Source organism: Amycolatopsis tolypomycina (assembly GCF_900105945.1).
In the GTDB taxonomy this organism is placed as follows: Bacteria; Actinomycetota; Actinomycetes; order Mycobacteriales; family Pseudonocardiaceae; genus Amycolatopsis; species Amycolatopsis tolypomycina.
Genome location: NZ_FNSO01000004.1, coordinates 1190128 through 1246296 on the forward strand (window position 1 = coordinate 1190128; position 56169 = coordinate 1246296).

53 protein-coding genes (2 of these 53 cut by a window edge) are annotated in these 56169 nt (G+C 71.1%); 28 read left to right on the forward strand and 25 right to left on the reverse strand.

The annotated features are described in order from the left end of the window. The 5 genes in view from BLW76_RS16210 to BLW76_RS16230 are tightly spaced (at most 1 nt apart) and all read right to left on the reverse strand, a layout consistent with a single transcriptional unit that may run on beyond the window. Positions 1-788 carry the 5' portion of an NAD(P)/FAD-dependent oxidoreductase gene (locus BLW76_RS16210; RefSeq protein ID WP_091307969.1) on the reverse strand. 655 nt of this gene lie to the left of the window's left edge, so 788 of the gene's 1443 nt are visible here — the first part of the coding sequence; it begins with the start codon at positions 786-788; its stop codon lies off the left edge, out of view. Then, entirely contained in the window at positions 781-1011 is a 231-nt protein-coding gene (locus BLW76_RS16215; protein ID WP_091307971.1) for a ferredoxin, read from the reverse strand. The genes BLW76_RS16210 and BLW76_RS16215 overlap by 8 nt, the downstream gene beginning before the upstream one ends. A gap of 1 nt (position 1012) precedes the next feature. Continuing rightward, complete coding sequence (locus tag BLW76_RS16220; RefSeq protein ID WP_091307973.1) at positions 1013-1630, reverse strand: ferric reductase-like transmembrane domain-containing protein; 618 nt, start codon at positions 1628-1630, stop codon at positions 1013-1015. Next, positions 1623-2420, reverse strand: a complete 798-nt coding sequence (locus BLW76_RS16225) for a DUF4142 domain-containing protein (RefSeq protein WP_091307974.1) — start codon at positions 2418-2420, stop codon at positions 1623-1625. The genes BLW76_RS16220 and BLW76_RS16225 overlap by 8 nt, the downstream gene beginning before the upstream one ends. Then, positions 2404-3006: a hypothetical protein gene (locus BLW76_RS16230; protein ID WP_091307977.1), complete on the reverse strand. Its 603-nt coding sequence runs from the start codon at positions 3004-3006 to the stop codon at positions 2404-2406. Before BLW76_RS16230 ends, BLW76_RS16225 begins: the two co-directional genes overlap by 17 nt. A gap of 240 nt (positions 3007-3246) precedes the next feature. On the opposite strand from BLW76_RS16230, the gene BLW76_RS16235 reads away from it, so the two are divergent. The 4 genes from BLW76_RS16235 to BLW76_RS16250 all read left to right on the forward strand — a co-directional run bounded on the left by BLW76_RS16235 (position 3247) and on the right by BLW76_RS16250 (position 7246). Continuing rightward, positions 3247-3801, forward strand: a complete 555-nt coding sequence (locus BLW76_RS16235) for a sigma-70 family RNA polymerase sigma factor (protein ID WP_091307979.1) — start codon at positions 3247-3249, stop codon at positions 3799-3801. A 7-nt stretch (positions 3802-3808) separates the two neighbouring features. After that, positions 3809-4591, forward strand: coding sequence for a zf-HC2 domain-containing protein (locus tag BLW76_RS16240; protein WP_091307981.1), 783 nt, complete (start codon positions 3809-3811; stop codon positions 4589-4591). A 275-nt stretch (positions 4592-4866) separates the two neighbouring features. Continuing rightward, positions 4867-6288: a DUF1996 domain-containing protein gene (locus BLW76_RS16245; protein WP_091307983.1), complete on the forward strand. Its 1422-nt coding sequence runs from the start codon at positions 4867-4869 to the stop codon at positions 6286-6288. Positions 6289-6331: 43 nt separating this feature from the next. Next, positions 6332-7246, forward strand: coding sequence for a hypothetical protein (locus BLW76_RS16250; RefSeq protein WP_091307986.1), 915 nt, complete (start codon positions 6332-6334; stop codon positions 7244-7246). Positions 7247-7944: 698 nt separating this feature from the next. Here the strand turns inward: BLW76_RS16250 and BLW76_RS16255 are convergent. After that, positions 7945-9009: an Lrp/AsnC family transcriptional regulator gene (locus BLW76_RS16255; RefSeq protein ID WP_244170181.1), complete on the reverse strand. Its 1065-nt coding sequence runs from the start codon at positions 9007-9009 to the stop codon at positions 7945-7947. Between the two features lie 68 nt (positions 9010-9077). Between BLW76_RS16255 and BLW76_RS16260 the strand changes: the two genes are divergently transcribed. Together BLW76_RS16260 and BLW76_RS16265 are read left to right on the forward strand one after the other, a co-directional pair. Next, positions 9078-10271: a M20 metallopeptidase family protein gene (locus tag BLW76_RS16260; protein ID WP_091307987.1), complete on the forward strand. Its 1194-nt coding sequence runs from the start codon at positions 9078-9080 to the stop codon at positions 10269-10271. Positions 10272-10383: 112 nt separating this feature from the next. Next, positions 10384-11586 carry a metal-dependent hydrolase family protein gene (locus BLW76_RS16265; protein ID WP_091307988.1) on the forward strand — a complete coding sequence of 401 codons (1203 nt, stop codon included), beginning with the start codon at positions 10384-10386 and terminating at the stop codon, positions 11584-11586. A 35-nt stretch (positions 11587-11621) separates the two neighbouring features. Here the strand turns inward: BLW76_RS16265 and BLW76_RS16270 are convergent, their stop codons facing one another. Further along, positions 11622-12419 (reverse strand): alpha/beta fold hydrolase, encoded by a 798-nt coding sequence (locus BLW76_RS16270; protein ID WP_167384624.1) that lies wholly within the window; start codon positions 12417-12419, stop codon positions 11622-11624. A gap of 52 nt (positions 12420-12471) precedes the next feature. After that, positions 12472-13629, reverse strand: coding sequence for a steroid 3-ketoacyl-CoA thiolase (locus BLW76_RS16275; RefSeq protein WP_091307991.1), 1158 nt, complete (start codon positions 13627-13629; stop codon positions 12472-12474). A 231-nt stretch (positions 13630-13860) separates the two neighbouring features. Between BLW76_RS16275 and BLW76_RS16280 the strand changes: the two genes are divergently transcribed. The 3 genes from BLW76_RS16280 (at position 13861) to BLW76_RS16290 (ending at position 17035) form a co-directional block, all read left to right on the forward strand. After that, the gene (locus BLW76_RS16280; RefSeq protein WP_167384625.1) at positions 13861-15087 is read left to right on the forward strand and encodes a cytochrome P450; all 1227 of its coding nucleotides are present in this window, start codon (positions 13861-13863) and stop codon (positions 15085-15087) included. 83 nt (positions 15088-15170) lie between these two features. After that, positions 15171-15962, forward strand: coding sequence for a transglutaminase-like domain-containing protein (locus BLW76_RS16285; protein ID WP_091307996.1), 792 nt, complete (start codon positions 15171-15173; stop codon positions 15960-15962). Positions 15963-16012: 50 nt separating this feature from the next. After that, the gene (locus BLW76_RS16290; protein ID WP_091307999.1) at positions 16013-17035 is read left to right on the forward strand and encodes a YhjD/YihY/BrkB family envelope integrity protein; all 1023 of its coding nucleotides are present in this window, start codon (positions 16013-16015) and stop codon (positions 17033-17035) included. A 60-nt stretch (positions 17036-17095) separates the two neighbouring features. On the opposite strand, the gene BLW76_RS16295 is transcribed toward BLW76_RS16290, so the two are convergent. From BLW76_RS16295 to BLW76_RS16310, 4 genes are all read right to left on the reverse strand, one after another. Continuing rightward, a complete protein-coding gene (locus BLW76_RS16295) occupies positions 17096-18262 on the reverse strand; it encodes a thiolase domain-containing protein (protein ID WP_091308002.1) in 1167 nt (388 codons plus the stop codon). Beyond that, the gene (locus tag BLW76_RS16300) at positions 18259-19272 is read right to left on the reverse strand and encodes a thiolase domain-containing protein (protein ID WP_091308004.1); all 1014 of its coding nucleotides are present in this window, start codon (positions 19270-19272) and stop codon (positions 18259-18261) included. The genes BLW76_RS16295 and BLW76_RS16300 overlap by 4 nt, the downstream gene beginning before the upstream one ends. Before the next feature lie 7 nt (positions 19273-19279). After that, a complete protein-coding gene (locus BLW76_RS16305) occupies positions 19280-20257 on the reverse strand; it encodes a Zn-ribbon domain-containing OB-fold protein (protein WP_091308007.1) in 978 nt (325 codons plus the stop codon). A gap of 81 nt (positions 20258-20338) precedes the next feature. Next, a complete protein-coding gene (locus tag BLW76_RS16310) occupies positions 20339-21127 on the reverse strand; it encodes a crotonase/enoyl-CoA hydratase family protein (protein ID WP_091308009.1) in 789 nt (262 codons plus the stop codon). A gap of 62 nt (positions 21128-21189) precedes the next feature. Between BLW76_RS16310 and BLW76_RS16315 the strand changes: the two genes are divergently transcribed. Beyond that, positions 21190-22809 carry an acyl-CoA synthetase gene (locus tag BLW76_RS16315; protein WP_208613306.1) on the forward strand — a complete coding sequence of 540 codons (1620 nt, stop codon included), beginning with the start codon at positions 21190-21192 and terminating at the stop codon, positions 22807-22809. 65 nt (positions 22810-22874) lie between these two features. Beyond that, a complete protein-coding gene (locus BLW76_RS16320; RefSeq protein ID WP_091308016.1) occupies positions 22875-23975 on the forward strand; it encodes an NAD(P)H-dependent flavin oxidoreductase in 1101 nt (366 codons plus the stop codon). A 54-nt stretch (positions 23976-24029) separates the two neighbouring features. Here the strand turns inward: BLW76_RS16320 and BLW76_RS16325 are convergent, their stop codons facing one another. Beyond that, positions 24030-24836, reverse strand: coding sequence for a S1 family peptidase (locus BLW76_RS16325; RefSeq protein WP_091308019.1), 807 nt, complete (start codon positions 24834-24836; stop codon positions 24030-24032). Positions 24837-25141: 305 nt separating this feature from the next. Here BLW76_RS16325 and BLW76_RS16330 point away from each other — a divergent pair, with 305 nt between their 5' ends. From BLW76_RS16330 to BLW76_RS16350, 5 genes are all read left to right on the forward strand, one after another. After that, on the forward strand, positions 25142-25900 hold the full coding sequence (locus BLW76_RS16330; RefSeq protein ID WP_091308023.1) for a GntR family transcriptional regulator: 759 nt from the start codon (positions 25142-25144) through the stop codon (positions 25898-25900). Between the two features lie 65 nt (positions 25901-25965). Further along, positions 25966-26346 (forward strand): DoxX family protein, encoded by a 381-nt coding sequence (locus BLW76_RS16335; protein ID WP_091308027.1) that lies wholly within the window; start codon positions 25966-25968, stop codon positions 26344-26346. Positions 26347-26388: 42 nt separating this feature from the next. Next, a complete protein-coding gene (locus BLW76_RS16340; protein ID WP_244170182.1) occupies positions 26389-26895 on the forward strand; it encodes a DcrB/PsbP domain-containing protein in 507 nt (168 codons plus the stop codon). 102 nt (positions 26896-26997) lie between these two features. Next, the gene (locus tag BLW76_RS16345; protein WP_244170183.1) at positions 26998-27519 is read left to right on the forward strand and encodes a hypothetical protein; all 522 of its coding nucleotides are present in this window, start codon (positions 26998-27000) and stop codon (positions 27517-27519) included. A 215-nt stretch (positions 27520-27734) separates the two neighbouring features. After that, positions 27735-28400 (forward strand): RlpA-like double-psi beta-barrel domain-containing protein, encoded by a 666-nt coding sequence (locus BLW76_RS16350; protein WP_091308033.1) that lies wholly within the window; start codon positions 27735-27737, stop codon positions 28398-28400. A 56-nt stretch (positions 28401-28456) separates the two neighbouring features. Here BLW76_RS16350 and BLW76_RS16355 read toward each other — a convergent pair whose 3' ends face one another. The 4 genes from BLW76_RS16355 to BLW76_RS16370 form a co-directional block, all read right to left on the reverse strand. After that, complete coding sequence (locus BLW76_RS16355) at positions 28457-30109, reverse strand: fumarate hydratase (protein WP_091308036.1); 1653 nt, start codon at positions 30107-30109, stop codon at positions 28457-28459. A gap of 446 nt (positions 30110-30555) precedes the next feature. Continuing rightward, positions 30556-31590 (reverse strand): sigma-70 family RNA polymerase sigma factor, encoded by a 1035-nt coding sequence (locus BLW76_RS16360; RefSeq protein WP_091308038.1) that lies wholly within the window; start codon positions 31588-31590, stop codon positions 30556-30558. Positions 31591-31878: 288 nt separating this feature from the next. Next, positions 31879-32304, reverse strand: coding sequence for a D-aminoacyl-tRNA deacylase (dtd, locus tag BLW76_RS16365; RefSeq protein ID WP_091308041.1), 426 nt, complete (start codon positions 32302-32304; stop codon positions 31879-31881). After that, entirely contained in the window at positions 32301-33803 is a 1503-nt protein-coding gene (locus tag BLW76_RS16370; protein ID WP_208613307.1) for a DUF7782 domain-containing protein, read from the reverse strand. Before BLW76_RS16370 ends, dtd begins: the two co-directional genes overlap by 4 nt. Before the next feature lie 28 nt (positions 33804-33831). Between BLW76_RS16370 and BLW76_RS16375 the strand changes: the two genes are divergently transcribed. Further along, entirely contained in the window at positions 33832-35097 is a 1266-nt protein-coding gene (locus tag BLW76_RS16375) for an amidohydrolase (RefSeq protein ID WP_091308045.1), read from the forward strand. A 17-nt stretch (positions 35098-35114) separates the two neighbouring features. Then, positions 35115-35450: a DUF3099 domain-containing protein gene (locus BLW76_RS16380; protein ID WP_167384626.1), complete on the forward strand. Its 336-nt coding sequence runs from the start codon at positions 35115-35117 to the stop codon at positions 35448-35450. A 62-nt stretch (positions 35451-35512) separates the two neighbouring features. Here the strand turns inward: BLW76_RS16380 and BLW76_RS16385 are convergent, their stop codons facing one another. The 4 genes from BLW76_RS16385 to BLW76_RS16400 are packed head-to-tail and all read right to left on the reverse strand — an operon-like array spanning position 35513 to position 38699. Beyond that, entirely contained in the window at positions 35513-36385 is an 873-nt protein-coding gene (locus BLW76_RS16385; RefSeq protein ID WP_167384627.1) for a carbohydrate kinase family protein, read from the reverse strand. Further along, entirely contained in the window at positions 36382-37287 is a 906-nt protein-coding gene (locus BLW76_RS16390) for a pseudouridine-5'-phosphate glycosidase (RefSeq protein WP_091308049.1), read from the reverse strand. Before BLW76_RS16390 ends, BLW76_RS16385 begins: the two co-directional genes overlap by 4 nt. A gap of 9 nt (positions 37288-37296) precedes the next feature. Beyond that, positions 37297-37914 (reverse strand): HD domain-containing protein, encoded by a 618-nt coding sequence (locus BLW76_RS16395; RefSeq protein WP_091308050.1) that lies wholly within the window; start codon positions 37912-37914, stop codon positions 37297-37299. After that, the gene (locus tag BLW76_RS16400) at positions 37914-38699 is read right to left on the reverse strand and encodes a sporulation protein (protein ID WP_091308052.1); all 786 of its coding nucleotides are present in this window, start codon (positions 38697-38699) and stop codon (positions 37914-37916) included. The genes BLW76_RS16395 and BLW76_RS16400 overlap by 1 nt, the downstream gene beginning before the upstream one ends. Before the next feature lie 58 nt (positions 38700-38757). Here BLW76_RS16400 and BLW76_RS16405 point away from each other — a divergent pair, with 58 nt between their 5' ends. Then, positions 38758-39000 carry a DUF3039 domain-containing protein gene (locus BLW76_RS16405; RefSeq protein ID WP_167384628.1) on the forward strand — a complete coding sequence of 81 codons (243 nt, stop codon included), beginning with the start codon at positions 38758-38760 and terminating at the stop codon, positions 38998-39000. A gap of 166 nt (positions 39001-39166) precedes the next feature. Next, positions 39167-40006 (forward strand): hypothetical protein, encoded by an 840-nt coding sequence (locus BLW76_RS16410; RefSeq protein ID WP_167384629.1) that lies wholly within the window; start codon positions 39167-39169, stop codon positions 40004-40006. 86 nt (positions 40007-40092) lie between these two features. Here BLW76_RS16410 and BLW76_RS16415 read toward each other — a convergent pair whose 3' ends face one another. Next, positions 40093-43221: an efflux RND transporter permease subunit gene (locus BLW76_RS16415; protein ID WP_091308056.1), complete on the reverse strand. Its 3129-nt coding sequence runs from the start codon at positions 43219-43221 to the stop codon at positions 40093-40095. A gap of 65 nt (positions 43222-43286) precedes the next feature. Beyond that, positions 43287-44462: a YihY/virulence factor BrkB family protein gene (locus BLW76_RS16420; protein WP_091308058.1), complete on the reverse strand. Its 1176-nt coding sequence runs from the start codon at positions 44460-44462 to the stop codon at positions 43287-43289. 212 nt (positions 44463-44674) lie between these two features. Here BLW76_RS16420 and BLW76_RS16425 point away from each other — a divergent pair, with 212 nt between their 5' ends. The 5 genes from BLW76_RS16425 to BLW76_RS16445 all read left to right on the forward strand — a co-directional run bounded on the left by BLW76_RS16425 (position 44675) and on the right by BLW76_RS16445 (position 51709). Continuing rightward, positions 44675-46411: a DEAD/DEAH box helicase gene (locus BLW76_RS16425; RefSeq protein WP_091308060.1), complete on the forward strand. Its 1737-nt coding sequence runs from the start codon at positions 44675-44677 to the stop codon at positions 46409-46411. A gap of 519 nt (positions 46412-46930) precedes the next feature. Continuing rightward, positions 46931-48067: a sugar ABC transporter substrate-binding protein gene (locus tag BLW76_RS16430; protein WP_091308063.1), complete on the forward strand. Its 1137-nt coding sequence runs from the start codon at positions 46931-46933 to the stop codon at positions 48065-48067. Positions 48068-48258: 191 nt separating this feature from the next. After that, complete coding sequence (locus BLW76_RS16435) at positions 48259-49032, forward strand: ATP-binding cassette domain-containing protein (protein ID WP_091308066.1); 774 nt, start codon at positions 48259-48261, stop codon at positions 49030-49032. Between the two features lie 20 nt (positions 49033-49052). Next, entirely contained in the window at positions 49053-50516 is a 1464-nt protein-coding gene (locus tag BLW76_RS16440; protein WP_091308067.1) for a sugar ABC transporter permease, read from the forward strand. Between the two features lie 11 nt (positions 50517-50527). Beyond that, positions 50528-51709: an ROK family transcriptional regulator gene (locus BLW76_RS16445; protein ID WP_091308070.1), complete on the forward strand. Its 1182-nt coding sequence runs from the start codon at positions 50528-50530 to the stop codon at positions 51707-51709. A gap of 225 nt (positions 51710-51934) precedes the next feature. On the opposite strand, the gene BLW76_RS16450 is transcribed toward BLW76_RS16445, so the two are convergent. Next, positions 51935-52114: a DUF7455 domain-containing protein gene (locus tag BLW76_RS16450; protein ID WP_004561029.1), complete on the reverse strand. Its 180-nt coding sequence runs from the start codon at positions 52112-52114 to the stop codon at positions 51935-51937. 317 nt (positions 52115-52431) lie between these two features. Here BLW76_RS16450 and BLW76_RS16455 point away from each other — a divergent pair, with 317 nt between their 5' ends. The 3 genes from BLW76_RS16455 (at position 52432) to BLW76_RS16465 (ending at position 55677) form a co-directional block, all read left to right on the forward strand. After that, positions 52432-53295, forward strand: coding sequence for an EamA family transporter (locus BLW76_RS16455; protein ID WP_482746698.1), 864 nt, complete (start codon positions 52432-52434; stop codon positions 53293-53295). 186 nt (positions 53296-53481) lie between these two features. Next, positions 53482-54834 (forward strand): type I glutamate--ammonia ligase, encoded by a 1353-nt coding sequence (locus BLW76_RS16460; RefSeq protein ID WP_167384630.1) that lies wholly within the window; start codon positions 53482-53484, stop codon positions 54832-54834. Between the two features lie 60 nt (positions 54835-54894). Further along, entirely contained in the window at positions 54895-55677 is a 783-nt protein-coding gene (locus BLW76_RS16465; protein WP_091308074.1) for a DUF6885 family protein, read from the forward strand. Here the strand turns inward: BLW76_RS16465 and BLW76_RS16470 are convergent. Beyond that, positions 55655-56169, reverse strand: the end of a protein-coding gene (locus BLW76_RS16470) for an amino acid permease (protein ID WP_091319469.1). The gene runs 919 nt beyond the window's last position; the window shows 515 of its 1434 coding nt (coding positions 920-1434); its start codon lies beyond the right edge, outside the window — the gene reads right to left on this strand; its stop codon occupies positions 55655-55657. The genes BLW76_RS16465 and BLW76_RS16470 overlap by 23 nt on opposite strands.

Sequence of the window (56169 nt, forward strand, 5' to 3'; positions counted from 1 at the left end):
TTCGAGTCGCAGAGGACGCCGTCGCTGATGTCGAGGCCGGAGCCGCGCATCCAGTCGACCGACGGGACGCTGCCGATGGCGAGCACGACGACGCTGGCGACCAGCAGCTGGTTGTTCGTCAGGTGCAGCCCGACGGTGTCCTTCGTGCTGATCCAGTGCCGGACTTCGCTGCGCATCGCCAGGTTCGCGCGGTGCTCGTGGTGCTCCTCGACGATGCCGCTGGAGACGGCCTCGCCGAAGCGGTGCAGCGGCGCCTTCGCGTGCCCGATCAGGGTGACGTCCCGGCCGATGTGCCGCATGCTCGCGGCGAACTCGTTGCCGATCAGGCCGGCGCCGATCACGACGGCCGGTTTCTTGCTCGCGTTGAGGCAGCGCCGCACGGCCATCGAGTCCTCGACCGTGCGCAGGATCCGCACCCGCGGGTCGTGCCGCGGCGCCCCGGGCAGGTGCCGCGGGTAGACGCCGGTCGCGGCGATCAGGCCGTCGTACCAGAGGGATTCGCCGCCGGGCAGGTGCACGACCCGCTCGGTGGTGTCGAGGTGCGTGACCCGTGCCCCGAGCCGCCAGTGCACGTCGAGGTCCGGCAGGTAGTGCGAAAGGCCCACGTCGCTGGGCCGTTCGGTCCCCATCACCAGCGCCTTGGAGACCATCGGCCGGTGGTAGGGCCGCCGGGCCTCGTCACCGATCAGCACGATCTCGCCGTCGAACTTCTGTTCCCGGAGGCGTTCCGCGGCACGCAGCCCGGCGACGCCCGCACCGACGATGACGATCCGGTCGCCGTCAGCCATCGAGGTCCCCTCTCATCACGACCGCCTGCATCGGGCAGCAGCGGGCGGCCATCTTCGCCTGTTCGATGGTGGTTTCGTCCAGCAGCCGCGTGTGGAAGCGCAGGCGGCCGTCCTGGCCGAGGTCGAACACGTCCGGTGCCTCCATGGCGCAGATGCCGTAGAGCTCGCACCGGTCGTTGTCGACGCTGATCCGGGGGCCGGCCCCGGGCAAGCGGAAAGGCATGTCAGGCCACCTGTTCTTCCACGAGGCCGATGCGCTCGAGCGTGCGGGCCGGCATGAACCGCAGCATCGACACCGTCACGGCCGGCACGAGCAGCGTGATGCCGCCCAGCCAGGTCACCGAGAGGTGACCGTTCGCGATGGCGCCGAACCAGGAGTGGATCGCGATCAGGCCGACGGCCGGGTACGCGCAGCGGTGCAGCCACAGCCAGCGCCGGTAGGACGTGAAGCGCTGCAGGCCGGCGGTGAGGAAGATGGCGAACATGACCTCGAAGCCGACCATGCCGGCGATGTGGCGCGCCTCCTGCCCGGAACCGAACGGGATGAACATGTAGGCGAAGCTGTACGGCTGGACCGTCAGGTAGGTGAAGCCCAGCGCGTGGACGAGACCGAAGATGATCGTCGCGGTGGCCAGCACCATGTGCGTGCTGCGCAGGCCCTTCCGGCCGGTGACCGAGCGGATCCAGCCGGTCGCGGTGAGCACGCCCCAGGTGAGCGTCAGCATCGCGGCCCCGTAGGACGTCCGGGCGGCGAAGGCCGCGAGGCCGCGGGCCGCCGGGTCGGTCTTCGGCTGGAACTGCTGGGTGAGGAAGATCGTTGCGTCGTGCCAGGTCTCAACCATGGCTACCCCCGGTTCTCGCAGCGGCCGGCCGGGACGTCCTGGCGCGGCCACGGTTGCTCTTGATCTGGCGCAGCCCGTAGAACAGCCCGCCGCCGAGCAGCAGGAACAGTGCCCCCACCACGGCGATCTGCGACGTGTCGAGGCCGAGCTGGATCCCCGTCGGCGCCGCGGTGGTCGAGACGACCGGGGCGGGCAGCGCGGTGTAGTCGACCATGCCGGTGCTCTCGAGCATCGTCATGTGCCGCATGACGGCCTGGTTGCCGACGGTCGCGAAGGCCCGCACGTCGTCGTTGCGGGTGCCGGCGCGCAGCTGCGCGAGGACGGCGAACACCGCGCCGTGCGCGGCACGCAGCCGGTTGGCGAAGACGCGGTCGAACTCCGGGCCGGGGGCGGCGGCCATCTGCTCGGCGAGCCAGCCGCGCTGTTCCTCGGAGGGCTGGTCGGGGACCGGCGAGTTCAGCTTCTGCGAGAGGGCGCGGGTCGCCACGTCGAGGCGGCCGTGGTCCATCATGATCGCGAAGCCGACCTTCTGGACGATCGGGCTGCCCTTCTCCATCGCCATCATGCCCGACGGCATCTCCCACAGGCCGGCCTGGCGGACCTTGGTCAGCAGCACCGCGTCGGTGTCGGAGATCGCGGTCGAGCCCGTCTGGGCGAGCGAGGCCGAGCCCGGGGCGAGCAGGGCCAGCACCAGCGCCACGACGAAGAGGATCCGGACCAGCGGCCGGGACCGCTCGAGGACGGACGGGGGATCGAAGTCGAACCCGGCCAGATCAGAGACCGAACGCATTTTGCCTCCACTCGTCCTGGGTCAGCGTGATCTTCTTGCCGTCCGGCGCGATCGGGTACCAGGCCTGGTCGAGGCCCTGGCCGGAGGTGTCGGCCGGTTCCTGGTCGCCGGTGAAGTGGTAGAGGGGCCACCCGGCGAGGGTGAGCTGCTGGCTGCCGTCGTCGCGGGTGATCTCGCCGATCAGCGACTGGTCGACGTCGACCGGCGGCAGGTTGCCGCCCGCCTTGACCGGGATCCACTTGGTCGCGCACGCACCGGTGCAGTTCGAGCGCGAGGGGTTGGGGGTGTCCCGGTCGTACCGGTAGATGGTGTAGCCGGTCCCGTCGACGAGCAGGAGCCCGAGGTCGAACGTCCTCGCGCCCCTGAGCTGGCTCTTCGCCGGGTTGTTCGGGTCGGCGGTGATGCCCTGCGGCATCGGCAGGACGACCTGCCCCTGCTGCTGCATGCCGGGCATCTGCATGCCGGCGGCGCCGCCGGCCGCGTAACCACCACCCGTGGTGGCCGCGCCGGCGGTACAGGCGGTGAGCAAGGCGAGTGCGGTGAGGCACACGGCGGCGGGGACCACCGGGCGGGGAATGCGGATCACTGCTCCTCCGTGGGGCATGACTACGCGCTGTTGCCGGTAGTGCAACGGAAAAGGGCGCGAAAGATCCACAGTGGACATTCGGTCCGGAGTGGATGCGGAGCGTTGCGGGGGACAACGCCTGGTCGGGGTCTTCGGTAGGGGATACGGACACGGTCCGGAAACGGTTCAAAAAAGTTTTGTCCCCGGTTTGCGTGCCGGAAGTACTGGACGTAGGCCGTCCGGCCCACCAGGATGTCCCGCGTGGGACGGCACACCCGAGCGCTGAGATCCGTCGATCAGGAAGTCGTCGAGCCCGGCGACGGCCACGACGATCTGGCGAAGGCGCTCTACCAGGAATTCGGCGGGTCGCTGATGGCGTTCGCGCTGCGGCTGACCGGGCACGACCGGCAGTGGGCCGAAGACGTCGTCCAGGAGACCCTGATCAAGGCGTGGCGCAACGCCGACAAGCTCGACCGCCAGCCGGAGATGCTCCGTGCCTGGTTGTTCACGGTGGCCCGGCGTATCGTGATCGACGGCTGGCGCAGCCGCAGCGTCCGGCCCCAGGAGCTCGAGGAGATCGAATCCGACGCGATCGCGGTGTCCGACGAATCGGACCGGACGCTCGCCGCGATGATCGTTTACGAGGCGCTGCAGGGCCTTTCGCCCGAGCAGCGGGAGGCCATCCAGCAGACCTACCTGCGCGATCGGACCGTGAACGAGGTCGCGGCGACCCTCGGGGTGCCCCCGGGCACCGTCAAGTCCCGCATCCACCACGCCGTCCGCGCCCTGCGCCGTGCCCTGCGCGAGCGGGGGTGAACTGAGCGTGGCCGGATCACCGCACACCGACGTCGCCGCCTACGTGCTCGGCGTCCTCAGCGAGGCCGAGAACTCCCAGTTCGAAGCCCACCTGATGAACTGCCCGCACTGCCAGCTCGACCTGATCGAGCTCTACCAGCTGCCGGACGTCCTCGACCTGGTGAAGCGCAGCTGGCCGGAGCCGCCGATGCCGGCGCCCAGCCCGCGCACGCTGTCGCCGGGCCCGCGGGTGCTGCGCGGCCTCATGGAAGAGGCCGCGGTGAAGCGTCGCCGCCGTCGCCGGATCGGCATCCTCGCCGGGGCCGCGGCCGCGGCGGCCGTCATCGCCGGCCCGCTGGTGACCCTCGCGGTCCGGCCGGCCGACGCCGTCCCGCCTGCCTCGCTGGCCGCCCCGAGCACCAAGCAGCCGCCGCCGAGCGTCCTGGCGACGTCCACCCCGCCGCCCGGGGGTGCCCAGGGCCAGCCCGGGGGCGGCCAGACCTACGGCCGCGGCAGCGGCGGGTCCGCCGTCAGCGCCCTGATCACCGTTTTGCCGGTGGAGTGGGGCAGCCGCGTCGAGCTCGAGCTGCGCGGGATCGTCGGGCCGGTGAAGTGCCAGCTGGTCGCCATCCCGGAGACCGGCGCCGAGCGCGTCGTCTCCAGCTGGTCGGTGCCGCCCAAGGGGTTCGGCATCCCCGGCTCGCCCGAACCGTTGCGCCTGCAGGGTTCGGTCTCCCTGGCGATGGACCAGATCAACCGGTTCGAGGTCCGCGGCGAAGACGGCACGGTCCTCGTCGTCGTCCAGCGCTGAATCTCTTTCTTTTCGGTGAAACGCCCTGACCTGGGTCAATGCTGTCCGGTTGCGCGCCAGCAGATAACGAAAAGATAACGGGCCGGTCGCTTTTGAACCTCAGGGCGCTCATGTCCGTATCCCCCAATGCATCCCCCGATGCATCCCGACAGCCGGAACCGCAACCATCCCGACGCCGGTTTCGAGCGATCTGAAGCTCCATTCAACGGTAGTTCTTGCCCGGGCCGCCGCGCCGTTGGCGCGCGCCCGGAAAAACGAACGAGGTGAACTGATCTATGGCCCGGAATTCTCGGCCCCCCGTGACGGGCAAACACCGCGTTGCCCGCCGAACCAAGATCGCGATGGGGGCGATCGGCCTGGCGATCGCCGTCGGCGCGCTCGCTGTCGCGGTCACCACGGGCCGCACGGGCGAAGCCAGCGCGGACGCTGCGGACCCCTCGCTCTACATCGACATCAACAAGGTTCCCGCCGGCTCCAACGTGAACGCGGCTGTGAAGAACAAGGGTGCGAAGGGTTCGTTCACCGTCGACTGTGGAACGAACGCGGACGGCGCGCACCACAACCCGGACAACTTCATCGCGCAGCCCGGGATCAAGAACGGCGCCCAGCACCTGCACGACTACGTCGGCAACGTGACCACCGACGCCGATTCCAGCTTGAAGAGCCTGCTCGCCGGCGACACCACCTGCAAGAACGGTGACCAGTCGGCGTACTTCTGGCCCGTCATCCGCATCGACAAGGAAGACGAGGCGACGAACGAGGGCAAGAACCAGAAGGCCAAGCAGGACCAGCAGGGCAAGACCGGCGACGTCCAGGAGGACAAGAGCGGGCAGGACGCCAAGGACGCGCAGGACCAGAACCGGCGCGAGCGCCAGGGTCAGGGCGGCGGCCGGGCGGGCCTGAGCGCCCAGCAGCAGGGTGACCAGAACGACGGGCAGCAGCAGGACGGCCAGCGTCGTCAGCGCAACCAGGAGCAGAACAACCAGCAGCAGGACCAGAACCGGGACGGCCAGAACCAGGACCAGAACCAGCAGCAGGACCAGAACAACCAGCAGAACCAGCAGAACCAGCAGGACAAGAACAAGAACCAGCAGAACCAGAACCAGGGTCAGCAGGAGGAAGAGCTCGGCGGCCCGCAGGGCGAGAACGAAGAGGTCGGCGACAACGACGGCGAGATCGTCGAGCCGGAGTCCGCGGAGCTGAAGTTCATCGGCGGTGGCGCGCAGCAGGTCGTCGCGATGCCGCTCGGGCTGAAGATCCTCTACGGTGACGCCAAGCAGAGCACGAACGGCCCGAAGAACGCCCGGCCCAGCTGGACCTGCACCGGCTTCGAAGACCGGCTGACCGACAAGTACCCGATCTGCCCGCAGGGCAGCAAGGTCGAGCGGATCCACGCGTTCCCGAACTGCTGGGACGGCAAGAACACCGACAGCGCGGACCACCGCAGCCACATCGTGTTCGCCGACCAGCAGGGCAAGTGCCCGCAGGGGTTCAAGAACGTGCCCCAGCTGCAGGTCACCCTGGTCTACGACATCCCGCAGGACGTCCAGCAGAACAAGCAGTACAAAGTGGACGCCTTCGCGCAGGAAGAGCACAACCCGCGTTCTGACCACGACGACTTCGCGAACGTGATGAGCAAGCAGATCATGGGCCGCCTGGTCAACTGCGTCAACTCCGGCAAGACCTGCGCCGAATAACGACACCGTCCGATCACTTCGAACGCGGGAAGGAGAACGTCCGATGAACCGTGCTCGCCCGGTTGCCGCGCTGCCGCTCGCCACGGCCGGACTCGCGCTGGTCGCGGCCTGCGGGACCAACCCGTACGCCACGTCCGGTGCCGGTCAGCCGCTGGTGCTCGGCGCGCAGCCGGCGAGCACGGTTCCGGCCGGCACCGCCGCCCGGCTGATATCGTCCACAGTGGACGGGCTGGGCACGGTGCTGGCCGACGCGGAAGGCCACACGCTCTACCGCTACGCGAAGGACACGGCCAAGCCGGCCACGGCGAACTGCGCCGGCCCGTGCGCGACGACGTGGCCCCCGCTGGTGTCCGACGGCCCGGCGATCGCCGCCGGCGTCGACAGCGGGCTGGTGGGCTCGGTGACCCGGCCCGACGGCCGCAGGCAGGTGACGGTCGGCGGCTGGCCGGTCTACCGGTACGCGAAGGACACCGGCCCGGGCATCGCGCTCGGCAGCGACGTCAGCGCGGACTGGGCACCGATCACCCCGGCGGGCGCCAAGGCAAACCCCGCCACGATCGAGACGGCCGAGGTCGACGGTCTCGGCAAGATCCTCACGGACGCGGACGGCCGCACCCTGTACTTGTTCACCAAGGACGGCAAGGGATCGGCAAAATCCACCTGCAACGCGGCCTGCGCGGCCCAGTGGCCCCCGCTCCCGGCGGACGGCCGAGTGACCACGGCCGCGGGCATCGACCCGGCCCTGATCGGCCGCATCCGCAGAGCGGACGGAACAAGCCAGGTGACAATAGGCGGCTGGCCGGTGTACACCCACGAAGAAGACGAGCCAGGCGAAGCAGCAGGCCAAGGAGCGGCCGGCGCCTGGTACGCCCTGGAGCCCAACGGCTGCAAGGCCGAGCCGGTGGCCCGAAGCCCGGAGATCCGGCAGGCACTGGCCCCCACATCCGGCGGGCAGTGACCCGCCCCACGATCCCCGGCCCGGCGGACACTTCCCTCCACCTCACCCCCCCCCGAGTCCGCCGGGCCGGTTGTTTCACAACAGAATCGCGGGAGTCGTTCCCGCACCGAAACCGCGGGAGTCGTTCCCGCACGGAAACCGCGGGAGTCGTTCCCGCACGGAAACCGCGGGCCTGGCCCCGCACCGAGATGGCGGGCTTGCCCCGCACCCGATCCCCGGCCCGGTGGACGCTTTCCCTCCACCTCACCCCCCCCGAGTCCACCGGGCCGGGATTCTTCACCCACCGATCCGGCCCAGCCGGATCAGCGAAGGAGGAAAAGGCGGGAGTCGCTCCCGCCCGCGAGTTCCGGCCGGTGGAAGCTTCCCTCCACCTCACCCCATCCACCGCGCCGGAACCCTTCCCCACCCACGATCCGCCGGCCGACCCTCCAGATCAGCGAGTCGACCCCCCAATCACGAGTGATGCCCCGGCAATCACGCGAGTCGCCTCCCCAATCACGCGAGATCCGCCCCGAGTCACGCGAGATCCGTCCCCAATCACGCGAGATCCGTCTCCAACCACACGACTTCCGCTTCGAATCACGTGAGTTCCGCCCAGGCCCCGGCCGGTGGCCGCCCCTCGGTCACCGGGCCGGTCCACCTCCTGCGGAACCCCGGTGCCCCGGTCCCGGGGGATGCTTCCCTCCACCTCACCCCCCTCATCCCCCGGATCGGTGAACGCTGCGGTCCCCGTGCTCCGGCACGGGGACCGCGGCCCAGAAGTCCAACGGCACCCGGCCCGTCGCCCGGCCCGCCGCGTCGAGCAGGCGACCCATCAGCTTGACGCTCCGCAGCGTCACCGCGCGGCCGGTGATCTCCAGCCACGGCAGCTTCGCCGCCAGCCCGGCTTCCAGCGGGAGCAAATCCTGCTGCGCGGGCAGCCACACCACCAGCATCAGGTTCTCCGCCCCGGCCAACGCGGCGCACATCCGGACCTCCGGGACCATCGCCAGCGACCGGGCCGTCGTCTCCAGCTTGTCCGGTGGGACGCGCAGCCACAGCGTCACCGTCACCGGCGCCGGTGACACCGACCGCGCGATCTCGCAGCGGACCCGGATCGCGCCGCGGCCGAGCAAGCCGTCCAGCCGGCGGCGCACCGTCGTCGCGCCGATGCCCAGTGACTCCGCCAGTGCCGCCGCCGATGCTCTGGCGTCCGCGCCCAACGCCAAGATCAGTGCCCGGTCCGCCGCATCGAACCGCAGTGGTGTGCGACGGCGGGCCGGCTTCGGTGCCAGCGCCTCGCGCTGACCCGGCGAAATCGCCCGCACCCGCCAGCGGCTGCCCTCGGTGAACATCCGCGGCGACACCGTCGTCCGCACGCGCGTCACGCCCGGCACCGCCGCCACCCGGCCCGCCACGTGCGCCCCCAGCTCCCGCACCGACGGCGTGACGACGTGGGCGAGCAGGTCGCACGGCCCCGCCACGTACTCGACCGTCGCCACGTGGACGTCGGACGCCAGCGCCGAAGCGACCGGCAACGCCGCCCCCGGCTCGCAGTCGATCGCCACGAAGGCCAGTGCCAGCCGCTCGAGGAGCTCGCCGCCGGCGTAGGCGGTGAGCCAGGCGTCCCCGCGCTCCACCAGCGCGTCCCAGCGCCGGGCCGCCGTCACCGCGCCCACGCCGAGTGCGCGGCCGAGCGTCGACCACGACGCCCGCGGCGCCGCCTGGAGCGCGTCGGCCAGTTTGAGGTCCTGCTCGGCCAACATGGCGGATTCTTCGCTCATCAGCCCTCGTGTCGGTGGTTTCTGCGGATTTCCCCGGCCATTGTGCGCGACACTCCCATGATCGGCGGATGACCCTGCGTTCCGATGCCGCCGCCCTGCTCGACGACCTCGTCGCCCTCCGTCGCGACCTGCACAAGATCCCCGAGATCGGCCTGCACCTGCCGCGCACCCAGGACCGGGTCCTCGCCGCGCTGGACGGCCTGCCGCTCGAAATCACCCTGGGCAAGAACCTCTCCTCGATCACCGCGGTCCTCCGGGGAACCAGACCCGGCGGCACCGTCCTCCTGCGCGGCGACATGGACGCGCTCTCGGTCACCGAAGCCAGCGGCGAGGAGTTCAGCTCCACCCTCGACGGCGCCATGCACGCCTGCGGCCACGACCTGCACACCGCCGGTCTCGTCGGCGCCGCCCGGCTGCTCGCCGCTCGCAAGGAAGACCTCCCCGGCGACGTCGTCTTCATGTTCCAGCCGGGCGAAGAAGGCTGGGACGGCGCCGGCCGCATGATCGACGAAGGCGTGCTGACGGCGTCCGGCAAGCCCGTCGACGCCGCCTACGGCCTGCACGTCTCGGCCGCCAGCTACGCGAAGGGCCACTTCGTCGCCCGCCCGGGCACACTGATGGCCGCGTCGGGCGCGCTCGAAGTCCGCGTCAAGGGCGACGGCGGCCACGGCTCGTCGCCGCACGACGCCCGCGACCCCATCCCGGCCGCCTGCGAGATGGTGACCGCCCTGCAGACGATGGTCACGCGCACCTTCGACGTCTTCGACCCGGTCGTGATCACCGTCGGCTCGTTCCACGCCGGCACGCGGCGCAACATCATCCCGGACGACGCCGTGTTCGAGGCGACGCTGCGGTCTTTCTCGCCGGAGGTCGCGGCGCGGGTGGGCGAGCGCGCGGTGCAGGTCTGCCGCGGCATCGCGCAGGCGCACGGACTCGACATCGACGTCACCTACGAACCCGAGTACCCCGCGACGGTCAACGACGCCGGCGCCTACGACTTCGTGGCGGCCACGATCCGCGACGTCTTCGGCGAGGAGCGCTTCACCGAGATGGCCGATCCGATCACCGGTTCGGAGGACTTTTCCCGTGTCCTCGAACGAGTTCCCGGTGCCTACCTGTTCCTCGGTGCCTGCCCCACGGACCCGGCGACCGCGCCGGACAACCACTCGCCGCGGGCCCGCTTCGACGACAGCGTGCTCGGCGACGGCGCCGCGCTGCTGGCCGAGCTCGCCGTCCGCCGGCTCGGGCTGCTGGCCGGGTGAGGCGGATGGTCCACAGTGGAGTGACGACAGGGGACGAGCCGGACCGGCCACAGCCCGGTTGTGCTCGCGAGTACTGTTGCCCTCGTCCTCGGCAATCCTCGCAGGAGGCGGCGTGACGCGCACGGTGTTCACCGGCGGCTCGGTCTTCGACGGCACCGGCGCGGATCCGGCGCCGGCCGACGTCGTCGTCGAGCACGGCCGGATCGTCGACGTCGGCACGGACCTCGACGGCGACGAGGGCGTCGACTGCGCCGGCACGGTGCTGCTGCCCGGGCTGTTCGACTGCCACGTGCACGTGACGGTGTCGGACATCGGGCTGCTGTCGCGGGTGCAGAAGCCGTTCTCCTACCAGTTCTACGAAGCCGCGCGGAACCTGTGGGCGACGCTGGGCCTGGGCATCACGACGGTCCGCGACGCGGCGGGCGCGGACCTCGGCATCAAGGAGGCGGTGGACGACGGCCTGATCCCCGGGCCGCGGCTGCAGATCTCGATCGGCCTGATCAGCCCGACCGGCGGCCACGGCGACGCGTGGCACCCGTCCGGGCTGTGCGTCCCGCTGATGGTGCCGCACCCGGGCCGGCCGGAGACGACGGTCGACGGCCCCGACGAGATGCGCCGGGTGGCGCGGACGCTGCTGCGCGCGGGCGCGGACGTGCTGAAGGTGTGCACGACCGGCGGCGTGCTGTCCCCGCGCGACGACCCGCGGCACTCGCAGTTCACGCCGGAGGAGCTGGACGTCCTGGTGACGGAGGCGGCGATGCAGGGCCGCCCGGTGATGGCGCACGCCCAGGGCGCGGCGGGCATCAAGAACGCGGTCCGCGCGGGCGCCCGCTCGATCGAGCACGGGATCTACCTCGACGACGAGGCGATCGAGCTGATGCTCGGCCACGGCACCTGGCTGGTCCCGACGCTGATCGCCCCGGTGAACGTGGTCCGCGCGGCCGACGCGGGCGTCGACCTCCCGGCGGCGGTGGTGGCGAAAGCGCGCGAAGTGGTGGAGGCGCACCGGGATTCGTTGCGCCGCGCGTATGCGGCGGGCGTCCGGATCGCGATGGGCACGGACAGCGGAGTGGGCCCCCACGGGACGAACCTGGAGGAACTGGCCCTGATGGCGGCGTGCGGCATGACCCCGGGAGACGTCCTGGAGTCGACGACCTCTTCGGCGGCCCGCCTGATGGGCCTGGACGGCGAGCTGGGCCGGCTCGAGCCAGGCCTGCGGGCGGACGTCGTGGTGGTGGCCGGGGACCCGTACGACTTCCCGGCGCTGGCGTCGAACATCCGGGAGGTCTGGAAGGACGGCATCCGGGTCGTCTGACCCCGTGTCGTCCGTTCAAGCACGCGTGTCGTCCGTCAGGGCTCCGGGTTCAGCAGGTCCATCAGCGCCGCGGCGAACTTCGCCGGGTTCCGCTGTGGCGCCAGGTGGGCCCCCGGCATCTCGGTGAACGGCAAGCCCAGCTCCAGGGCCAGGATCTTCGCCGGCTGGTAGTGGTAGCGGCCGCGGCTGCCCTCGCCCGCCACCGGGAAGATCTCCGTGCTCGCCTTGCGCAGGGCCCGCAGGTCCGGGAGGTAGTCGAAGAACTCCGTCAGCTCGCGGTCGAACAGCCGGATCCAGTCGGCTTCGTGGGGGAGGCGGAGGTTCGGCAGGTCCGGCAGTGCCGCGCCGGCGATGGCGTCCGCGAACCGTGTCACCGCGGTCATCAGCTCGCCCGATCGGGCCAGCCGGACCTGTTCCGCCGCCGCTTCGAGCCAGCTGCCCGCGTCCGGCATCAGGTGGACCGCCGGGGGTTCGTGGGCGACCAGCGTCGTCACGTGGTCCGGGTGCCGGGCGACGAGGTCGAGGCCGATCAGTGCGCCCGCGCTCGAGCCGAACACCTGCGCCGGGCCGTCGGCCGCGTGGTCGAGGACCGCCAGTGCGTCGTCCGCCTGCCGCGCCACCGGGACCGGCCCCGTCGTCGTGTCGGTGCTGCCGAAGTGGCCGCGGCGGTCGTAGGTGATCACGGTGAAGTCCGCGTACAGCTGCTTCGCCAGCGCGCGGTAGGCGTCACCCGATCCGGTGCCGCCGGCGATGAGCAGCAGGGCCGGGCCCTCGCCGCCGCGGCGGACGAGGAGCTCGCCGTCCTCCACCGGGCAACGGCTTTCCGAGATCATGCCTCGAAGTGAAGCACAACCTGTTCACCCGACCGCGTGGTGGTCGACCCCGCTAGAGCCGCTCGATGATCGACGCCGTGGCCAGAGCGCCGCCCGCGCACATCGTCACCAGTGCCGTCGACGCGTCCCGCCGCTCCAGCTCGTGCAACGCCGTCGTCAGCAGGCGCGCGCCCGTGCTGCCCACCGGGTGGCCGAGCGCGATCGCGCCGCCGTTGACGTTGACCCGCGAGGGATCCGGCGCCATCACCTGCTGCCACGACAACGCCACCGAAGCGAACGCTTCGTTGACCTCGAACAGGTCCACGTCACCCACGGTCATCCCGGTCCGGGACAGCACCCGTTCCGTCGCGCGGATCGGGCCGTCCAGGTGGTAGTACGGCTCGGCGCCGACCAGGGCCTGTGCGACGATCCGGGCGCGCGGACGCAGGCCCAGCGCCGCCGCCCGCCCGGCGTCCATCAGGAGCAGAGCCGCCGCGCCGTCGGAGATCTGGGACGACGTGCCCGCCGTGTGGACGCCGTCCTCGACCACCGGCTTGAGCCGGGCTAGGCCTTCCGCCGTCGTGTCGCGCAGGCCCTGGTCGCGGGCGACCAAGCGGGTCTCCCCGGTCGGCGAGCCCTCGGACGACAGCACCGGCGCTTTCACCGGCACGACTTCGCGGTCGAAGTGTCCCGCTTCCCACGCGGCCGCGGCCTTCTGTTGCGACGAAGCGCCGAACGCGTCGACGTCCTCGCGCGTCAGCCCGCGGCGGACCGCGATCCGCTCGGCCGCGCCGTACTGGTTGGGCAGGTCGATCGACCACGACGACGGCCGCGGCGACGCGCCCGCGCGGTTCGTGCCCAGCGGCACCCGGCTCATCGCCTCGACCCCGCACGCGACACCGACTTCGACGGCGTCCGCCGCGATGAGGCCGGCGATCAGGTGGGTGGCCTGCTGCGCCGAGCCGCACTGGGCGTCGATCGTCGTCGCGCCCGCCGTCTCGGGCAGGCCCGCGTGCAGCCACGCCGTGCGCGTGACGTTGTTCGACTGCTCACCCGCCTGCGTGACGCAGCCCCCGATGAGCTGCTCGACGAGAGCCGGGTCGATCCCGGCGCGGTCCAGCAGGGCGAGCTGCGCGGCACCCAGCAGCTCGGCCGCGTGCAGGCCGGCCAGCAGCCCGTTCCGCTTGCCGATCGGGGTCCGCACGGCTTCGACGATGACCGGCACGCCCATGTCGTCCCTTTCGTCGGGAAACACTGTTCACTGCCGGAAAAACTAGAACAAGTTATCGTTTTGCGCAAGTCTGCCCAGGTTTCACCCCTTCTTGATCTTGCGGCGGTGAGCAAGCGCTCACCTGGCATCATCGGTTAAGTAAACGGGTTTCACTTACGGTCTTCCCTTGGTTAACACCGTATGCTTCAATCCAACTTAGAACGTGTTACAAGCCGAACCGTGGGAGGCAACGTGGCCGCTCCGCTCATCCCCGCCGGGTTCGACTTCACCGATCCCGATCTCTTGGCAGAGCGACTTCCCGTCGCCGAGTTCGCCGAACTGCGGCGGACCGCCCCGGTGTGGTGGAACCCCCAGAAGCACAACACCGCCGGCTACCGCGACGACGGCTACTGGGTCGTCTCGCGCCACGCGGACGTCAAGGAGGTCTCCCGCGACAGCACGCTGTACTCGTCGCGCGAAAAGACCGCCATCATCCGCTTCGACGAGAACATGACCGAGGACAACCTCGAGGCGAACCGCCTGGTGCTGCTCAACCAGGACGCCCCGCAGCACACGAAGCTGCGGCGGATCGTGTCGAAGGGCTTCACCCCGCGGTCGATCTCGAAGCTCGAGGACACCCTGCGCGACCGCGCCGACCGGATCGTGCACGAGGCACGGAAGAAGGGGTCGGGCGACTTCGTCACCGACGTCGCCTGCGAGCTGCCGCTGCAGGCGATCGCCGAGCTGATCGGCATCCCGCAGGAAGACCGGCTGAAGATCTTCGACTGGTCCAACCAGATGGTCGCCTACGACGACCCCGAGTACGAGGTCGCGCCGCTGGAAGCGTCCGCCCAGCTCGTCGGGTACGCCTGGAACATGGCCGAGGAGCGGCGCAAGTGCCCGATGGACGACATCGCCACCAAGCTCATCCAGGCCGACGTCGACGGTGAATCGCTCGGCTCCGACGAGTTCGGGTTCTTCGTCATCCTGCTCGCCGTCGCCGGCAACGAGACGACGCGCAACGCCATCACCCACGGCATGAAGGCCTTCCTGGACCACCCGGACCAATGGGCACTGTTCAAGGAGCAGCGGCCGAAGACCGCGCCCGACGAGATCGTCCGCTGGGCCACCCCGATCGTCGCCTTCCAGCGCACCGCCACCCGGGACACCGAGCTCGGCGGCGCGCAGATCCGCAAGGGCGACCGCGTCGGGATGTTCTACAGCTCGGCCAACTTCGACCACGAGGTCTTCGAAAACCCGGAGAAGTTCGACATCTTCCGCGAGGACAACCCGCACGTCGGCTTCGGCGGCACGGGGTCGCACTACTGCATCGGCGCCAACCTGGCCCGGCTGGAGATCGACCTGATCTTCAACGCCATCGCCGACGTGATGCCGGACATCGCCGAGGCCGCACCCCCCGTGCGGCTGCGGTCGAGCTGGATCAACGGCATCAAGCACTACCCGGTGAACTACGGCTGACCGCCGCGGCGCCGCGGCCTGCCCCGGGCCGCGGCGCTGCCGTCCGGCGGGCCGTGGCCCGGCCGGGGTGACATCATGACCCGATGGCAGTGCGAGCGACCGTGGACGTCGAGTTCGCCATCCGCGTCACCAAGCCGGGGCCCGCGGCGATCTCGGTGTCCGCCGCGCACGCCGACACCGAGGAGCTCACCGTGTCCTGGCACGGCGGGAGCGAGCTCGTCGAGTTCGCGCACGGCACCCGGGCCGAGGTCTTCGCCCTGCCCGCCGGGGAGCACCGCGTCACCTACCACGCCGAGCGCGCGCTGACCGACCCCGAACCCGAGCCCGTCACGCTCGCCGACGTCGCCGTGTTCACCCGGCCGAGCCGGTACTGCCCGTCCGATCGCGTCGCCGGGCTCGTGCCGCCGGAAATCGTGAAGCTCAAGAACGCCGGGAAACAAGTCGAAGCCATCGTCCGGCACGTCCACAGCAGACTGTCCTATGTGGTCGGTTCCGGCCGGGCCACCGACGACGCGATCGACACCCTGCTCGCCGGCGAAGGCGTCTGCCGTGACTTCGCGCACGTCTGCATCACCCTGTGCCGCTTCCTCGACATCCCCGCGCGCTACGTCGGCGTCTACGCGCCCGGGCTCGCGCCGATGGACTTCCACGCCGTCTTCGAAGCCGCGGTCGACGGCCACTGGTACGTCTTCGACGCCACCCGCCTCGCGCCACGGCAGACCATGCTGCGGATCTCCACCGGCCGCGACGCCGCCGACACCGCCTTCCTCGCCACGCTCGGCGGCGAACTCGACTTCCTCGGCAGCACCGTGTTCGCGACGACGGACGCCGCGCTGCCCGTCGACGACGGGTCCGGGCTGGTCGTTCTGGGCTGATCCCGCGTGTTGCCTGCGCAAAGACGGCCCCGGCTGGGTAGACAGTCTTCGTGAAGAGTTCCCCCAAGGCGCCGAGCCCCTGGGCCCGGGCACGAGCCCGGTACCGGTGGCTGGACCACATCGCCCGCGCGACCAACCGCTACATCGACTCCGGCGGCTACCACTACGTCGCTTCGATCACCTACTTCAGCCTGCTGTCGCTGGTGCCGCTGCTGATGGTCGCCTCGTCGGTCGCCGGGTTCGTGCTGGCCACCCAGCCGCACCTGCTCGACACGATGGTGCACGCGATCGTCAGCACGCTGCCCGGCGCGCTCGGGGACAAGGCCACCGAACTGCTCACCGGCTTCGTCGAGCAGCGCACCAGCGTCGGCGTGGTCGGCCTCGCCATCGGCCTGTACTCGGGCTGGAACTGGATGAACGCCGTGCGGGATTCGCTGACGGCGCTGTGGGGGCAGAACCGCTCGGACCAGTCGCTGCTGCGGCTGATCCTCGTCGACCTGCTCGCGCTGCTCGGCCTGAGCGCGGCGCTGCTCGTGTCGTTCCTGCTCACCATCTCCGGCACCGCGCTCGGCAGCTACCTGCTCCGGCTCGTCGGCCTGGACGACACGAGCTGGGGCCACCAGCTCGTGTCGGCGTCGTCGGTGCCGCTGTCGCTGGCCGCCGACTGGCTGGTGTTCCTGTGGGTGCTCACCCGGCTGCCGCGGCAGAAGGTCGGCGTGCGCAGCGCGGTCCGCGGCGCGGTGGCGATGGCCGTCGGCTTCGAGGCGCTGAAGCTGGCCGGCGGCTTCTACCTCCGGCTCATCGGCGACTCGCCGACCGGGATCGCGTTCGGCTCGATCATCGGTCTCATCTTCTTCATCTCGCTCGTCGCGCGGCTGCTGGTCTACGTCACGGCGTGGACGGCGACCGGCTCGGACGCGCCGCCGAAGCCGGTCCAGCCGCCCGCGCCGGTGGTGCTGAAGCCGGTGGTCGTGGTGGACCCGCCGATGGCCGTGCCCGCCACGGTCGGCGTGGTGACGGGCGTGCTCGGCACCCTCCTCGCGCTGGGGTTGCGCCGCCGCGCCCGCCGCTGACCCGCCACTTTCACGTGAAAGTGCCCACCAGGGGGCGTCACTTTCACGTGAAAGTGACGCTCAGGAGGCGGGTTTTTCGGAGCCGACCAGCCACATCGAGAAGTACTGGGAGCCGCCGCCGTAGGCGTGGCCGAGTGCGCGGCGGGCGCCGTCCACCTGGTAGTCCCCGGCCCGGCCCATCACCTGCTTCGCCGCCTCCGAGAACCGCAGCATGCCCGACGCGCCGATCGGGTTCGACGACAGCACCCCGCCGGACGGGTTGCACGGGAGACGGCCGCCGATCGCCGTCTCGCCCTTCTCGGTCACCTTCCAGCCCTCGCCTTCGGGCGCGAAACCCAGGTTCTCCAGCCACATCGGCTCGAACCACGAGAACGGCACGTAGATCTCCGCGACGTCCACTTCGGACATCGGGTCGGTGATCCCCGCCTCGGCCCACAGCGCGGCCGCGGCCTCGCGTCCGGCCCGGGGGTTCACCTGGTCGCGGCCGGCGAACGTGGTCGGCTCGGTGCGCATCGCCGTCGCGTGGATCCAGGCCGCCCCACCGGGAACCGCGTCCCCGGCGGCCTCGTCGCCGAGCACCATCGCGCACGCGCCGTCGGACGACGGGCACGTCTCGTCGTAGCGGATCGGGTCCCACAGCATCTGCGACGCCCGCACCGACTCGACGGTGATGTCCGGCTGCTGCAGGTGCGCATACGGGTTCAAAGCGCCGTTGCGCCGGTCCTTCGCCGCGACGATCGCGCCGACGTGCTCGGGCGCCCCCGAACGGCGGATGTAGGAACGCACGTGCGGCGCGAAGTAGCCACCGGCGCCGGCGCCGACCGGCATCTGGAACGGCGGCAGGATCGACAGGCCCCACATCGCGTTCGACTCGGACTGCTTCTCGTACGCCACCGTGAGCACCCGCCGGTGCACGCCCGCCTGGATGAGCGACGCCGCGACCAGCGCCGTCGACCCGCCCACCGACCCGGCGGTGTGCACGCGCAGCAGCGGTTTCCCGGTCGCGCCGAGGGAGTCGGCGAGGAACAGCTCGGGCATCATGACGCCCTCGAACAGGTCCGGCGCCTTGCCGAGCACGACGGCGTCGATGTCGGCCCACTCCACCTGGGCGTCGAGCATGGCGCGGTCGATCGCCTCGCGCAGCAGGCCCGGCATGGAGACGTCCTGGCGCTTGGCGCGGTGGTGCGTCTGGCCGGTGCCGAGCACGGCGGTGAGCTGCTTGGTCATCGGGCCTCCAGCACGGTCACCAGGTTCTGTTGCAGGGCCGGCCCGCTCGTCGCGTGCGCCACGGCCTTGCGGGATTCGCCGTCGTGGATCCGGACCGCCGCTTCGCCGATCCGGGCCAGCCCGGCGGAGAACATCGGGTTCGCGGCCAGTGCCCCGCCGGAGGGGTTGATCTGCACGCCGTCGCCGAGCCCGAGCGCGGTGCGCAGGATGAGCTCCTGGTGCGTGAAGGGCGCGTGCAGCTCGGCGAGGTCGACGCCGTCGAGGTCCAGCGCCTTCGCCGCGGCTTCGGTGGACGGCGAGCGCGTCAGGTCGCGGGCGCCGAGCACGGGGGAGTCGACGCGGTGCTCGATGCCGGTGATCACCGCCGGCCGTTCGACGATCTCCCGCGCGCGTTCCACAGTGGACAAGACGATGACGGCGGCGCCGTCGGTGATCGGCGCGATGTCGTGCCTGCGCAACGGATCGGCGTAGTAGGGCGTGTCGAGGAGTTCCGCGACGTCCCGGCCGGTCCCGCGCGCGGCGACTTCGGCGAGGTCCTTTTCGGACCAGAGCCCGGCCTCCAGGCCCAGCCGTGCCTGGATCCCGGCGATCGAGACCGAGTCCGGCCACAGCGGCGTGACGACGTACGGGTCGAGCTGCAGGGCGAGCACCCGGCGCAGCTGCCCGGCGCTGGACTTGCCGAAGCCGTAGACGAGCGCGGTCTCGACCTCGCCCATCTTGATCTTCAGCCACGCCTCGTACAGCGCCCAGGCGGCGTCCATCTCGACGTGCGACTCGTGGATCGGCGGGAACGCGCCGATCGCGTCGACGGCGGCGATGAAGGAGAACGCGCGGCCGGCCAGGTAGTCCGACGAGCCGGAGCACCAGAACCCGATGTCCTGTTTGGACAACCCGGTCTGCGCGAAGACCTCGGCGAAGATCGGGACGAGCATCTCCACGCCGTTGGTGGTGCCCGGGGTTTCGCGGACGTTGGGGGCCTTCGCGAAGCCCGCGATCGCGACGTCTGGCATCAGGACCTCACAGGTGGTGGGCGAAGGTTTCGTAAGCCGCGTCCGGCTCACCGGTCGGCTCGAAGTGGCTGATGTTCTCCAGCGACGTCCACCACTCCTCGCGCGGCTTCCACGCGGCGCGCACGCGCATGCCCATCCGGACGTCCTCGGCGGCGCAGCCGAGCACGAGGTGCAGGAAGGCGATGTCGGCGCCGTCGAGCAGGATGTACGCGGCGACGTACGGCGGCTTGAGCCGCTGGCCGAGGAACGGGACGTTGACGATGCAGAACGTGGTGACGATGCCGGTGTCGGGCAGCTCGACCTCTTCGGTGGTCGGCACGCCGTCGGTCGGGCAGGCGCCGCGCGGCGGGATGTAGACCTTCCCGCAGGCGGGACAGCGCTGGCCGATCATCTTCCCCTCGGCGAGCCCGCGCAGGTAGGTGCTCTCCTCGGGCGAGGCGGAGTGCATGTACTTGAGGTGCACCGGGGTGATGACGACGCTGACCGGCGCGCCTTCTTCGCGTTCGGCGACCGGGGGAGCGGGCTCGGTGGGCGTGGTGTCTTCGGCGTCGGCCGGCAGGAAGTAGGCGATGTCGCGGATGTGCCCCACGACCTCGTCGGCCCACCGCACGCGCACCCGCTGTCCACTGTGGATCTTGTCCGGCGAGCCGGCGTCGACGGCGTGCAGCATCGGGGTGTCGGCCCCGTCGAGCTTGACGAGCGCCCAGGCGAAGGGCCGGCCCAGCGGCTGCCCGTCGAGGGGCTCGGGGCACCACGACCACGAGACGACCGTGCCTTCGGTGGCGACCGGGACGAACTCGCCGAGCTGTTCGGCGGTCACCGGGTCGTACTCGACCGGCGGGACGTGCACGCGCCCGTCACTGCCCCGGATGCCCTCGATGCGGTGGTCGCGCAAGGAGTTGACGAACCGGCCGAGGACGGGCCCGGTCGAGCGGGTGTAGTCGAAGCCGACGTTCAGCGGTGCCGCAAGCGGTGTCTCCGTCACGTCCTTGAGTGAAACACGTTCTCGTTCTGCCGACAAGATTCCTCCGCGGGCTCCTCTGGTTGGAAAGGAACGTGTTCTCGGTCAGCGACCCGTGAAGTCCGGCTTCCGCTTCTCCGAGAACGCCCGCGGTCCCTCCTTGGCGTCCTCCGACGCGAAGACCTCGATGCCGTACTGCGAGTCCAGCTTGAAGGCCTCTTCCTCGTGCAGCCCCTCCGTGTCGCGGATCGTCCGCAGGATCGCCCGCACGGCCAGCGGCCCGTTCGCGTTGATCAGGGAAGCCAGCTCCAGGGCCTTCGTGAGTGCCGAGCCGTCCGGGACGACGTGCCCGATCAAGCCGATGGCCAGGGCTTCGGAAGCGGACAGATGACGTCCGGTCAGCAGGATGTCCGCCGCCACCGTGTACGGGATCTGGCGCACCAGCCGCACCGCCGACCCGCCCATCGGGAACAGGCCCCAGCGTGCCTCCGACACCCCGAACCGGGCCGACTCGCCCGCCACCCGGATGTCCGTGCCCTGGAGGATCTCGGTCCCGCCCGCGATCGCCGGGCCCTCGACCGCTGCGATCAGGGGTTTCGTGAGGCGGCGGCCCTTCAGGAGCCCGGGGATCCGTGAAGGGTCGAACTTGCCCGACGCGAACGACTCCGACGGCGAGTTGCGGGACATCGACTTCAGGTCCGCGCCCGCGCAGAACGCGCCACCCGCGCCGGTCAGGATGCAGCTGCGGATCGAGTCGTCGGAATCGACCCGGTCCCAGGCCTCGACCATGATCGACATCATCTCGCCGGTGATCGCGTTGCGCGCCTCGGGCCGGTTCATCGTGACGACCAGGGTCTGGCCCTCCTGCGTCACCAGCGCGTGCGGTTCACCCACGGAAGACCTCCTGAAGGAGCAGTGCCATTGCCCGGAACGATAACATGTTCTACTTTGAGGGCGTGGCACTCAACATCGCGGATCTTCTGGAGCACGCCGTCGACGCCGTGCCGGAGCGCGTCGCGGTCGTGTGCGGCGACCGGCAAGTCACCTTCGCCGAACTGGAGGCGCGGGCCAACCGGCTCGCCCACCACCTCGCCGCGCACGGCGTGGGACGCGGATCCCACATCGGGGTCTACTCCCGCAACTCGATCGAGGCCTTGGAGGCGATGATCGCGGCGTACAAGCTGCGCGCGATCGCCGTCAACGTCAACTACCGCTACGTGCACGGCGAACTCGTCTACCTCTTCAACGACGCCGAGATCGTCGCGCTCGTCCACCAGCGCAGCTACGCCGACAAGGTCGCGGCGGTGCTGCCGGAAGCGCCGAAACTGAAACACGTTGTCGTGATCGACGACGGCAGTGACGGCGACTACGAACGCTACGGCGGCGTCGAATACGAAACCGCCCTCGAGGCGCAGAGCCCCGAGCGGGACTTCGGGGAGCGCAGCGGCGACGACCTCTACATCCTCTACACCGGCGGCACCACGGGCTACCCGAAGGGCGTGCTCTGGCGGCAGGAGGACGTCTGGCGCGCGCTCGGCGGCGGGATCAACTTCGTCACCGGCGAGTACGTCCCGGACGAGTGGACGCTCGCCGAGCAGGGCAAGCTGGGCAGCCTGAGCCGGCTGCCGTGCGCGCCCCTGATCCACGGCGCCGCGCAGTGGGCCGCGTTCGGCGCCCTGTTCACCGGCAGCCCGGTGATCTTCGTGCCCCACTTCGACGCCCACGAGATCTGGAAGGCCGTCCAGAAGCACAAGGTCCAGGTCCTCACGATCGTCGGCGACGCGATGGCCCGGCCGCTCATCGAGGCCTACTACGAGGGTGGCTACGACGCTTCGTCGATCGTCGCAGTGTCGAGCCACGCCGCGCTGTTCTCGCAGTCGGTGAAACAGCAGTTCGTCGAGCTCGTGCCGCCCCACGCCCTGGTCACCGACGCGATCGGCGCGTCGGAGAGCGGCTTCACCGGGATCGGCGCGGTGGCCAAGGGCGCCGACCACAGCGCCGGCCCGCGGGTGAACTTCGGCCAGGACGCCGTCCTGCTCGACGAAGACGGCACCATCGTCGAGAAGAAGCCCGGCGCGACCGGGCTGATCGGCCGCCGCGGGCACGTCCCGCTCGGCTACTACAACGATCCCGAGAAGAGCAAGAAGATCTTCGTCGAGGTCGACGGCGTCCGCTACGTCGTGCCGGGCGACTACGCCCGCTACGAGGAGGACGGCACCGTCACGCTGCTCGGCCGCGGCTCGCAGTGCGTCAACACCGGCGGCGAGAAGGTCTACCCGGAGGAGGTCGAAGGGGCGCTCAAGTCGCACCCCGACGTCTTCGACGCGCTCGTCATCGGCGTCCCGGACGAGCGGCTCGGCCAGCGCGTCGCCGCCGTCGTCCAGCTCCGCGAAGGTGCCGAAGCCGACCTGGCCGCGCTCGAAGAGCACGTCCGCGGCGAGATCGCCGGGTACAAGGTGCCGCGCACGATCTGGCTGGCCGGCGAGATCGGGCGTTCGCCCAGCGGCAAGCCGGACTACCCGTGGGCCCAGCGCTACGCCGCCGACCACGAACCGGCCACGGCCCAGCCCGTCTGAGCCCCCGACTACTGATCCGGAAGGGCACTTTCACGTGAAAGTGCCCGTCCGGGAGGAGGACAAGAGTGCGGACAGCTCTGTGCGACCGGCTCGGCATCGACCTGCCGATCGTCGGGTTCACCCCGTCGGAGCACGTCGCCGCGGCGCTCAGCCGCGCCGGCGGGCTCGGCGTGCTCGGCTGCGTGCGGTTCAACGACGCCGCCGAGCTCGACCGGGTGCTCACCTGGATGGACGAGAACACCGGCGGCAAGCCCTACGGCGTCGACATCGTCATGCCGGCGAAGGTGCCCGCCGAGGGCACCCAGGTCGACCTGGCGAAGCTGATCCCGGACGGCCACCGCGCGTTCGTCGACCGCGTGCTTCGCGAGTTGTCCGTCCCGCCGCTGCCGGACGACACCGACGAGCGCGCGGGGGTGCTCGGCTGGCTGCACTCGGTCGCCCGGTCGCACGTCGAGGTCGCGCTGAACCACCCGATCAAGCTGATCGCCAACGCGCTCGGCTCGCCGCCGGCCGACGTGATCGGCCAGTGCCACGAGCGCGGGGTCCCGGTGGCGGCGCTCGCCGGGAAGGCCGAGCACGCGGTGCGGCACGTCGAAAACGGCGTCGACTTCGTGGTGGCCCAGGGCTACGAAGCCGGCGGGCACACCGGCGAGATCGCGTCCATGGTGCTGGTGCCGGAGATCGTCGACGCCGTCGACGTGCCGGTGCTCGCCGCGGGCGGGATCGGGTCCGGCCGCCAGGTGGCCGCGGCGCTCGCGCTCGGCGCGTCCGGCGTCTGGATGGGCTCGACGTGGCTCACCACCGAGGAGTACCTGCAGACCATGGCGACGTCGGGGGCGATCCAGCAGGCGCTCGTCGCGGCGTCGTCGTCCGACACCGTGCGGACGCGGATCTACACCGGCAAGCCGGCCCGGCTGCTCAAGACCCGCTGGACCGAGGCGTGGGCCGCGCCGGACGCGCCCGAGCCGTTGCCGATGCCGCTGCAGAACCTGCTGGTTTCCCCGGCCCACAACCGGATCCACGCCACGAACGACCCGGAGCTGGTGTCGATGCCGGTCGGGCAGATCGTCGGCCGGATGAACGCGGTCCGCCCGGTCGCCGACGTCGTCGCGGACCTGGTGAACGGCTACGAAGAAGCGTTGTCCCGCTTGGACAAGACCCGCTGAACGCGAAGGAAGGGGCCCCGCTGCGGCGGGGCCCCTTCTTCGTGCGCGAAGCGGTTACAGCGTGGCGGCCGCCGCGGCGATCTTCGACGCGAACGTGCTCACCTCGGTGTAGACACCGGGGGCGTGCGGCCGGGCGCAGCCGTCACCCCAGCTGACGATGCCGACCTGGATCCAGGCGTTGTTGGCGTCGCGGCGGAACATCGGGCCACCGGAGTCGCCCTGGCAGGTGTCGACGCCGCCGGCGGTCAGGTTGCCCGCGCAGATCTCGGCGCTCGGGATGAGGTCGGGGTAGCTGCCGCCCTGGGCGGCGCAGGTCGAGTCGGCGACGAACGGGACGGTCGCCTTCAGCAGGTACCGCTGCTGCGCGCCGCCCTCGGTCGCCGCGCCCCAGCCGGCCACGGTGAACGTGCCCGAGTTGTACGCGGTGGTGGTGGCGATCGGCATCGTGGACAGGCCGCTCACCGGGCTGGCCAGCTTGATCAGGGCCCAGTCACCGCCGGTGGACGTGCCGTACGTCGGGGACCGGTAGACGTAGGTGGACTTGATCTTCTGCGCGCTGGTGCTCTGCAGGTCGACGACACCGACGGTCGCCGTGATCGAGGTGTTGGCGCCGGTCCGGCTGACGCAGTGCGCCGCGGTCAGCACGATCTGCTTGGTGTAGAGCGCCCCGCCGCAGCCCATGGAAAGCCGGACCATGAAGGGGAATTCGCCCTGGGCCGCTCGGGTTCCGCCCACCACGTTGGTGGACGGCGGCTCGGCGGCGGTGGCGATCGCGGGGGTGGCGAACGATGCGGCGGCGGCGACCGCGGCGACTGCGGTGGTGGCGTTTCTGAGCAGGGTGAACCAGCGCTTGGGGGCCAAGGGGATCAGTCCTTCCAGTGTCCACAGTGGAAGTGGTTGCCATGAGCGGCTCCATGACTACACCAGGTGGTCTCAGACCGGGACAACCGACTTTCTTCGGATCTTTCGGGCGGTTGGGTGATTTCTCACCGGCGGTCCGACGAACGCCGTAGGCCGAACCGCCCAGCAAGCGGGCCGCCGCGAATTCACCGGGCGTTTTCCGGCCGGAAAGGGGCCCGGCCGCAACCGGGTGATCCTCGGTGTTTCGGCGGTGTTACGCGCCACAGCGCCCGGTGGCGCACGGGGAACCCCCTAGGGTCGATTCCGTGCCGGCTCCCGCATCCCGTTCCCGCCTGTCCGCCGACGGTCCCGTCCTCGACGGGATTCCCGAGCACGGCCGGGTCCCGCGGTACTACGCCGTCAAGGTCGAGCTGCTGGCGGTGATCGCGGAACTCGGCGAAGGCGCGGTGCTGCCGACCGAACGGGAACTGTGCGACCGGTTCGGGGTTTCGCGGGCGACCGTGCGGCAGGCGGTCGCGGAGCTGGTGCTCGAGGGCAGGCTCACCCGCCGCCAGGGGAGCGGCACGTACATCGCCGCTCCGAAGCTCGTCCAGCCGCTGGCCCTGGCGAGCCGCCCGCGCGTCCGGCCGGGCCGCACCGTGATCACCCTGGAGCGGCGCCCGGCGGGCCGCGCACTGGCCGCCGACCTGCAGGTGACGTCGGACGCGGAGGTGTGCCACGTCGAGCGCGTCCTGCTGGCAGGCGAGGAGCGCGTCGGGCTCGAGTCGACATATCTCCTGGCGTCCCGCTTCCCGGACCTGCTCGCCGTGTTCGACCCGGAGCGGCCCCTCGAAGGGTGCCTGAGCGAGCGGCTCGGCGTGGTGGCCCACGGCGCCGAGGAGCGGGTCGAGACGGTGCTGGCCACCCCGCGCGAGGCGTTGCTGATCGGCACCAACCCGGCGGTGCCGATGCTGCTCACGCACCGGATCGCCTGGGGCCGGGACGGCGTGCCGTTCGAGCGGGTGCGCTCGCTCTACCGCGGCGACCGCCTCAGCTTCACCACCCGCCTGGGCCGCGCCGACTGAGAGCTGTCACGTTTCGCGCGGCCCCTTCGTCCCTCCCGCAGGCAACCAACACTGGGAGGAACGAAATGAACGTCGCACTGTGGGCCGGACAGGTTCTGCTCGCCGCCATCTTCGCCGTGTCGGGCGCGCTCAAGTCGACGATGTCGCAGCAGCGGATGCTCGAAACCGGCCAGACCGGCGCGGCCGCGTACCCGCTGCCGGTGGTCCGGTTCGCCGCGATCTGCGAGCTCCTCGCCGCGGTGGGCCTGATCCTGCCGCTGCTGCTGGGCATCGCCCCGGCCCTGACCGGCTGGGCGGCGGTCGGGCTGGCCGTGGTGATGGTGGGCGCGATGGCGATGCACAGCAGGCTGGCGATCGTGCAGCACAAGGCGGCCGAGTGGCGGAACGTCGGAGTCAACGTCGTGCTCCTCGCGGTCTGCATCTTCGTCGCCGTGGGGCGTCTCTGAGCGCCGATGCAACCCCGGGCGGGTCTGCTCCGTCTGGCGGGTATGCGTACCACGGTGAAACTGCTGGGCGCGGGCCTGCTGCTGGTCACGGCGACGGCCTGCGCGGCGAACTCCGGCGCCGGTGCCCCGGCGGGCGGCAGCACGGCACCCGAGCCGCCCCCGACGTCGGCGAGCGTGCCGGGGACGGTCACGCCGACGCTCGGCCCGCCGCCGTCCCAGACGGTCGGCCGGCCGACGCAGGGCATCGCGCCGCGCGACGACGTCATCGCCGAGACGCAGATCGACGCCCGCCTGCTGCCCGAGGGCTACCCGCGCAGCCTCACCCGCAGCCTCGACGGCCAGACGCTGATCCTGCAGGCCGAGGAGGGCGGCTGCCGCCGCATCTCGGCACGCGTCGGCGAGCAGACGGCGCAGCAGGTGGTCGTGCTGGTCGCGGTGGGGACGGCACCCAAGGGCCAGATGTGCCCGGACTACATCAAGGAGATCAAGATCCCGCTCGCCCTCGCGGCGCCGCTCGGGACGCGCACGGTCGTCCTCCGCCAGGGCTGACCACCACGAACGCTGGGAGGGCCGCCCCGGGATGCCCGCGGGTGGCCCTCCCAGACCATTCTTCGGTGCAACCTCCCGGCGCCCCCGTTCCGTCTTGGGGGCATGAGGTACTCAGCGAAGGTGGTCGGGACAGGCGCGCTCCTGCTGATGGTGACGGCCTGCGCCGGCCAGGACATGCCCACCAGCCAGCCCGCGGGGTCGACCGGCAGCGTGTCGGTCCCCGCACCGGCGTCGCCGTCGCCGTCGCCGAGTGAATCGGTGCTGCCGGCCCCGGCCGAGCCCAATCCGCCGGGCAAGCCCCGGCTGACCGTGCCCGAGGGCAGCACGCCGGTCCCGGCGGGCAAGATCGACGCGACCGCGCTGCCGGCCGGGTTCCCGCGCGAGGTGTGGACGGCCAACGGCGGCACCGTCCTCAACATCCGCGCCCAGGAAGGCGGCTGCGGCCACGCGCTCGGCGAAGCGGCCGAGCAGGCGGGCGACCGCGTCGTCGTCAACCTGAGCGAGACGAAGGCCCAGACCAACCAGATGTGCACGATGGACATCCGGTACCCGGTCATCTCGGTCACCCTGGCCGCGCCGCTGGACCAGCGGACGGTGGTGCTGAAGACCACACCTGCCCGGTAGCAGCGCCCCCCCAGGTGGGCACTTTCACGTGAAAGTGCCCACCTGGGGGCGGCACTTTCACGTGAAAGTGCCGCCTATCTCGTCGTGGTCCGGACCACTCGGGGCCGGTGGTCCGCTTTGTCGAAGTTGTCGAAAATTGTCAGTGCTCCCGCTGAACCGCCGTCGTGACCGGGCCGTGTCCCGGGGTGAGGTGGCGATCAGAGAGGAGGGGCCCCATGCCCCGGTTGAGCAGTGGCCGGCACCGCAAGCAGGCGACCGTCGGACTGGCCGCGTTGCTGGGCGTTGCCGGCATCACCGCGACCGCCATCGCGCTGAGCAGTCCCGCGGGCAACGCGGCCGAAGCGCCCAAGGAGAACTGCGGCGGGCTCGACACCGCCCTGCAGAACAACCTGAACTTCATCGCGGGCCAGCAGGCGAACCCGGACGCCCAGTCGGCCGCGCGGATCGCCAACCGCCAGGCGGTGGTGGACCTGATCCAGCAGCGGCGGCAGGTGGCGGGCTGCACGGCGAACGTCGCGGCGAACAACGGCCAGGCGGCCGCGGCGCCGGGCAACTCCGGCAACGCGCCGGGCAAGGCGCAAGCGCCCGGGCAGCAGAAGAAGCAGGAACAGGCGGCGGCCGGCGGCGCGGTGGGCGAGGTCGTGTGCCCCGGTTCGACCGTGACGCTCTCCGGCGAGGGCGGCGCCCCGGCCGCGTCGAGCAACCAGTTCCCGGCCGGAACGAAGCTGAAGGTGACCAACCTGGACAACTCGAAGTCGACGACGGTCGAGGTGACGTCGGTGTCGGGCAGCTGCACGCTGCTCAACAACGCGGCCTTCGAAGAGGTCCGGGAGCCCGGCAAGTTCCTCATCCGGCGCGCGCGGATCGAGCGCGTCGGCTGAGGCAACGGAAAAGGGGGACACCGGCGGCGGGCCGGTGTCCCCCTTTTCCTTGTGTGCTAACGGAAGCTGATCTGCAGCACCGGGTCGCCGGTGCTGGCGAAGAAGTCGTTGCCCTTGTCGTCGATGACGATGAAGGCGGGGAAGTCCTCCACCTCGATCTTCCAGACGGCTTCCATGCCGAGCTCGGCGTACTCGAGGACGTCGACCTTCTTGATGCAGTCCTGCGCGAGCCGCGCCGCCGGGCCGCCGATCGAGCCGAGGTAGAAACCGCCGTGCGCCTGGCACGCGTTCGTCACCTGCTTCGAGCGGTTCCCCTTGGCCAGCATGACGAGCGAGCCGCCGGCGGCCTGGAACTGCTCGACGTAGGAGTCCATCCGCCCGGCCGTGGTCGGGCCGAACGAGCCGGACGCGTAGCCCTCGGGCGTCTTCGCCGGGCCGGCGTAGTAGACCGGGTGGTTCTTGAGGTAGTCCGGCATCTCCTCGCCGGCGTCGAGCCGTTCGGCGATCTTGGCGTGCGCGATGTCCCGCGCGACGACCAGCGGCCCGGTGAGCGAAAGCCGCGTCTTGACCGGCAGCCGCGAGAGCTGCGCGCGGATCTCGGCCATCGGCCGGTTGAGGTCGACGGCGACGACGTCGTCGGAGAGGTCTTCCTCGGTGACGTCGGGCAGGAAGCGGGCGGGGTCGCGCTCGAGCTGTTCGATGAACACGCCGTCGGCGGTGATCTTGGCCTTGGCCTGCCGGTCGGCGGAGCAGCTCACGGCGACGCCGACGGGGCAGCTCGCGCCGTGCCGGGGGAGCCGGATGACGCGCACGTCGTGGCAGAAGTACTTCCCGCCGAACTGCGCGCCGATGCCGAACTGCCGGGTCATCTCCAGGACCTGCTGCTCGAGGCCGGTGTCGCGGAAGGCGTGGCCCAGTTCGGAGCCTTCGGTCGGCAGGTTGTCGAGGTAGCGCGCGGAGGCGAGCTTCGCGACCTTGAGGTTGAACTCCGCGGACATCCCGCCGACGACGATGGCCAGGTGGTAGGGCGGACAGGCGGCGGTGCCGAGGCTGCGCAGCTTCTCGTCGAGGAAGCGCGCGAGCCGCTTCGGGTTCAGGACGGCCTTGGTTTCCTGGTAGAGGAACGTCTTGTTGGCGCTGCCGCCGCCCTTGGCCATGAAGAGGAACTCGTACGTCGGGTCCCCTTCTTTGTGGTAGAGCTCGATCTGCGCCGGGAGGTTCGTGCCGGTGTTGCGCTCGTCCCAGAAGGTGACCGGGGCCATCTGCGAGTAGCGCAGGTTCAGCTGCTGGTAGGCGTCGAAGATGCCCTGGGAGAGGGCCCGCTCGTCGTCACCGCCGGTGAGGACGCCTTCGCCGCGCTTGCCGATGACGATGGCGGTGCCGGTGTCCTGGCACATGGGGAGGACGCCGCCGGCCGAGATGGCCGCGTTACGCAGGAGGTCCATCGCGACGAAGCGGTCGTTGCCGCTCGCCTCGGGGTCGTCGACGATGGCTCGTAGCTGCTGCAGGTGTGATGTGCGCAACAGGTGCTGGATGTCGGTGATGGCGGTGCGGGCGAGGGTGGTGAGCGCCTGGGGGTCGACTTTCAGGAACTTCCGGCCGGCGGCTTCGATGGTCTCGACGCCCTCGTCGGTGATCAACCGGTATTCGGTCTTGGTGTCCTTGCCCAGCGGGAGGACTTCGGTGTGCTGAAACGTGGTGGACGGCACTGCCAGGCTCCTTTGCCAGCTCCGGGATCGGTCCACCCTACGCAGGGTTGGGTCTTGCCTGACAGAAGCACCCGGTCACTGTGGGCCACCCCACGCGGGTGTTCGTTCGGCCGCGGGCTCGGGGAGGTCTGGCTGGGCCGGGCCGGCGGAGAAGCTGGTCGGGAGGCCGGGTCCACCCCGACGGACCCGACCTCCCGGGGAAAGCTCCCGGGTGCGTGCACACCCGGTTGCGAGGCCTGCGCCGGCACTTCGAGGCTGTCGTGACGCAGGTCATAAGTCAACGCCGCCGAACGGGTGCTGGCTGAGGGTTGCTACCCCGGCCTCTTCCGGACGAAACCCGGTTTTCGTGGAAAATTTTCGCGACTTGCCGAACGCCTGGTCAGCGGGCTGCCCACATGACCGAGGGGCGGGTGCGCAACGGCACCCGCCCCTCGTGAACGAAACGATCAGCTGGCGTAGGCGCGGAGGCGGTCCGCGCGCTCGCCCTGGCGGAGCTTCGACATGACCTCGCGCTCGATCTGGCGGACGCGCTCGCGGGACAGCCCGAAGTGCTTGCCGATCTGGTCGAGCGTGCGCGGCTGGCCGTCGTCGAGGCCGTAGCGCAGGCGGATCACGTGCTGCTCGCGGTCGTCCAGCGTCGCCAGTACGCGGCGCAGGTCGTCCTGGAGCAGGCCCGAGATCACGGCGCTCTCCGCGTCCGTTGCCTCGGAGTCCTCGATGAAGTCGCCGAGCGGGGCGTCTTCCTCCGTGCCGACCGGCATGTCCAGGCTTACCGGGTCACGCGAGTGGTCGAGCAGGTCCGAGATCTTGTGCGCCGGGATGCCCGACTCGGCCGCCAGCTCCTCGTGTGTGGCGTCGCGGCCGAGCTGCTGGTGCAGGTCACGCTTGATGCGGGCCAGCTTGTTCACCTGTTCCACCAGGTGGACCGGCAGCCGGATCGTGCGGCCCTGGTCGGCCATGCCCCGGGTGATCGCCTGCCGGATCCACCAGGTGGCGTACGTCGAGAACTTGAACCCCTTGGAGTAGTCGAACTTCTCCACCGCGCGGATGAGACCCAGGTTCCCCTCCTGGATCAGGTCGAGCAGCGGCATCCCCCGGCCGGTGTAGCGCTTGGCCAGCGAGACCACCAGGCGGAGGTTCGCCTCCAGCAGGTGGTTCTTGGCCACGTGGCCGTCGCGGACCAGCGCGGCCAGCTCGGTGCGGCGCTTGGCCGTGAGCTCCTCGGCGGTGTCCAGCATGTGCTGGGCGAACACGCCGGCTTCGATGCGCTTGGCCAGCTCGACCTCGTCGGCCGCGGACAGCAGGGCCGTCTTGCCGATGCCGTTGAGGTAGACGCGGACGAGGTCGGCGGCGGGGCTCTGGGCGTCGAGGTCGGCGTCGGTGAGCGCCCCCACGCCCAGCGTCGTCGGCTCCTCGGTCGTCTGAGCCGGGATGCGCTCGCGAATCCCGCGCGACTCGCGTTCGAGAGTCTGGACTGACATTCTGCCTCCCCGGTCACGGGCTGAACGTGCTGCTGCGGTCGTCCACCGGGTGCGTACCCGCGAACCGGGGCCTGTGGATCCCGGTACGCCGGTCCGGCCGGCTTGGCTGGACATCTGGCACAACGCTCCGGGTTCCCAAATCGTTCCCGGTCCGTCATAGAAGAAGACGGATGCCGGAGCGATCCGGTTGCTGAATCAAGGCTGAGCTTTTCCTGAGAACGTTCCGTGACCGGGGAACCTGAGAATTCCATATGAATCGGGTCAAGAAGTGAACCGCGCGGACGTGGTCTAGACCTCTACGAGAACGGTGAACGGGCCGTCGTTCACGCTGGAGACCGCCATCATCGCCCCGAACCGGCCGGTGGCCACGGTGGCGCCGCGGCCGCGCAGCCCGGCCACGACGGCGTCCACCAACGGCTCGGCGACCTCCGGCCGGGCCGCCTGCGTCCACGACGGCCGGCGCCCTTTCTTCGTGTCTCCGTAGAGCGTGAACTGGCTCACCACGAGCAGCGGCGCATTCGCCGTCGCGCATGATTCCTCGTCGCGCAACAGCCGCAGTTCGTGCAGCTTGCGTGCCATCGTGGCGGCTTTCGCGGCGTCGTCGTCGACGTGGATTCCCAGCAGCACAAGCAAACCCGGCTCGTCGATCGCGCCGACGACCGCGCCGTCGACCGTCACGTCCGCCCGCGTGACGCGGGCCGCGACCGCCCTCACCGGTCCGCCGGGACGAGCATGCCGTGCCGGACCAGCTCGCGGACGACGGGCAGCGCGGTGGCAGCCAGCTCCGAAGCGTCGAGTCCTTGCGAGAACGCGAGCAGCTCGATCAGATCCTCCAGCGGCAACGCACCCCGGCAGCCCGCCAGCAGCCGCGTCGCCAGCTCGTCGACCTCGTGCTGCCAGCCCGGCCCGTCGGTGCGGTGCAGCCGCCGGACGGTCGTCGCCCAGCCTTCGTCGCCGGGTTCGTCGACGCTTTCGAGCAAAACCGTGTCCGGGACCACAAAACGGACATCGAGCAACGAATCACCCGATTCGCGCAGCCATTCCACGCGGTCCAGCCAGCCGGCCGCCTCCGGGCCCAGCGGGTCGTCGTAGGCCTGCCGGAGGTCCTCGCACACGACGGTCGGTGTCCGCCCGGACGCCCGCCGCAGCGTGACGAACCCGAAGCCGATGCCCCGGACGTCGTTCGCGGCGAACCAGTCCAGCCACGCCGCCGCCTTGGCCCGGCCCTCCGGCGAGCGCGGGTCGAGGCCCGCGTCCCGCAGCCACGTGCCGACGTAGAGCGCCGGATCGGCGACGTCGCGCTGCACGAACCAGGCGTCGGTCTCGGCGGGCAGCCACCGGCTCACCCGGTCGGCCCAGTCCTCCTTCCCGGTGTGCAGCCACGAGGCGAGGAGGTGGCCGGTGCCGCCGTCGTCGAGGAAGCCCGGCAGCTGCCGCACGACCAGCGCGCTCGCGTCGTCGCCCGCCAGCCCGGAGTCGCGGTAGGTGTAGTCGACGCGCGCCGGGCCGACCACGAACGGCGGATTGCACACGACCTGGTCGAACTTCCGCCGCGCGACCGGCGCGAACCACTCGCCGCGGACCAGCTCGACGTCCAGCTCGTTCAGCCGGAAGGTCGCCGCGGCCAGCGCGAGCGCCCGCGCGGAGACGTCGGTGGCCGTGACGCGCTGCGCGTGCCGGGTCGCGTGCAGCGCCTGGACGCCGTTGCCGGTGCCCAGGTCGAGCAGGGTGCCGACCGGGCGGCGGCTGGTGGCGCGGATCAGCGACAGCGACGCGTGGCCGACGCCGAGCACGTGGTCCTCGGGCACGGTGTGGCCCAGCAGGTCGGCGTCGAGGTCGGACACGACCCACCACGAGCCTTCCTCGTCGCCGTGCGGCCGGATGTCCAGCGCGGCCCGGTAGCCACCGTCGACGGCCGACAGCACGCCGGCGGCGACGGCGTCCTCGACGGCGAGTGGCGCGAAGGCGGCCTTGACGGCGGTCTCGGGCTCGGTGCCGCCCAGCAGGAACAGCCGGATCAGCGTGCCGAGGTCGCCGGCGTCCCGGCTGGCGCGCTCGGCGGGCACCGGCTCGCCGCGGCCCAGCGCCGCGTGCGCGGCCCCGCCGAGGGCGCCGACCACGCCGTCGGCGTCGTAGGAGGTGCGCCGGAAGGCCTCGCGCAGCCGCGCGCAGACGTCGTCGGACAGGTCGGGCAATCCACTTCGCGTGCTCACGGTGGGTAATGCTGCCACGATGACCCCCGTGACCCTTGAACGCGTCCTCGCCCCGCTCGACGCGGCGCTGCCCGAACTCGAAGCGCTGTACATCGACCTCCACCGGCACCCGGAGCTGTCCTTCGCCGAGACCCGCACGGCGGCCGAGCTGGCCCGGCGGCTGGAGGGCGACGGCTACGAGGTGCACACCGGCATCGCCGGCACCGGCGTGCTGGGCGTGCTGCGCAACGGCGAGGGACCCACGGTGCTGCTGCGGGCCGACATCGACGCGCTGCCGGTCGAGGAGAAGACCGGGCTGTCGTACGCGAGCACCGCCCGCGGCACCGACGAGCACGGAACCGACGTCCCGGTCATGCACGCCTGCGGGCACGACATGCACGCCACCTGGCTCTCCGGCGCCGCCGCGCTGCTCGCGAAGGGCCGCGACACCTGGGCCGGCACGCTGCTCGTGGTGTTCCAGCCGGGCGAGGAGGGCGCGGGCGGCGCGTCGGCGATGGTCCGCGACGGCCTGTTCGACATCGCCGGCAAACCCGACGTCGTGTTCGGGCAGCACCTGGTGCCCGGTCCGGCCGGCTGGGTGCTCACCCGGCCCGGCGTGATCATGGCCGCCACCGACACGCTGCGCGTCACCCTGCACGGCCGCGGCGGGCACGGCTCGCGCCCGGAAACCACCGTCGACCCGGCCGTGCTGGCCGCGTCCGTGGTGCTCAAGCTGCAGACGATCGTCTCGCGCGAGATCGCCGCCACGGACTCGGCCGTGGTCACCGTGGGTTCGCTGCACGTGGGCACCGCGAGCAACGTCATCGCCGACGACGCTGTCATGGAGGTCAACGTCCGGTCCTTCGACCAGGCCGTGCGCGAGCGGGTGCTGGCCGCGGTCGAGCGGATCGTCCACGGTGAGGCGGCCACGGCCGGCGCGCCGAAGCCGCCCGAAATCGAGCGGTCCGGCGCCTACCCGGTGACCGAGAACGACGAGGCCGCCAACGACGCGCTCACCGAGGTCTTCCGCGGCCACTTCGGCGCCGACGTCGTGTACCCGGCGCCGCTGATCACCGGCAGCGAGGACTTCAGCGAGTTCGGCCGGGCGGCCGGCGTGCCCTCGGTGTTCTGGCTGGTCGGCGGCTTCGACCCGCAGACGGTCATCACGGCGATGACCGAGGGCCGGTTCGAACGCGACATCCCGTCCAACCACTCGCCGCGGTTCGCGCCGATCCTGCACCCGACCCTGCGCACGGGTATCGAAACCCTGGTCGTCGCCGCGTTGAGCAAGTTGCGTCACCCCGGTGTCGGATGAACCGCGCAAGTGGGACGATGGACGGTGGAGGTGGTGCAGTGACCACGCCCGCCAAGGACTCGGACCCGGTGCTGATCACCGGGGCGGCCCCGTCGTACGAAGAGCAGTTCGCCGCCCGCAAGCGCAAGTACGTGATCATGATGGCCTGCCGGATCCCGTGCCTGATCCTCGCCGGGCTGACCTACCACACGTGGTGGCTGGCGCTGGGGTTCCTCGCGATCTCGGTGCCGTTGCCGTGGGTGGCGGTGCTGATCGCCAACGACCGCCCGCCCCGCAAGTCCGAGAAGGTCGCGACCTACCAGCACGAGGCGAAGACGATCGAAAGCACCAGCCACCGCGTGATCGACGGCTGAGAAAACGGCACTTTCACGTGAAAGTGCCGTCCCCAGTGGGCACTTTCACGTGAAAGTGCCGCTCAGGCCGGCTGCGGCCCGACCTTCCCGACGGCCAGCGCGCCCAGCCGCGTCCCGTGCCGCAGGACGTCCACAGTGGAATCCCCGGCCAGCCAGCCGACGAGCACGCCCGCGTCGAAGGCGTCGCCCGCGCCGGTCGAGTCGAGGCACTCGGCCTCGACCGCCGGGACGCTCGTGACGCCGCTGTCGTCGACCCAGCTGGCGCCCTTCAGGCCCGCGGTCACCACGACCGCGCCGACCGTGCCGAGCAGTTCCTTCGCGCTCGTCGGGTCGGCCGAGCCGGTCAGCGCGACCAGTTCCTCGGTGTTCGGCATCAGCAGGTCGACGCCGCGGACGTCGGCCAGGAACGCCGCCGGGTCCGTGATGTGCGCGGCGGCCTGGGGGTCGACCGACGTCGTCAACCCCGCTTCGCGAGCCGCCGCCAGCGCGGCGAGACCGGCCGCCCGCGACGGCGGGTCGAGCAGCACGTATCCGGACAGGTGCAGGTGGCTCGCCCCTTCGAGTGCCTCGGGCGTGACGTCCTCGGGCGCGAAACGCTGGTTCGCGCCGCGGTCGGCGAGCATGCTGCGCTGCCCGGACCCGTCGACCATGACGACGACGCAGCAGGTCGGCGCCTCGGCGTCGACGGCGAACGCGCACCGCACGCCTGCCGCCTCCAGCTCGGCCCGGATGAGCCGGCCGCCCGGGTCGTCGCCGATCCGGGCGAGCAGCGTCGTCTCCGCGCCGAGGTGCCGCAGCCACAGGGCCGTGTTGGCGCCCGAGCCGCCGCCGGTGAAGCGGATCTTCGCGCGGGCGTCGCCGCCGTGCGGCAACGGCTTGTCGTGCCGGGCGATCACGTCCAGTGCCGCGTCGCCGACCACCACGATCCCGGTCATGCCAGCGCCACCGCGACCTCGGTGGCGAGCTTGGCGTTGTTCAGCACCAGTGCTTCGTTCGCGTCGATGCTCACGCCGCCGCTGGCGGTGTGGAAGTGCTCCAGCAGCACCGGCGTGACGTCGGCGCCGTGCACGCCCTGCTCCTCGACGAGCGCGAGGCCCTCGGCGAGCAGCCGGTCGTGCAGTTCCTTGTCCATTTCGGACGCTTCGGGGATCGGGTTGGCCAGCAGGACACCGGAACCCGCGTACGCGCGGTGCGCGTCGATCACGGCGGCGGCCTGCTTCGGGTCGTCGACCCGCCAGCCGACCTGGTGCCCCGACGAACGCAGGTAGAACGCGGGGAAGTCGTCGGTGCGGTAGCCCAGCACCGGCACCGAGTTCGTCTCCAGCACCTCGAGGGTGGCCGGGATGTCGAGCACCGACTTCACGCCGGAGCAGACGACCACGGTCGGCACCTTCGCGAGCACGCCGAGGTCGGCCGAGACGTCCCAGGACTGCGCCGCGCCGACGTGCACGCCGCCGAGCCCGCCGGTGGCGAACATGCCGATCCCGGCCGCGGCGGCCAGCGCCGACGTGCTCGCCACCGTCGTCGCGCCCGAGCGGCCGAGGCCGGCAGCCGGGCCGAGGTCGCGCAGCGAGAGCTTGTCCAGGCCGGCGTCCGGCGCGCAGACGCGCTCGAGCTCGGCGGGGGAGAGGCCGACGACGACCCGGCCGTCGAGCACCGCGATCGTGGCCGGGACGGCGCCGCCGTCGCGGACCACGCCTTCGAGGCGGCGGGCGACGTCGAGGTTGCGGCCCGGCGGCAGGCCGTGGGACAGGATGGTGCTCTCCAGCGCGACGACGGGGTGCCCGTCACGCAGCGCCGAGGCGACCTCTTCGTGCAGCGAGAGTGCGGTAGTCACGAGGGACCATCATCGGTGATCGGTCCGCTCGCCGCGCCAGTGGGTCAGCTCGGTGGTGAGGTTCCGTTCGGCGGCGCTCGCCCAGCGTGTTCGCGCGGCTTCGCTGCGGTAGAGCTCGCGCGCGAGCATTCCTTCCAAGACGGCGATGCGCCCTTGGCGCCAGACGTCGTCGGGGTACTTCGCGTACTCCTCGCGCACTGCGCGGGCGTAGGCCGCGTACTGCTCTTCGGCCGCGCCGAGGATCGCCAGGTCGGCGTCGAGCAGGGCGGTGGCCAGGAGGTCGTCGGGCGGTGCGTCGTGGCCGATCGTGGCGAGGATCAGGCTTTCGACGCGCTCGACGTGTGCTTCGGCCACGCCTTCCAGCGCTTCGCGAGCCCACTTCGCGCTGGCGCGTTCGTCTTCGCCGGGCTTCGCGTCGTACACGACGTCGTGCGTCCAGGCCGCGACGGCGACGATCGCGCGGTCGGTGTCGCCGAGGCCTTCGGCCAGCCAGGCGGAGTCGCGCGCGACGGCGGCCGCGTGGTCCAGGGTGTGGTAGCGGCGGTGGGGCTCGGTGTAGCGGGCTTCGAGCCGCGGCCAGGCGTCGGACGTGCCGCCGAGCTTGCCGATCGCGTCCGGCCAGCGCATCAGTCGAAGATCCCGCGTGGCCGGGCGAGGAGGTCGAGCCAGTCCTCGAGCTGCTTCTCCCAGTTGACGTCCGGCTTCATGGTGAACATCCCGAGGAAGTCCTGGCCGCGGCCGCCGAAGCCGCCGGTCTTGCTCACCCGGACCCGCTTGGTGACCTCGAGCACGACGTCGGTGCGTTCGGCCGACGTCAGGAAGGTGACCGCGACCTGGGAGAAGACGCTCGCGAAGCGCGGTGAAGGCGTGAAGCGGATCTCCTGGAAGAACGGCAGCTGCTGCCGGGCGCCGTCGACCCGGCCCTGCTCGAGGACGGCCTCGCGGAAGGTGAAGCCGATCCGGCTGAGGGCGTCGAGGACCCGCTTCTGGGCCGGGAGCGGCTCGATCGCGACGGCGTCGGCGTCGAACGGGTCGCTGACCGCGGCGGCCAGATCGAGCTCGGCCCGCACGCCGACGGCCATGCCGGCCAGCGGCTTGGCGTAGACGCTGGTCACCGGCGTCTCCCAGGGCAGTGGCACCTCGAACGGCACCCGGACCTGCTGCCCGGCCCGGATGACCTCGCTGCCAACTAGCTGCTGGGTGCCGAAGGGGAGGTCTTCGGTCTTGCCGCCGGGCAGCTGGACACGGGCCAGCAGCGTCACCGCGAGCCCGTTGATCTCCTGGTCGACCTCGCCGCCGAGCAGCAGGACCTCGCCGTGGAGGGGGCGGCCGGGGGCGGCGGTGGCGTCCAGCAGCCGGGCGTCGATCCGCGCCCCGCCCGAACCGAACGTCGCGAGCACCTTCTGGAACATGCCGTGGATCCTGCCAGGCCGGAGACGTTTCGCGCGGGGACTCGGGCACAATGGACGGGTGAGCACCGAGACGCTGACGAAGCCGGAAACCACGCCCGAGGGCACGGACACCACCGACGACGACTCGCCGAAGATGTTCCACTACGTGAAGAAGAACAAGATCGCCGAGAGCGCGGTCATGGGCACTCACGTGGTGGCGCTTTGCGGCGAGGTCTTCCCGGTGACGAAGTCGCCGAAGCCCGGGTCGCCGGTCTGCCCGGCCTGCAAGGAGATCTACGACAGTCTCCGTCCGGGCAGCTGAGCCGGGCCTGAGGTCCCCGGCGGGTGTCCTCGCCGGGGCTTTCTGCTGTCCGGAATCGGACAAGATGTCGAACAAACGTGAATAACCTTCATTCGGCGGGTGTGCTCGTCGGGGCAGGCCTGGTAAATCCTCCCGAGCCAGGTCCCCTCACCCACCGGAGTCGCACATGCGCAGAACCGGGATCGTGCTCACCCTCGCCGCCTTGCTCGCCGTGGTCTCGCCCGCGCTGGCCCAGGCCGTCACCGGCTGGACGGAGGTCGGCTCCGACAACGCCCGTGCCCTCGACGAGAGCCAGGGCCTCGCGACGATCGTGCGCCCGTCGGGCACGACGATCCGCTACACCGGGATCGGCACGATCCCGGCCGACCTGAACTCGCAGGGCTGGAACCACGTCGGCGACCCGGGCTCGGCCCAGGGCTGGTACGTCGAGCCCTACCAGCGTGACGACCGCGGCGCGAAGCTCTTCCGCGTCCAGGCCCCGGACGGCTCGTGGGCCAACTACAAGCACGCCCTCGAGTCGTGGGAAGCGAACAACAACTCCTTCGCCGCGGTGTCGCCGGACGCCCGCTGGCTGGTGGCGGGGGAGTGGGGCACCATGAGCCGGCTCCTGGTGCACCCGATGCCCGGCGTGGTCGCCACGAACCCGGCGCAGAACCTGCCGATGGCCGGCACGATCCGCCTGGACCACGCGGTCCGCGACGTCCAGGGCTGCGACTTCCAGACGGCGACCCGCCTGCTCTGCGCGTCCGACGACCCGGACGGCAGCCTCTTCGGCACGACGAAGCCGCTCCTCCAGGTCGACCTCGCGGGTCCGCTGAACGGTTCGGATGTCACCGGCCACGTCACGTCCCTGGGTCAGCTCCCGCTCCGCAGCGGCTGCTCGGGCTCGTTCGAGGTCGAGGGCATCGACTTCGACGAGCGCGACAACACCCTCCGCGTGGTGGTCATGTCCCCGAGCATCTGCATCTTGTTCGACAGCAAGACCTACCGCTTCCAGCAGCGCTGACACACGCAGGCCGGGCACTTTCACGTGAAAGTGCCCGGCCTGCGGTTCGCCATGGTGGGCACTTTCACGTGAAAGTGCCCCCCGGGTCAGGCGGTGGGGGTGGGGTCGAGGGACTCCGTTTCCGGGGCCTGGGCCGGGGTTCGGCGGGCTTCGCGGCGGGCGCGACGGCGTTCCTTGCGGGTCTCGACCATCGTGTAGAGGGTCGGGACGAGGACCAGGGTCAGCAGCGTCGAGCTGACCAGGCCGCCGATCACCACGATCGCCAGTGGCCGGCCGATGAAGCCGCCCTGGCCGGTGATGCCCAGTGCCATCGGGACCAGCGCGAAGATGGTTGCCGCGGCGGTCATCAGGATCGGGCGGAGCCGGCGGCGGCCGCCTTCGGTGACGGCGTCGGAGACGCTCATCCCCTCCGCGCGGTACTGGTTGATCAGGTCGATCAGCACGATCGCGTTCGTCACGACGATGCCGACCAGCATCAGCATGCCGATCAGGGCCGGCAGGCCCAGGGCGGTGCCGGTGGCCAGCAGCAGCCCGATCGCGCCGGTCGCCGCGAACGGGATCGAGACCAGCAGGATCAGCGGCTGGATCAGGCTCCGGAACGTCGCCACCATGATCAGGAACACGATCGCGATGGCCGCGAGCAGCGCCAGGAACAGGTTCGAGAACGCCTCCTGCTGGTCCTGGCTGACGCCGCCGAGCGAGTACGCCGCGCCGCCGGTGAACGTCAGGCCGTCCAGTTTGGACTTGATGTCCGCGGTGGTCTTGGTCAGGTCGTCACCGGTGTTCTTCGCCGTCACCGTGGTGCTCAGGTCGCCGCCGGTGCGGTGCACCGCGGCTGGGCCGTCCACAGTGGACACGCGAGCCACCTCGTCGAGCCGGACGACGCCGGCCGGGCCCGGGATCGGCAGGGCCTTGACCTGGTCGACCGTGACCGGAGCCGTGCCGGCGCGCAGGACGATGTCCGTGCGCTGCCCGTCGACCGGCAGCTGCGTCACCGTGCGGCCGGCGATCGCCTGGTTGGCGACCTGCCCGATGGTGCTCGCCGACAGCCCGCGCGCGGCGGCCGCGGCGTCGTCCACCTCGACCTGCACCCGCGGCGAGCCGACGCTCAGGTCGCTCGACACCTCGGTGAGCCCGGCCACCCCGCCCAGCGCCCGCACCACCTGGTCGGACGCCGGCTTCAGCGCGGCCTCCGACGGCGCGGTGACCGTCACCGAGACCTGGTCGGAGTTGAACCCGGACGCGTCCGCCCCGATCTTGATCTCGCCCAGCTCGGGCCGCGACGTCAGCTTCGCGCGCAGCCGGTCCGACAGCGAGTTCAGATCGGTGTCCTTGGCGACGGTGACGGAGATGCTCGTGTTGGTGCCGCCGCCGAAGCCGAACGCCCCGCCACCACCGATGCTGACCTGGTACGTCTGCACCGCGGGCTCGGCCGCGAGGGCCTGCTCGACCGCCGTGGCCGCCTTTTCCTTCGCCTCGACGCTGGTGCCGGCGGGCAGCTTCTGCGTCATGTTCAGCGTGGTGCCGCCGGAGGAGTCGAGGAAGTTCGTGTTGAGCCGCGTCGCGAGCCCGACCGTGCCGGCGAAGATCAGCAGGGCCAGCAGCACGACGGTCAGCCGCCGCCGGGTCGCGAACCGGATCACCGGCAGGTACGCGCGCTGCAGGATGCTGCGGCGTTCCCGCTCGACGGCCGCCTCGCGCGCCCGCTCGGCTTCGACGGCGTCCGCCGGCACCGCGGGCCGCTTCAGGAACCAGTACGCCAGCACGGGAACCACGGTCAGCGACACGAGCAGCGACGCCAGCAGCGCCACCGTCACGGTGATCGCGAAGGGCGAGAACAGCTCCCCGACGAACCCGCCGACGAACGCGATCGGCAGGAACACCGCGACGGTCGTCAGCGTGGACGACGTCACCGCGCCGGCCACCTCGCGGACGCCGTCGAGCACCGCCCGGTCCTTCTCCTCGCCGTACGCCAGGTGCCGTTTGATGTTCTCCAGCACGACGATCGAGTCGTCGACCACCCGGCCGATCGCGATGGTCAGCGCGCCGAGGGTGAGCAGGTTGAGCGACAGGTCGCCGGTCCACAGGGCGATCAGCGCGACGACGACCGACAGCGGGATCGACACCGCGGTCACCAGCGTCGAGCGCACCGACAGCAGGAACAGCAGGATGACGACGACCGCGAAGGCCAGCCCCAGCAGGCCTTCGGTGGTCAGGCCGCTGATCGCGTCCTTCACCGGGGTGCCCTGGTCGAACACGACGCTCATCTCGGCGCCGGTCTTCTTCGCCAGGTCCGGCAGCTTGTCGCGGACGGCGTCGGAGATCGCGACGGCGTTCCCGTTGTCCACCATGGTGATCGAGAGGCCGAGGCTGGGCTTGCCGTTGGTGCGCGTGATCGACGTCGGCGGCGCGAACCCGGGCTGGACGTCGGCGACGTCACCCAGCTTCACCGGACCGCGCCCCCGCGCGGCCGCACTCGGCGTCAGGTACAACCCGCGGAGACTGTCCACAGTGGTCTGCCCGCCGCCGACCTGCACCGACAGCGTCTTGCCGTTCTCGGTCAGGGTCCCGGCCGGCACCGCGGCCCCGGCCGTCTGCAGCGTGGTCGCGATCGACGCGGGGTCGACGCCGGCGGCGGCGAGCTTGGCGTAGTCGAGCGTGATCGTGACGCGCGGCTGCTGCACGCCGGTGACGGTGACCGTGCGGACGCCGTCGATCTTCCGCAGCTCGGGCGCGACCTGGTCGGTCAGCGCGGGCGCGAGCTGCTGCGGGTCGCCCGTGGTGCCCGCGGCGACCAGCACGACCGGCAGGTCGTCGGTGCTGCCCGCGGACACGGCGGGCTCGGTGTTCTGCGGCAGCCGCGGCCGGACCTGGTTGACCACCTGCTGGATCTGCGAGACGGCGGCGTCGATGTCCGTGCCGAACTCGAACTGCGCGACGACCCGCGAAACGCCGTCCGACGACGTCGAAGTGACCTGTTCCAGGCCCTTCAGCCCCTGGAGCCCGCCTTCGAGCGGCTCGGAGACCTGCCGGTCGACCGCGTCCGGCGACGCCCCCGGGTACGCCGTGACGATCTGTGCCTGCGGGAACTGCAGTGACGGGAAGAGCTGCTGCTTGAGCTGCGGCAGCGCGAAGGCGCCGAAGCCGACGACGACCAGCGCGAGCAGGCCGATCAGGCTCCGGTTGCGCAGGCTCGATCTGGCCAGCACGGACATGACGTGAAAACCCCCTCGGGAATGAATGGCCCGCTGAGCCTTTCACGCCGATGCTGAGGAGCGACTCAGTCTGGGGGTGGATTCCGGGTCGTCCCTTCGGTGGAGACGCGACCCTGGGCTGCGCTGGGTGCCGGTTCCGGCGCGCTCGGTGACGGGGTGTCCTCTTCGGACGGCTCGGCCGGCTCGGGCTCGTCGTCGTCGAGGGAGCTGCCGTTGGCCGAGACGTCTTCGGCGCGCGGGCGCCGCAGCGGCGTGGTCGAGCGTTCCCACAGCGTGCGGCCTTCTTCCGAGCGCAGCCGCTCGGAGGCGCGTTCCATCTCCAGCCGCCGCCACTTGCGCCGCTGCCGCCGGGTCGCCTTCGCCGGCCAGAGTTCCTGGATCGCGCTGTTGAAGTACGCGCCGCCGACCACGGCCAGCCCGATGAAGAACATGAGCAGCAGGAACGCGATCGGCGCGGCGAGCGCGCCGTAGGTGTAGCCGGTCTTGGTGATCCAGTTGAGGTAGACGCGCAGGCCGACCGAAGAGAGCAGGAACACGACCATGGCGAGCACCGCGCCGGGCAGCCCGCGGTGCCACGGCAGCTTCCGCGGCAGCGCGAGCTTGTACAACGTGGTCAGCGCGAGGGTGATCATCACGCCGAGGGTCGGGAAGTAGAGCGTGCTCACCCACGACGACACCGTCGGGCGCCAGTCCGCCGGGAAGAACTCCGGCAGCAGGTCGGGGCCGATCGCCAGCAGGGGCAGCCCGATCACGAGGATCACCAGGCCGCACAGGTAGAGCAGGAGCGCGAAGATCCGCTGCCAGACGTCGTTGCGGACGCCGTACTGGTCGTGCGCGACGGTGATCGCGTCCACGAAGGACGACATCGCCGACGAGCCCGCCCACAGCGAGATCAGGAAGCCGACCGAGACGATCTCGCCCTTGCCGACGGTGAGGATGCTGTTCACGGTCGGTTCGATGATGTCCTGGACGGCGTTCGTGCTGAACACCGTCCGGCAGAACCCGATGATGCGGTCGTGCACCGCGGTGACGACGCCGGTGCCGAACCACTCGCCGACGAAGCCCAGTGCGCCGAGCAGGCCGAGCAGCAGCGGCGGGAGCGAGAGCGTCTGCCAGAAGGCCGCCTCGGCGGCCTCGGAGAAGATGTTGCCCTCCCAGGCCTTGGCGAACGTGCGCGTGAGCAGGCGCCACGGCCCCTTGCGGGCCACCTTCGTCGCTCCGGACGGCTGCACCTCACCCATGACGTCTCCAGCATGGTCCATCGGTGCTGATTTGGCTCGTCACACCCCCTGCAGCCGGGCGTGTCGACGGACATCACCCGTGCCGGTGCCCGGAACTGTCGGACCCGGCCGGTAGACTCGCTCCAGTGCCCTCACCGCAGCTGCCGATACCGAAGTCGGTACCACAGTGAGGGTTTTCGCACGTCAACGCACTTGAGCGAGGGGGGACCGGCATGACGGAGACGCAGCTCGGGGCGCCTCCCGCGGAGAAGGACTCGACCGCGCGCCCGCTGCGGGCGTGGCAGCGGCGGGCGCTCACGAAGTACCTGACGCAGAAGCCGAAGGACTTCCTCGCGGTGGCGACGCCCGGCGCCGGCAAGACGGTGTTCGGCCTCCGGATCGCGGCGGAGCTGCTCAGCGACCGCACCGTCGAGGCGATCACCATCGTCACCCCGACCGAGCACCTCAAGCACCAGTGGGCGGCCTCGGCCGCGGCGGCCGGCATCGCCATCGACTCGAACTTCCGCAACACCACCGGTGTCACCTCGTCCGACTACAACGGCGTCGCGCTGACGTACGCGCAGGTCGCGGCGCACCCGACGCTGCACCGGGTGCGCACGGAGAACCGCAAGACGCTGGTGATCCTCGACGAGATCCACCACGGCGGCGACGCGAAGAGCTGGGGCGACGCGATCCGCGAGGCCTTCACCCCGGCGGTCCGGCGCCTGTGCCTGACCGGGACGCCGTTCCGGTCCGACGACTCGCCGATCCCGTTCGTCACGTACGAGCCGGACGCGGGCGGCTTCCAGCGCAGCAAGGCCGACCACGCGTACGGCTACGCGGACGCGCTGGCCGACGGCGTGGTCCGGCCGGTCGTCTTCCTGGCGTATTCGGGCGAGGCGTCCTGGCGCACGAGCGCGGGCGAGGAGTTCACCGCCCGGCTCGGCGAGCCGCTCACGGCGGAGCAGAACGCCCGGGCGTGGCGCACGGCGCTCGACCCGGCCGGCGAGTGGATCCCGGCGGTGCTGCAGGCTGCCGACACGCGGCTGTCGCAGGTCCGCCAGAGCGTGCCGGACGCCGGCGGCCTGGTGATCGCGACCGACCAGGAGTCGGCGCGGGCGTACGCGAAGATCCTGGAGCGCATCTCGGGGGAGATGCCGACGCTGGTGCTCTCGGACGACCCGAAGGCCTCGGGCCGGATCAAGGAGTTCTCCGAGACGAACGAGCGCTGGATCGTGGCGGTCCGCATGGTCTCCGAAGGCGTCGACGTCCCGCGCCTGGCGGTGGGCGTGTACGCCACGAGCGCGTCGACGCCGCTGTTCTTCGCCCAGGCGATCGGCCGCTACGTGCGGGCCCGCAAGAAGGGCGAGACGGCGAGCGTGTTCCTGCCGTCGGTGCCGGTGCTGCTGGAGCTGGCCAGCGAGCTGGAGGCGCAGCGCGACCACGTGCTGGGCAAGCCGCACCGGGAGAAGGAAGGCTGGGAGGACGAGCTCCTCGCCCAGGCCAACCGCACCGAGGACGAGCCGGGCGAGGAGGAGAAGGCGTTCACGTCGCTGGGCGCCTCGGCCGAGCTCGACCAGGTCATCTACGACGGCAACTCGTTCGGCACGGCGGTGTTCTCCGGCTCGGACGAGGAGCAGGAGTACCTCGGCCTGCCGGGGCTGCTGGAGCCCGACCAGGTCCGCGCGCTGCTGCGGAAGCGCCAGGAAGAGCAGATCGCGGACGAGAAGCGCCGCAAGCCGGCCAAGGAAGAGGCCCCGCCGCCCACGGCCCGGCCCCAGTCGGTGAGCGAGCGGCTCGGCGCGTTGCGCAAGGAGCTGAACGCCCTGGTGGGCATGTACCACCACCGCACGAAGAAGCCGCACGGGGCGATCCACAACGAGCTGCGGCGGGTCTGCGGTGGTCCGGTGACCGCGATGGCGACCGTCGAACAGCTGGAAGAGCGGATCGTGACGCTGCGGTCCTGGTGAGCCCGGCGCCCGGCTTCTGTCGCCCAGGTGGCTGAAGATCGCCCATCACTGTCCGTTCTTCCCGGGCCGCTCCCGCGCTGTGACGGTCCGTGCCTGATGGCCTGCCCTTCCACCCCGCCGCGCATGGCCTTCCGGGCACCATCCCGCCCGAACTTCGCAAGTCGGCGACCAATCCCGGGGTGCAGTCGTGGATTCGCCACGGGTTGCGCTCGGTGCACACGACCGGCCTAATGTCACACCTTGATGAAACCTCGATGTAACTAACCGTGAGTGCTGGCGATCACATCGTCAGCGGATCTACTCTTTCCGGGCGAGGTTCAGCCCGTGTTGCCGAACCGTGTCCAATTGGTGTCATTTAATCGATCCAGCTATCTTCCCCGCAGCCGCTCAGCGGCATATGTTGTCGCCCACAACATATGCGCGACGGTGCGCCGGGCCAGCCCGGATCGCCGCCTCGCTGGCCCGAGGCACACGCCGACGGCCGCTCGTCACCAATGCTTGGATCCGGAAGGAACGAGGATGCGCAGCAGAACCCTTACCCTCCTCGCCGCCACGGTGAGCGCCGGCCTGGTGCTCACCGCCTGCGGTACCAACAGTTCGAACAGCGGGGGCACGGGGAGCAACTCCGCTTCCGCGCCCGCTCCGGCCGGTGGCGGCGCCAGCGGCAAGGTCGGCGTCATCCTGCCGGAGACCGCCAGCTCGGCCCGCTGGGAAGCCTTCGACAAGCCGATGCTGCAGGCCGCCCTCGCGGCGCAGGGCTTCGAGGCCGACGTCCAGAACGCCCAGGGCGACGCCCAGAAGTTCTCGACCCTGGCCGACGGCTTCATCAGCTCCGGCGTCAAGGTCCTGATCATCGCCCCGTCCGACCCGGCCGTCGGTGCCGCGGTCGAGGCGAAGGCGAAGACCGCGGGCATCCCGGTCATCAACTACGACCGCCCGAGCCTCGGCGGCAGCGCCGAGTACTACGTCTCGTTCGACAACGAGAAGGTCGGCCAGCTCCAGGGCCAGGCCATGGCGGACGCGCTCAAGGACAAGCCGGGCGCCGGCTTCGTCCAGATCGAGGGCGCCCCGACCGACAACAACGCGACCCTGTTCACCAACGGCCAGGACTCCGTGCTCGAGCCGCTGGTCACGTCCGGCAAGCTCAAGCGGATCCAGAAGCAGCCGATCAACGACTGGGACAACCAGCTCGGCGGCACGACGTTCGAGCAGATCTTCCAGGCGAACGGCGGCAAGGTCGACGGCGTCGTCGCGGCGAACGACGGCCTGGCCGGCGCGGTCATCACCATCCTCAAGAAGAACGGCCTGAACGGCAAGATTCCGGTCACCGGCCAGGACGCCACGGCCGACGGCCTCATGGCGGTCATGCGCGGCGAGCAGTACATGACCGTGTTCAAGCCGATCAAGGAAGAGGCCGAGGCGAGCGCGAAGCTGGCCGCGGCACTGGCCAAGGGCGACAAGGCCGCCGCGGACGCCATCGCCACCGGCAAGCTGCACGACCCGAAGAACAACCGCGACATCAAGTCGGTGCTGCTCACGCCGACCACGATCCTGGCGAAGGACGTCAAGACCGTCGTGACCCAGGGCTACGTGAAGGCGACCGAGATCTGCGGCGGCGACCTCGCCAGCAAGTGCGCCTCGCTCGGCATCTCCTGAGCCCTCCTCAGTACCGATCCGGCCGAAGTAGGCCGCCCCCGAGCGGCACTTGACCGCTGCTGCGAGCCGATTCGGCCGTGGCTGAGGCCGGATCGGTACTGGACGGCGCTGTACCCCATGAACAGCCGGGCCGGGACGCGCACCCCGACGGCGCGTCCCGGCCCGGTCCCCACCCAGGAGAAAGCCCATCCATGAGTGAGCCCATTCTCGAGATCAAGGGCCTGAACAAGAGCTTCGGCCCCGTCCACGTCCTCCACGACGTGGACTTCGACGTGCGTGCGGGCGAAGTGACCGCCCTGGTCGGCGACAACGGCGCCGGCAAGTCGACGCTCGTCAAGTGCATCGCCGGCATCCACCCGTACGACTCGGGGGCCGTGCGGTTCAACGGGCAGGACGCCCACATCCGCGGCCCGAAGGACGCGGCCGGGCTCGGCATCGAGGTCGTCTACCAGGACCTCGCGCTGGCCGACAACCTCGACATCGTCCAGAACATGTTCCTCGGCCGCGAGCGCGGCAGCTCGTGGAAGCTCGACGAAGCCAGCATGGAGAAGGCCGCCCGCGAGACGCTGGCCTCGCTGTCGGTCCGGACCGTGAAGTCGGTCCGCACGCCGGTCTCCTCGCTGTCCGGTGGCCAGCGGCAGACCGTCGCCATCGCGAAGTCGGTGCTGTGGAACAGCAAGGTCGTCGTGCTCGACGAGCCGACCGCCGCCCTCGGCGTCGCGCAGACCCGGCAGGTGCTCGACCTCGTCCGCCGGCTGGCCGAGCAGGGCCTCGGGGTCGTGCTGATCAGCCACAACATGGCCGACGTGTTCGAGGTCGCCGACCGCATCGCCGTGCTCTACCTCGGCCGGCTCGTCGCCGAGGTGCACACGAAGGACGTCACCCACGGCCAGGTCGTGGAACTGATCACCGCCGGTCGCTCCGGTGACCTCGGCCTGGCCCGGCCCGAAGCCGTGGTCCTGTGAGCGGGAAGAAAGAACCGGAAATGACTGAAACCCCTGCCAAGCACGAGGTCGGCACCCCCGCCGACGCGCTCGCGCAGACCCAGGCCCCCGCCGGGGCGATCTCCGACTTCGGCATCGACACGACATCGATGTCAACCGGCGAGGCCGTCCGCGACTACTTCGCCCGCCTGCGGGCCGGTGAACTGGGCGCGCTGCCGTCGCTGTTCGGCCTGCTCGTGCTGGTGATCCTGTTCAGCGCGCTGTCGGACAACTTCTTCACGCTGGCCAACATCGCCAACGTGTTCCCGCAGGGCGCGGGCGTCATCATCATCGCGATGGGCATCGTGTTCGTGCTGCTGCTCGGCGAGATCGACCTCGCCGCCGGCGTGGCCTCCGGTGTCGCCGCTTCGGTGATGGCGCTGCACTACGTCCAGAGCGGGAACCTGCTGGGCGCCATGGGCACCGGCGTGTTCATCACGTTCATCGGCGTGCTTGCCCTGGCCATGCTGCTGTCGGCCTACCAGCGGATCTGGGCGGGTGCCGCGCTGTCGCTGATCGGCCTGCTGATCGTCGCGATCGGCGTCCCGGCCAACGCCTGGCTCGAGATCCTGCTGTCGATCTGCGTCGGCACCGCGATCGGCTGCATCACCGGCTTCCTCGTCTCGAAGATCGGCATGCCGTCCTTCGTCGTGACGCTGGCGCTGTTCATCGTGTGGCAGGGCGTCCTGCTGCAGTTCATCGGTGAGGGCGGCACGATCGGCATCAGCAACTCGGACATCCTGTACAAGATCGCCAACGGCAACCTGAACATCCTCGGCAGCTGGATCTTCTTCCTCATCGCGGCCGGCGGGTTCGCGGTGATCACGCTGACCAGCCACTTCAAGCGGCTCCAGCGCGGCCTGGTCGTCCAGCCGACGGCCCTGGTGCTGGTCAAGGTCGGCGCGCTGGTCGTGCTGTCGGCGGTCGGCACCTGGCTGCTGACGATCAACCGCTCGCCGAACAAGGCGGTCGTGACGATCGAAGGCGTCCCGTACGTCATCCCGATCATGCTGGCGTTGCTGGTGGCCGGCACGTACGTGCTGAACCGGACCAAGTACGGCCGGTACGTCTACGCGGTCGGCGGCAACAAGGAAGCCGCCCGCCGCGCCGGTATCGACGTGCCGAAGATCCGGGCCAGCGTGTTCGTCATCGGCTCGGCGGTCGCGGCCATCGGCGGCATCGTCGCCGCGTCGAAGGTCGGTTCGGTCAGCCCGCAGTCCGGTGGCCTGAACACGCTGCTGTTCGCGGTCGGTTCGGCCGTCATCGGCGGCACGTCGCTGTTCGGCGGCAAGGGCCGGGTTTCCGACGCGGTCGTCGGTGGCCTGGTGATCGCCGTGGTCATCAACGGCCTGGGCCTGCTCAAGCAGCCGGCCGCGGTGGTCAACATCATCACCGGTCTGGTCCTGCTCCTCGCCGCCACGGTCGACGCGCTGTCCCGGCGCCGCGCGGCTGCGTCGGCGCGCTGAACCACCATGGAATGATAAAGCCCGTGACCAGCACGCCCGTTGCACGACCGGACGAGGTGCGCCGGCACAACCGCACGACCCTGCTCCGCCTGCTGCACGTCGGCGGGCCGAGCACCCGGGCGACCCTGGCCACCCAGCTGGGGCTCAACCGGAGCACGATCAAGACCCTCGTCGACGGGCTCGCCGAAGCCGGTGTCGTCGAGGAGAAGGTGCCGAGGCCGGGACGAGGGGCGGGCCGCCCCTCGCTCCTGGTCCTGCCCCAGCCGCACGCGGCGGTCGTGCTCGCGGTCGACCTCCAGGTCGAGCACGTCGCGATCGCCCTGGTCGGGCTCGGCGGGCAGATCCTGGGCCGCAACAGCTGGAACCTGCGCGGCCGGATGGGGCAGCCCGAAGAGGTCATCACCCACGTCATCGAGTCGACGGCCATCCTGGCCGGCGACCTCGACGTGACCCCGGTGGCGGCCGGGGTGTCGGTGCCGGGCGTCGTCCGGCGGGCGGACGGGCACGTGCACGAGGCCCCGAACCTGCGCTGGACCGACGTCGCGCTCGGCGAGCGGCTCGGCGGGGTGCTGCAGATCCCGATCCTGGTCGGCAACGACGCCGAGTTCGGTGCCGTCGCCGAGCACCTGCGCGGCGCGGCCCGCGGGGCGTCCGACGTGGTGTACATCTCGGCGGACGTCGGTGTCGGCGGCGGCGTCATCGCCGAAGGCTCGGCGCTGCGCGGCGGCTCGGGGTACGTCGGCGAGATCGGGCACATGGTGATCCGGCCCGACGGGCGGCCCTGCTACTGCGGCAGCAGCGGCTGCTGGGAGACCGAGGTCGGCGAGGCGGCGCTGTGCCGGGCGCTCGGGCTGGCCGAGGACACCCCGCGCGGGGCGATCCTGTTCGAGCTGCGCGAGCTCGGCCGCGCCCCGGAGACGGCGATGACGCGGCTCGCGGAGTTCGCGGAATGGCTGACGCTCGGGCTGATCAACGTCGTCAACCTGCTGGGACCCCAGCTGGTGATCCTCGGCGACCTGCTTACGGTGCTGCCGGAGGCGGTGCTGCGGCACGTCGGCGCCGAGGTGCGCCGGCGCAGCCTGGTGAGCCGGGCGGTCGGCGGCACGCGGATCGTCAGTTCGGCGCTGGGGGCCGACGGGAAGCTGCTCGGCGCCGCGGAAGTGGCGTTCGAAGTCGTGCTGGATTCTGTCTGATTTCCTGTCCGGCTCCGTGTCCGGAATTACCGCTTTTCGCGGCCGGAACGTGATATCGGACACGCGGCGAGCCTTATTCAGCCGTCGGCCGCCGCATGACTGGCGTTGACCGGCGGCGGTCGGGTGGGAGGGTGCGGCGGCCTGGCCCGAATAAGTCTCGATCTGCAAGATGCAGAAAGGCGGCCGGTGCCTGTGCGCACCGGCCGCCTTTCGCTCGTCGGGAGGTTACCGCTGGATGTCGGCGGACAGTTCCTTGAGCTTGGCCTCGTGCTCGCGGGCGTGGTGCCCGCAGAAGAGCAGTTCGCCACCCGTGCTGAGGATGGCGCGTACCTGAGCTGCTGCTCCGCACCGGTCACAGCGGTCGGCGGCGGTCAGTTCGGGGCGGGTGAGCGTCGGCGATGTCATGGGGGTCTCCCTCCGTCCCGGCACCGGTTGCCCGGTGCCATCGATCCAGCTACGCCCACTTCGGGACTGCTACCGGTGGCGGCGATCGCCTCCGGCTCCGCGTGTTCGTGCTTCTACTGTTCCAGACGTTTCGCGGCTCGCAAGTGTTCCCGCGCCGGTGGGACCTGAGTCACGTCGATTTACCCCGGATGCCGTAACGATGTCCCGCATTCCAGGAGACGATTACCCGGAGAGTTACGTTTTCCGTGGTCAGGCACCATGGACTCGTGAGCACGGTGACTTCCCCACGACGGCTTTCCCGGGTACCGGCGCCGCTCTTGTTCGTTCTCAGCGGAATTTCGATGTACGCCGGAGCGGCGGTGGCGGTCGACCTTTTCGGCCACGCGACCCCGGCGGGCGTGGCCTGGCTCCGCTGCCTCGGGGCGGCGGTGGTCCTGCTGGCCTGGCGCCGCCCCGGTCCTGACGCGTGGCGCGGTCGCCGTCTGCTGCTGGCGATCGTGTTCGGCGTGGTGACGGCGGGCATGAACGTGCTGTTCTACGAGGCGATCGCCCGCCTGCCCCTGGGCACGGCGGTGGCGATGGAGTTCGCCGGCCCGGTGGTGGTGGCGGCACTGGGCTCCCGCACGGTGCGCGACGTCCTGGCACTGGTCCTGGTGGCGGCGGGCGTGGTGGCGATCGCGGACGTCCGGATCGCGGGCAGTTTCTGGGGAGTGGCGTTCGCCCTGGGCGCAGCGCTGGCCTGGGCGGGCTACATCCTCCTGGGCAAGAGGGTGGCGACGGACGGCGACGGCATCGACAGCCTGGCGATCGGCTTCTTCGCGGGGACGGTGGTGTTGTCACCGCTGGCGCTGGGAACGGGACCGGTGTGGGCTTCGCCACGGTTGTTGCTGCTCGGGGTCGGGGTGGGGGTGTTGTCGACGGTGGTGCCGTATGCGCTGGACCAGGTGGTGCTGCGGCGGGTGGGGCAGGCACGGTTCGCGACGTTGCTGGCGTTGCTCCCGGTGACGGCGGGGGTGATGGGGTTCGTGTTGCTCGGGCAGGTGCCTTCGGTGGCCGAGGCGGTGGGGACGCTCGCGGTAGTGGCCGGGGTGGCGCTGCGGAGCAGGGAGGGGTCGGTGGGGCCGGACGGGTCGGTGGGGCCCGAGGGGGCGGAGGTGCGGGGGCCGGAGTTGCCAGGGTGAGGTCAGGTTTCTGCGGCGTCGGGTTTGTGCTGTGTCGGGTTGGCGGGGCTCGAGATGGCGCGCCCAAACCGAGCCGGCGAGCCTCAGGTCGGCCGAGCGACCAGGCCGGCACCCAGCACCGGATCGTGATGGCCCCCACCCCGCCCGCCCGGGATACTTACCCCGGGCGGCAGGAAGCGGGTGATCATGACCAAAGCGGCGTCGGCCGCGGCGAAGGACTTCGCCGCCGCCGGGGTGGGTGGGGTTCATCTTGCCTGGGCCGACAACAACGGCATTCCGCGGTCGCGGATCGTGCCCGTTGGCGGGCTCGCCGATGCCGCCACGCGGGGCGTCGGGGCGACCTCGCTGTTCGCCGTCTTCGACAGTCACGACTCCATCACCTTCGCGCACCCTGGCCTGGACACGCCTTCCGGGGACGTCCGGCTCGTGCCCGTCGTCGAGCGGCTGCGGCGGCTGGCCGGGCAGCCCGCGCTCGCCTGGGCGCCCGTCCGGCAGCTCACCCGGGACGGCGATCCGTGGCCCTACTGCCAGCGTGCCGTCCTCGAAGCGCAGGTCGCCAAGGCCGCCGCACGGGGGCTCGAGTTCCGGGCCGGCTACGAACTCGAGTTCGCCGTCGCCCCCGCGGGGAGTGCCGGCATCACCGCCAACCCCGGGCATCCCGGGCCCGCCTACAGCCCGCACGCCCTCGTCGGGCTCGATGGCTTCGTCGGGGCCCTCCTGCACGACTTCGCGGCCAACGGCCTGCGGATCGGCCAGCTGCACGCCGAGTACGGCGTTGCGCAGCTCGAACTGTCGCTGGCCGCCACCGATCCGGTTTCCGCCGCCGATGACCAGCTGCTCGCGCGGCAGACCATCCACGCCGCCGCGCGGGTGCACGGTCTTGCCGTCAGCTTCGCGCCGATGATCGATCTCGGTGCCGCCGGCAACGGCTGGCACCTGCACACCTCCGTCCACCGGAAGGGCCGCAACCTGCTCGACGGGAACGGCCGGCCGGCCGGGGACGGCGCCGCCTACCTCGCCGGGCTGCTGCGCGACCTGCCGGCCCTGACCGCGGTCACCGCGCCGAGCGTGCCCTCGACGTTGCGGCTGCGGCCCGGCCACTTCGCGGGCGCGTACGCGTTCTGGGGCGTCGAGAACCGGGAGGCGCCGCTGCGGTACGTCCCCGGCTCGGCCCTGCTGGGCGACGGCCACGCCAACGTCGAGCTCAAGACGTCCGACGCCTCGGCCAACCCGTACCTCGCGCTCGCCGTCGTGCTCGCCGCCGGGATGGCCGGGATCGAGGACGCGCCCGCACTGCCCGAGCCCATCGGCGCAGACCCGGGCGGCTGGACCGACCACGAACGGGAGATCCGCGGGGTGCACCGGCTGCCGGCGAACCCCGCCGAACAGGACGCCGCACTCGTGGCGTCGCCGCGGGTCGCCGGGGTGCTCGGCGACGAGCTGCTGGGCGCCTTCCGCGCCGTCCGGGCGTCCGACGCGGCGTGGGCGGCCGACCGCACGGACGACGAGATCGTCGCTGCCCACCTTTGGCGTTACTGAAGGCTGGGAAGATGGACCCGGGGAGCCCGCGCGGGCTCCGGGAAGCGTCTGAGGGGACCGATGACTTCGGGGATCGACGGCGGACAGCTCGACCTGTCCGGGGTGCGGTGGCTGCCCGGCGGAGCCCGGCTGACCGCGGTGGCCCAGGCGGAACTGCCCCAGAAGGACGGCCTGGCCGCGGCGTTCTGCGGGCTCGCCGCGCTGCGGGCGGCCGGGCTCGACGTGGCCGACCAGGACGCCGTCGCGGCGGCCGCGGGCACGGTCCGGGGCCCGGTCGTGCGCCCGCCGGGTGAGCCGGGCCGCCGCGGGTTCCGGCTGCCGCTGCCGGTGGTCGACGACCCGGCCGCGGCAGGCACCCGGGTCTCCGGCCTGGCGACGGCCGTCGGCTCGCTGTCGCGGGGCGCCCTCGCGGCCGTGCCGGTGACGGGGGAGTGGACCACCGAGACGCTGTTCGACCTGCTCGTCGGCCTGTGGGACGTCCCGCGCGTGGCGGTGCTGGCCCGGGTCGACGCCGCCGAACTCGGCGCGCACGACACCCCGGAACGCGCGCTGCTCGACTACCTCGACACCGGCGTCCCTCCACTGTGGACGTCCCGCTGGCGGCCGCCCGGCGGTCACTTCGTGCTCCTGGTGGGGATCCGCATCGGCGCCGAGGGCACCCTGCTGTCCGTTGTGGACACCTACCCGTCGCTCGGTGACAATGGCCGCCACGACCAGCCGGTCGAATGGGTGACGGCGGCGCTGGCCGGGCTCGGCGTCCTCGTCGTGGTCGACGCCGATCAGGCGGCCGTGGTGCGCCGGGCGGCGCGCGACGCCGGGCTCACTCCGTCCTACTGGGACTGACCGGCGTCGCGAAGCGGGAATGGCGGCGGCCGTAGGTGAAGTAGATCACCAGGCCGATCGCCAGCCACGCGGCGAACCGGATCCACGTCAGCACGTTCAGGTTGAGCATCAGGTACAGGCACGCCAGCGCGGCCACGACCGGGATCACCGGGGAGAACGGCACCTTGAACGGCCGATCGAGGTCGGGACGGCGGCGGCGCAGCACCGGGACCGCCACGGCGACGATGATCATCGCCGACAGCGCGCCGATGCTCACCATGTCGGCCAGCTCGGAAATCGGGACGAACGCGGCCAGCACGGCGATCAGTGCCGCGCCGCCGATCGTCATCCGGTGCGGGGTGCCCCAGCGCGGGTGCGCGGTGCCGAGCGCCTTCGGCAGCAGGCCGTCGCGGCCCATCGCGAAGCCGATTCGCCCGATCGTGACCAGCTCGACCATCATCACCGACGTCAGCCCGGTGACCGCGCCGAGCGAGATCAGCGCGCCCACCCAGT

What these genes read in the sequence shown, in the direction of transcription:
- BLW76_RS16215 (WP_091307971.1), bottom strand. Translation starts at nt 1,011, where the DNA reads ATGCCTTTCCGCTTGCCCGGGGCCGGCCCCCGGATCAGCGTCGACAAC.
- BLW76_RS16220 (WP_091307973.1), bottom strand. Translation starts at nt 1,630, where the DNA reads ATGGTTGAGACCTGGCACGACGCAACGATCTTCCTCACCCAGCAGTTC.
- BLW76_RS16225 (WP_091307974.1), bottom strand. Translation starts at nt 2,420, where the DNA reads ATGCGTTCGGTCTCTGATCTGGCCGGGTTCGACTTCGATCCCCCGTCC.
- BLW76_RS16245 (WP_091307983.1), top strand. Translation starts at nt 4,867, where the DNA reads ATGGCCCGGAATTCTCGGCCCCCCGTGACGGGCAAACACCGCGTTGCC.
- BLW76_RS16250 (WP_091307986.1), top strand. Translation starts at nt 6,332, where the DNA reads ATGAACCGTGCTCGCCCGGTTGCCGCGCTGCCGCTCGCCACGGCCGGA.
- BLW76_RS16255 (WP_244170181.1), bottom strand. Translation starts at nt 9,009, where the DNA reads ATGAGCGAAGAATCCGCCATGTTGGCCGAGCAGGACCTCAAACTGGCC.
- BLW76_RS16260 (WP_091307987.1), top strand. Translation starts at nt 9,078, where the DNA reads ATGACCCTGCGTTCCGATGCCGCCGCCCTGCTCGACGACCTCGTCGCC.
- BLW76_RS16270 (WP_167384624.1), bottom strand. Translation starts at nt 12,419, where the DNA reads ATGATCTCGGAAAGCCGTTGCCCGGTGGAGGACGGCGAGCTCCTCGTC.
- BLW76_RS16275 (WP_091307991.1), bottom strand. Translation starts at nt 13,629, where the DNA reads ATGGGCGTGCCGGTCATCGTCGAAGCCGTGCGGACCCCGATCGGCAAG.
- BLW76_RS16285 (WP_091307996.1), top strand. Translation starts at nt 15,171, where the DNA reads ATGGCAGTGCGAGCGACCGTGGACGTCGAGTTCGCCATCCGCGTCACC.
- BLW76_RS16295 (WP_091308002.1), bottom strand. Translation starts at nt 18,262, where the DNA reads ATGACCAAGCAGCTCACCGCCGTGCTCGGCACCGGCCAGACGCACCAC.
- BLW76_RS16300 (WP_091308004.1), bottom strand. Translation starts at nt 19,272, where the DNA reads ATGCCAGACGTCGCGATCGCGGGCTTCGCGAAGGCCCCCAACGTCCGC.
- BLW76_RS16335 (WP_091308027.1), top strand. Translation starts at nt 25,966, where the DNA reads ATGAACGTCGCACTGTGGGCCGGACAGGTTCTGCTCGCCGCCATCTTC.
- BLW76_RS16340 (WP_244170182.1), top strand. Translation starts at nt 26,389, where the DNA reads ATGCGTACCACGGTGAAACTGCTGGGCGCGGGCCTGCTGCTGGTCACG.
- BLW76_RS16345 (WP_244170183.1), top strand. Translation starts at nt 26,998, where the DNA reads ATGAGGTACTCAGCGAAGGTGGTCGGGACAGGCGCGCTCCTGCTGATG.
- BLW76_RS16350 (WP_091308033.1), top strand. Translation starts at nt 27,735, where the DNA reads ATGCCCCGGTTGAGCAGTGGCCGGCACCGCAAGCAGGCGACCGTCGGA.
- BLW76_RS16360 (WP_091308038.1), bottom strand. Translation starts at nt 31,590, where the DNA reads ATGTCAGTCCAGACTCTCGAACGCGAGTCGCGCGGGATTCGCGAGCGC.
- BLW76_RS16380 (WP_167384626.1), top strand. Translation starts at nt 35,115, where the DNA reads ATGGACGGTGGAGGTGGTGCAGTGACCACGCCCGCCAAGGACTCGGAC.
- BLW76_RS16385 (WP_167384627.1), bottom strand. Translation starts at nt 36,385, where the DNA reads ATGACCGGGATCGTGGTGGTCGGCGACGCGGCACTGGACGTGATCGCC.
- BLW76_RS16395 (WP_091308050.1), bottom strand. Translation starts at nt 37,914, where the DNA reads ATGCGCTGGCCGGACGCGATCGGCAAGCTCGGCGGCACGTCCGACGCC.
- BLW76_RS16400 (WP_091308052.1), bottom strand. Translation starts at nt 38,699, where the DNA reads ATGTTCCAGAAGGTGCTCGCGACGTTCGGTTCGGGCGGGGCGCGGATC.
- BLW76_RS16410 (WP_167384629.1), top strand. Translation starts at nt 39,167, where the DNA reads ATGCGCAGAACCGGGATCGTGCTCACCCTCGCCGCCTTGCTCGCCGTG.
- BLW76_RS16415 (WP_091308056.1), bottom strand. Translation starts at nt 43,221, where the DNA reads ATGTCCGTGCTGGCCAGATCGAGCCTGCGCAACCGGAGCCTGATCGGC.
- BLW76_RS16420 (WP_091308058.1), bottom strand. Translation starts at nt 44,462, where the DNA reads ATGGGTGAGGTGCAGCCGTCCGGAGCGACGAAGGTGGCCCGCAAGGGG.
- BLW76_RS16425 (WP_091308060.1), top strand. Translation starts at nt 44,675, where the DNA reads ATGACGGAGACGCAGCTCGGGGCGCCTCCCGCGGAGAAGGACTCGACC.
- BLW76_RS16430 (WP_091308063.1), top strand. Translation starts at nt 46,931, where the DNA reads ATGCGCAGCAGAACCCTTACCCTCCTCGCCGCCACGGTGAGCGCCGGC.
- BLW76_RS16435 (WP_091308066.1), top strand. Translation starts at nt 48,259, where the DNA reads ATGAGTGAGCCCATTCTCGAGATCAAGGGCCTGAACAAGAGCTTCGGC.
- BLW76_RS16440 (WP_091308067.1), top strand. Translation starts at nt 49,053, where the DNA reads ATGACTGAAACCCCTGCCAAGCACGAGGTCGGCACCCCCGCCGACGCG.
- BLW76_RS16445 (WP_091308070.1), top strand. Translation starts at nt 50,528, where the DNA reads ATGATAAAGCCCGTGACCAGCACGCCCGTTGCACGACCGGACGAGGTG.
- BLW76_RS16450 (WP_004561029.1), bottom strand. Translation starts at nt 52,114, where the DNA reads ATGACATCGCCGACGCTCACCCGCCCCGAACTGACCGCCGCCGACCGC.
- BLW76_RS16460 (WP_167384630.1), top strand. Translation starts at nt 53,482, where the DNA reads ATGACCAAAGCGGCGTCGGCCGCGGCGAAGGACTTCGCCGCCGCCGGG.
- BLW76_RS16465 (WP_091308074.1), top strand. Translation starts at nt 54,895, where the DNA reads ATGACTTCGGGGATCGACGGCGGACAGCTCGACCTGTCCGGGGTGCGG.